Source organism: Brevibacterium litoralis (assembly GCF_040212315.1).
Classification (GTDB): Bacteria; Actinomycetota; Actinomycetes; order Actinomycetales; family Brevibacteriaceae; genus Brevibacterium; species Brevibacterium litoralis.
In genome coordinates, this window is record NZ_JBDIUY010000020.1 from 1 (window position 1) to 57,671 (window position 57,671).

General features: G+C 69.8%; 45 protein-coding genes and 1 tRNA gene. 6 read left to right on the forward strand and 40 right to left on the reverse strand.

What is annotated here, in order from left to right; translation table 11 throughout:
* Nucleotides 1-78: 78 nt before the first annotated feature.
* The 10 genes from secG to AAD496_RS06920 all read right to left on the reverse strand — a co-directional run bounded on the left by secG (nt 79) and on the right by AAD496_RS06920 (nt 14,370).
* The gene (gene secG, locus AAD496_RS06875; protein WP_349827923.1) at nt 79-324 is read right to left on the reverse strand and encodes a preprotein translocase subunit SecG; all 246 of its coding nucleotides are present in this window, start codon (nt 322-324) and stop codon (nt 79-81) included.
* Nucleotides 325-458: 134 nt separating this feature from the next.
* On the reverse strand, nt 459-1,244 hold the full coding sequence (gene tpiA, locus AAD496_RS06880; protein WP_349827924.1) for a triose-phosphate isomerase: 786 nt from the start codon (nt 1,242-1,244) through the stop codon (nt 459-461).
* Between the two features lie 44 nt (nt 1,245-1,288).
* The gene (locus AAD496_RS06885) at nt 1,289-2,512 is read right to left on the reverse strand and encodes a phosphoglycerate kinase (RefSeq protein WP_349827925.1); all 1,224 of its coding nucleotides are present in this window, start codon (nt 2,510-2,512) and stop codon (nt 1,289-1,291) included.
* A gap of 180 nt (nt 2,513-2,692) precedes the next feature.
* Nucleotides 2,693-3,697, reverse strand: a complete 1,005-nt coding sequence (gap, locus tag AAD496_RS06890; protein WP_349827926.1) for a type I glyceraldehyde-3-phosphate dehydrogenase — start codon at nt 3,695-3,697, stop codon at nt 2,693-2,695.
* A gap of 252 nt (nt 3,698-3,949) precedes the next feature.
* The gene (gene whiA / locus AAD496_RS06895; protein ID WP_349827927.1) at nt 3,950-4,933 is read right to left on the reverse strand and encodes a DNA-binding protein WhiA; all 984 of its coding nucleotides are present in this window, start codon (nt 4,931-4,933) and stop codon (nt 3,950-3,952) included.
* Nucleotides 4,934-4,979: 46 nt separating this feature from the next.
* Nucleotides 4,980-6,020 (reverse strand): gluconeogenesis factor YvcK family protein, encoded by a 1,041-nt coding sequence (locus tag AAD496_RS06900; RefSeq protein ID WP_433913740.1) that lies wholly within the window; start codon nt 6,018-6,020, stop codon nt 4,980-4,982.
* Between the two features lies 1 nt (nt 6,021).
* Nucleotides 6,022-6,903, reverse strand: coding sequence for an RNase adapter RapZ (rapZ, locus tag AAD496_RS06905; RefSeq protein ID WP_349827929.1), 882 nt, complete (start codon nt 6,901-6,903; stop codon nt 6,022-6,024).
* Nucleotides 6,904-6,934: 31 nt separating this feature from the next.
* Complete coding sequence (gene uvrC / locus AAD496_RS06910; RefSeq protein ID WP_349827930.1) at nt 6,935-8,806, reverse strand: excinuclease ABC subunit UvrC; 1,872 nt, start codon at nt 8,804-8,806, stop codon at nt 6,935-6,937.
* 14 nt (nt 8,807-8,820) lie between these two features.
* Entirely contained in the window at nt 8,821-11,727 is a 2,907-nt protein-coding gene (gene uvrA, locus AAD496_RS06915; RefSeq protein WP_433913736.1) for an excinuclease ABC subunit UvrA, read from the reverse strand.
* 126 nt (nt 11,728-11,853) lie between these two features.
* Nucleotides 11,854-14,370: a DEAD/DEAH box helicase gene (locus AAD496_RS06920; RefSeq protein ID WP_349827931.1), complete on the reverse strand. Its 2,517-nt coding sequence runs from the start codon at nt 14,368-14,370 to the stop codon at nt 11,854-11,856.
* A gap of 130 nt (nt 14,371-14,500) precedes the next feature.
* Between AAD496_RS06920 and AAD496_RS06925 the strand changes: the two genes are divergently transcribed.
* Nucleotides 14,501-14,785 carry a YciI family protein gene (locus tag AAD496_RS06925; protein WP_349827932.1) on the forward strand — a complete coding sequence of 95 codons (285 nt, stop codon included), beginning with the start codon at nt 14,501-14,503 and terminating at the stop codon, nt 14,783-14,785.
* Between the two features lie 158 nt (nt 14,786-14,943).
* On the opposite strand, the gene AAD496_RS06930 is transcribed toward AAD496_RS06925, so the two are convergent.
* Nucleotides 14,944-15,957 (reverse strand): TerC/Alx family metal homeostasis membrane protein, encoded by a 1,014-nt coding sequence (locus AAD496_RS06930; RefSeq protein WP_349827933.1) that lies wholly within the window; start codon nt 15,955-15,957, stop codon nt 14,944-14,946.
* 234 nt (nt 15,958-16,191) lie between these two features.
* Nucleotides 16,192-18,381, reverse strand: coding sequence for an excinuclease ABC subunit UvrB (gene uvrB, locus AAD496_RS06935; RefSeq protein ID WP_349827934.1), 2,190 nt, complete (start codon nt 18,379-18,381; stop codon nt 16,192-16,194).
* Nucleotides 18,382-18,484: 103 nt separating this feature from the next.
* Here uvrB and AAD496_RS06940 point away from each other — a divergent pair, with 103 nt between their 5' ends.
* Nucleotides 18,485-18,919, forward strand: a complete 435-nt coding sequence (locus AAD496_RS06940; RefSeq protein WP_349827935.1) for an OsmC family peroxiredoxin — start codon at nt 18,485-18,487, stop codon at nt 18,917-18,919.
* An 18-nt stretch (nt 18,920-18,937) separates the two neighbouring features.
* Here AAD496_RS06940 and coaE read toward each other — a convergent pair whose 3' ends face one another.
* The 3 genes from coaE to rpsA form a co-directional block, all read right to left on the reverse strand.
* Nucleotides 18,938-19,933 carry a dephospho-CoA kinase gene (gene coaE, locus AAD496_RS06945; protein ID WP_349827936.1) on the reverse strand — a complete coding sequence of 332 codons (996 nt, stop codon included), beginning with the start codon at nt 19,931-19,933 and terminating at the stop codon, nt 18,938-18,940.
* 46 nt (nt 19,934-19,979) lie between these two features.
* Nucleotides 19,980-21,878, reverse strand: a complete 1,899-nt coding sequence (locus AAD496_RS06950; RefSeq protein ID WP_349827937.1) for a hypothetical protein — start codon at nt 21,876-21,878, stop codon at nt 19,980-19,982.
* 122 nt (nt 21,879-22,000) lie between these two features.
* Nucleotides 22,001-23,491, reverse strand: a complete 1,491-nt coding sequence (rpsA, locus tag AAD496_RS06955) for a 30S ribosomal protein S1 (RefSeq protein WP_349827938.1) — start codon at nt 23,489-23,491, stop codon at nt 22,001-22,003.
* A 287-nt stretch (nt 23,492-23,778) separates the two neighbouring features.
* Here rpsA and AAD496_RS06960 point away from each other — a divergent pair, with 287 nt between their 5' ends.
* The gene (locus tag AAD496_RS06960; protein ID WP_349827939.1) at nt 23,779-24,615 is read left to right on the forward strand and encodes a class I SAM-dependent methyltransferase; all 837 of its coding nucleotides are present in this window, start codon (nt 23,779-23,781) and stop codon (nt 24,613-24,615) included.
* A gap of 35 nt (nt 24,616-24,650) precedes the next feature.
* Here AAD496_RS06960 and AAD496_RS06965 read toward each other — a convergent pair whose 3' ends face one another.
* Both AAD496_RS06965 and polA read right to left on the reverse strand, forming a co-directional pair.
* Nucleotides 24,651-25,223, reverse strand: a complete 573-nt coding sequence (locus AAD496_RS06965) for a hypothetical protein (RefSeq protein WP_349827940.1) — start codon at nt 25,221-25,223, stop codon at nt 24,651-24,653.
* Nucleotides 25,224-25,265: 42 nt separating this feature from the next.
* The gene (gene polA, locus AAD496_RS06970) at nt 25,266-27,983 is read right to left on the reverse strand and encodes a DNA polymerase I (protein WP_349827941.1); all 2,718 of its coding nucleotides are present in this window, start codon (nt 27,981-27,983) and stop codon (nt 25,266-25,268) included.
* 125 nt (nt 27,984-28,108) lie between these two features.
* On the opposite strand from polA, the gene AAD496_RS06975 reads away from it, so the two are divergent.
* The gene (locus AAD496_RS06975) at nt 28,109-28,621 is read left to right on the forward strand and encodes a PaaI family thioesterase (RefSeq protein ID WP_349827942.1); all 513 of its coding nucleotides are present in this window, start codon (nt 28,109-28,111) and stop codon (nt 28,619-28,621) included.
* A 130-nt stretch (nt 28,622-28,751) separates the two neighbouring features.
* Here the strand turns inward: AAD496_RS06975 and AAD496_RS06980 are convergent, their stop codons facing one another.
* Nucleotides 28,752-29,360 (reverse strand): ANTAR domain-containing response regulator, encoded by a 609-nt coding sequence (locus tag AAD496_RS06980; protein WP_433913737.1) that lies wholly within the window; start codon nt 29,358-29,360, stop codon nt 28,752-28,754.
* Nucleotides 29,361-29,471: 111 nt separating this feature from the next.
* Between AAD496_RS06980 and AAD496_RS06985 the strand changes: the two genes are divergently transcribed.
* Nucleotides 29,472-29,553: transfer RNA gene (locus tag AAD496_RS06985), tRNA-Leu, on the forward strand.
* Nucleotides 29,554-29,743: 190 nt separating this feature from the next.
* Nucleotides 29,744-30,169 (forward strand): phage holin family protein, encoded by a 426-nt coding sequence (locus tag AAD496_RS06990; RefSeq protein WP_349827944.1) that lies wholly within the window; start codon nt 29,744-29,746, stop codon nt 30,167-30,169.
* Nucleotides 30,170-30,623: 454 nt separating this feature from the next.
* Here the strand turns inward: AAD496_RS06990 and pyk are convergent, their stop codons facing one another.
* The 22 genes from pyk to AAD496_RS07100 form a co-directional block, all read right to left on the reverse strand.
* On the reverse strand, nt 30,624-32,120 hold the full coding sequence (gene pyk, locus AAD496_RS06995; protein ID WP_349827945.1) for a pyruvate kinase: 1,497 nt from the start codon (nt 32,118-32,120) through the stop codon (nt 30,624-30,626).
* A gap of 263 nt (nt 32,121-32,383) precedes the next feature.
* On the reverse strand, nt 32,384-33,835 hold the full coding sequence (locus AAD496_RS07000; RefSeq protein ID WP_349827946.1) for a glutamate synthase subunit beta: 1,452 nt from the start codon (nt 33,833-33,835) through the stop codon (nt 32,384-32,386).
* Nucleotides 33,828-38,477: a glutamate synthase large subunit gene (gene gltB / locus AAD496_RS07005; protein ID WP_349827947.1), complete on the reverse strand. Its 4,650-nt coding sequence runs from the start codon at nt 38,475-38,477 to the stop codon at nt 33,828-33,830. Before gltB ends, AAD496_RS07000 begins: the two co-directional genes overlap by 8 nt.
* Before the next feature lie 366 nt (nt 38,478-38,843).
* Nucleotides 38,844-39,182, reverse strand: a complete 339-nt coding sequence (locus AAD496_RS07010; RefSeq protein ID WP_349827948.1) for a hypothetical protein — start codon at nt 39,180-39,182, stop codon at nt 38,844-38,846.
* Nucleotides 39,179-40,015, reverse strand: coding sequence for a tryptophan synthase subunit alpha (gene trpA, locus AAD496_RS07015; RefSeq protein WP_349827949.1), 837 nt, complete (start codon nt 40,013-40,015; stop codon nt 39,179-39,181). Before trpA ends, AAD496_RS07010 begins: the two co-directional genes overlap by 4 nt.
* A complete protein-coding gene (gene trpB / locus AAD496_RS07020; RefSeq protein ID WP_349827950.1) occupies nt 40,012-41,241 on the reverse strand; it encodes a tryptophan synthase subunit beta in 1,230 nt (409 codons plus the stop codon). Before trpB ends, trpA begins: the two co-directional genes overlap by 4 nt.
* 54 nt (nt 41,242-41,295) lie before the next feature.
* Nucleotides 41,296-42,114, reverse strand: a complete 819-nt coding sequence (gene trpC, locus AAD496_RS07025; RefSeq protein WP_349827951.1) for an indole-3-glycerol phosphate synthase TrpC — start codon at nt 42,112-42,114, stop codon at nt 41,296-41,298.
* Complete coding sequence (locus tag AAD496_RS07030) at nt 42,114-42,386, reverse strand: HGxxPAAW family protein (protein ID WP_349827952.1); 273 nt, start codon at nt 42,384-42,386, stop codon at nt 42,114-42,116. The genes trpC and AAD496_RS07030 overlap by 1 nt, the downstream gene beginning before the upstream one ends.
* Nucleotides 42,387-42,482: 96 nt before the next feature.
* Nucleotides 42,483-43,046 (reverse strand): Trp biosynthesis-associated membrane protein, encoded by a 564-nt coding sequence (locus tag AAD496_RS07035; RefSeq protein WP_349827953.1) that lies wholly within the window; start codon nt 43,044-43,046, stop codon nt 42,483-42,485.
* Nucleotides 43,046-44,605: an anthranilate synthase component I gene (locus AAD496_RS07040; protein WP_349827954.1), complete on the reverse strand. Its 1,560-nt coding sequence runs from the start codon at nt 44,603-44,605 to the stop codon at nt 43,046-43,048. Before AAD496_RS07040 ends, AAD496_RS07035 begins: the two co-directional genes overlap by 1 nt.
* Nucleotides 44,592-44,942 (reverse strand): phosphoribosyl-AMP cyclohydrolase, encoded by a 351-nt coding sequence (gene hisI / locus AAD496_RS07045; RefSeq protein ID WP_349827955.1) that lies wholly within the window; start codon nt 44,940-44,942, stop codon nt 44,592-44,594. The genes AAD496_RS07040 and hisI overlap by 14 nt, the downstream gene beginning before the upstream one ends.
* Complete coding sequence (gene hisF, locus AAD496_RS07050) at nt 44,939-45,712, reverse strand: imidazole glycerol phosphate synthase subunit HisF (protein WP_349827956.1); 774 nt, start codon at nt 45,710-45,712, stop codon at nt 44,939-44,941. The genes hisI and hisF overlap by 4 nt, the downstream gene beginning before the upstream one ends.
* 117 nt (nt 45,713-45,829) lie before the next feature.
* Entirely contained in the window at nt 45,830-47,368 is a 1,539-nt protein-coding gene (locus tag AAD496_RS07055) for a carboxyl transferase domain-containing protein (protein ID WP_349827957.1), read from the reverse strand.
* A complete protein-coding gene (locus tag AAD496_RS07060) occupies nt 47,353-48,561 on the reverse strand; it encodes a CaiB/BaiF CoA transferase family protein (RefSeq protein WP_349827958.1) in 1,209 nt (402 codons plus the stop codon). Before AAD496_RS07060 ends, AAD496_RS07055 begins: the two co-directional genes overlap by 16 nt.
* A gap of 29 nt (nt 48,562-48,590) precedes the next feature.
* Complete coding sequence (locus AAD496_RS07065; protein ID WP_349827959.1) at nt 48,591-49,052, reverse strand: PH domain-containing protein; 462 nt, start codon at nt 49,050-49,052, stop codon at nt 48,591-48,593.
* Nucleotides 49,053-49,101: 49 nt separating this feature from the next.
* Nucleotides 49,102-49,941 carry an ATP phosphoribosyltransferase gene (gene hisG, locus AAD496_RS07070; RefSeq protein WP_349827960.1) on the reverse strand — a complete coding sequence of 280 codons (840 nt, stop codon included), beginning with the start codon at nt 49,939-49,941 and terminating at the stop codon, nt 49,102-49,104.
* Complete coding sequence (locus AAD496_RS07075; RefSeq protein ID WP_349827961.1) at nt 49,941-50,204, reverse strand: phosphoribosyl-ATP diphosphatase; 264 nt, start codon at nt 50,202-50,204, stop codon at nt 49,941-49,943. Before AAD496_RS07075 ends, hisG begins: the two co-directional genes overlap by 1 nt.
* An 82-nt stretch (nt 50,205-50,286) precedes the next feature.
* A complete protein-coding gene (locus AAD496_RS07080) occupies nt 50,287-50,970 on the reverse strand; it encodes a nicotinamide mononucleotide transporter family protein (RefSeq protein WP_349827962.1) in 684 nt (227 codons plus the stop codon).
* A gap of 42 nt (nt 50,971-51,012) precedes the next feature.
* Nucleotides 51,013-51,675 (reverse strand): ribulose-phosphate 3-epimerase, encoded by a 663-nt coding sequence (gene rpe / locus AAD496_RS07085; protein ID WP_349827963.1) that lies wholly within the window; start codon nt 51,673-51,675, stop codon nt 51,013-51,015.
* 23 nt (nt 51,676-51,698) lie between these two features.
* Nucleotides 51,699-53,291 carry an RsmB/NOP family class I SAM-dependent RNA methyltransferase gene (locus AAD496_RS07090; RefSeq protein ID WP_349827964.1) on the reverse strand — a complete coding sequence of 531 codons (1,593 nt, stop codon included), beginning with the start codon at nt 53,289-53,291 and terminating at the stop codon, nt 51,699-51,701.
* Nucleotides 53,288-54,319, reverse strand: a complete 1,032-nt coding sequence (gene fmt, locus AAD496_RS07095) for a methionyl-tRNA formyltransferase (RefSeq protein WP_349827965.1) — start codon at nt 54,317-54,319, stop codon at nt 53,288-53,290. Before fmt ends, AAD496_RS07090 begins: the two co-directional genes overlap by 4 nt.
* Nucleotides 54,320-54,422: 103 nt before the next feature.
* Entirely contained in the window at nt 54,423-57,392 is a 2,970-nt protein-coding gene (locus tag AAD496_RS07100) for an HNH endonuclease signature motif containing protein (RefSeq protein WP_349827966.1), read from the reverse strand.
* Nucleotides 57,393-57,671 lie beyond the last annotated feature (279 nt).

Consider the following 57,671-nt stretch of genomic DNA (forward strand, 5'->3'; position numbering starts at 1 on the left):
ACGACGAGGCGCCCTGCACTTCCGATGGAAGTGCAGGGCGCCTCGTGTGCGTGGTGCTGTGTGGAGCGCTCCGGACCGTCAGGCGGTGAAGCGGATGACGAGTCCGAGGAGGACGATGCAGGCGACCCAGACGATCGCGACGAGGGTGGTGAACCGGTTGAGGTTGCGCTCGGCCACCCCGGAGGAACCGAGGTTGGAGCTCATGCCGCCGCCGAACATGTCCGACATGCCGCCACCCTTGCCCTTGTGCATGAGGATGAGCAGCGTGAGGAAGACGCTCGCGAGGATGAGGACGACCGTGAGGGTCCAGGAGAGAATGGTCACGAAGTCACATTCCTGTCGTGGTGGGGTGCGTTGTCGGTTCAGCGCCCGAGTCTACTACGCGCGAATCCTCCCGGCTGACGCGGTGGTCCGCCGGGAGGGGTCTCGCGTGGAGCCTCGCGAGGACGGGAGTGATCTCAGGCGCCGAGGGCGTTGCGGGTGAGCTGTGCGAAGCCCTCGGGATCGAGGCTCGCACCGCCGACGAGGGCGCCGTCGACGTCCTCATCGGCCAGGATCTCCGCGACGTTCTCCGCCTTGACGCTGCCGCCGTAGAGGAGCCGGGCGGCCTGCGCGAAGTCCGCGCCGTGGGACTCCGTGAGGGCCTCGCGGATCGCCCGGCACATCTCGGCGGCGTCGGCCGCGGTGGCGGTCTTGCCCGTGCCGATGGCCCACACCGGCTCGTAGGCGACGACGAGCCCGGCGAGCTCCTCCGCGCCACGACCGGCGAGTGCCGCCCGCAGCTGGTCGAGGACGACGGCCACGTGGTCGCCCGCCTCGCGGGTCTCCAGGGACTCGCCGACGCACAGGATGGGCGTGAGGCCGTGTTCGTAGGCCGCGGCGATCTTGGCGGCGACGACCTCGTCGGTCTCCGCGTGGTACTCGCGGCGCTCCGAGTGGCCGACGACCACGTAGGTGCAGCCCAGGCGCTGGAGGAAGGCGCCGGGGACCTCACCGGTGTACGCACCGGAGGCGTGGACCGAGAGGTCCTGGGCGCCGTAGGCGAGCTCCATCTTCTCGCCCTGGACGAGCGTCTGGACGCTGCGCAGGTCGGTGAAGGGCGGCAGGACCGCGACCTCGACGGCCGACAGGTCGACCTTCGCATCGGTGAGGGCCCAGGAGAGCTTCTGGACGGTCTGGATCGCCTCGAGGTGGTCGAGGTTCATCTTCCAGTTGCCCGCGAGCAGCGGGGTGCGGTGGCTCATGTGAGCTCCCTTCTCGTTCGGGGGACGCCGGGCGGGTGTCGCGCTCAGGCGCCGAGGACGGTGAGGCCGGGCAGTTCCTTGCCCTCGAGGAACTCCAGCGAGGCACCGCCACCGGTGGAGATGTGCCCGAACTGGTCGTCGGCGAACCCGAGGTTGCGCACGGCCGAGGCGGAGTCGCCACCACCGACCACGGTGAGGCGACCCTCGGCGGGGCCACCGTGGGCGGTGGTGAGCGCCTCGGCGACGGCGCGGGTGCCACCGGCGAAGGCGGGGAACTCGAAGACGCCCATGGGGCCGTTCCAGAACACGGTCTCGGCGCCCTTGATGACCTCGGCGTAGGCCGCGGCGGACTCCGGACCGATGTCGAGGCCGAGGCCGGAGGCGCCGGCCGGCGAGGACTCCATGTCGGTGGCCGGGACGACCCAGTGGTCGGCATCGGCGGCGAAAGCGGAGGCGACGACGATATCGGTGGGTAGGACGATCTCGACGCCCTTCTCGGCGGCCGTGGCCAGGTAGCCCTTGACGGTGTCGATCTGGTCGGTCTCGAGCAGGCTCGCGCCGACGGCGTGGCCCTGGGCGGCGAGGAACGTGAAGACCATGCCGCCGCCGATCACGAGGGTGTCGGCACGCTCCAGGAGGTTGGCGATGACGCCGAGCTTGTCGGAGACCTTCGACCCCCCGAGGACGACGACATAGGGGCGGGCGGGGTCGGTGAGCAGACGCTGCGACACCTCGACCTCGGCGGCGACGAGGCCACCGGCGTAGTGCGGCAGGAGCGTGGCCACGTCGTAGACGCTCGCCTGCTTGCGGTGGACGACACCGAAGCCGTCGGACACGAAGACGTCCGCCAGGCCCGCGAGCTGCGCGGCGAAGGCGCGGCGCTCGGCCTCGTCCTTCGAGGTCTCACCGGCGTTGAAGCGCAGGTTCTCCAGCAGGAGGATCTCGCCGTCACCGAGGGCGGCGGCCTTGGCGGTGGCGTCCTCGCCGACCGTGTCGGTGGCGAACTGCACCGGGCGGCCCACGGCGTCGGCCAGTGGCTGGACGACCGGGGCGAGCGAGTACTTCTCCTCCGGGACACCCTTGGGGCGGCCGAGGTGCGCCATGACGATCACCTTCGCGCCGGCCTCGGCGAGGGCACGGAGGGTCGGCGCCGAGGCGAGCACACGACCGGCGTCGGTGATCGTCGTGCCGTCGAGCGGGACGTTGAGGTCGCTGCGGACGAGGACGCGCTGACCGGCAAGCTCGGCCGGGTTGTCGAGGGTCTTCATGACTGCCTTTCGGTACGACGACGTCCGGTGGCCCACCCGCACGCGGACACCCGCGCGGGGTGCGCGGATACCCGGGTGCGGGCGGGGCCACCGGACGTGGACGGAGCGGACTTCACGGCACCGAGCCTATCGGAAACCGCGGCGGGAGGGACCGCCCCGAAGACGGGTCGCAGGAACGGGTCAGAGACCGGTGCCCGCGAGGACGGCCATGTCGACCAGCCGCTGCGAGTAGCCCCACTCGTTGTCGTACCAGGAGAAGACCTTGTACTGGTCGCCGAGCTTGCGGGTGAGCAGCGAGTCGAAGATCGACGAGTGGTCGTTCATCACGATGTCACTGGAGACGATCGGGTCCTCGGTGTACTCGAGGATGCCCTCGAGCTCGCCCTCGGCGGCGGCCTTGATCGCGGCGTTGATCTCCTCGACGGAGGTCTCCTTCTCCGGGACGAAGGTGAGGTCGACGACCGAGCCGGTGATGACGGGGACGCGGATGGCCAACCCGTCGAGCTTGCCCTTGAGCTGCGGCAGCACCTCGGTGACGGCCTTGGCCGCACCCGTCGAGGTCGGCACGATGTTCTGGGCGGCGGCACGGGCGCGGCGCAGGTCACCGTGCGGACCGTCGACGAGGTTCTGGTCGGCGGTGTAGGCGTGGACGGTCGTCATGAGACCGCTCTTGATGCCCACGGTGGCGTCGAGGACCTTGGCGACCGGTGCCAGGCAGTTGGTCGTGCACGAGGCGTTCGAGATGATGTGGTGCGCGGCCGGGTCGTACAGGTCGTCGTTGACGCCCATGACGAAGGAGCCGTCGATCCCCTTGCCGGGGGCCGACAGGACGACCTTCTTGGCACCGGCGTCGATGTGGGCCTGCGCCTTGTCGCGGTCGCGGAACACGCCGGTGGACTCGACGACGACGTCGACGTCGACCGCGTCCCACTTGAGCTCGTGGGGGTCCCGGATCGAGGTCGCGCGGATGCGGGTGCCGTTCACGGTGAGCGACTCGTCGTCGAACTCGACCGTGCCGGGGAACCGGCCCCAAGTGGTGTCGTACTTGAGCAGGTGGGCGAGGTGGGCGTTGTCCGTCAGGTCGTTGATCGCGACGACCTCGATGTCGTGGTCGCCTTCGAGGGCCTGGCGGAAGAACGAGCGACCGATGCGTCCGAATCCGTTGATACCTACGCGAACCGTCATGACCGGATCCTCCATTGGGGGTTCTGGGGTGCCAGGTGTACTGGCGTGTGTCGGGGGACATCAGGGGGAACGTCCCACTGACTCCAACAATTCCCCACATGATCGAACTTGTCCAGACCCTGAGGTGAGTTCCACCACGTGAATCACGACACCCTCCGCCCGGGTGTTTCAGGCCCGTGGACGGAGGGTGTCGGGAAGGTTGCGAAAGGATGGGTTCAGGCCCGCCGGGATCACACCGGGTGCCCGCCGGGATCACTCGGCGTCGAGCATCTCCTGCGTGAGTTCGGAGTCCGTGCCGGGGATGCCCAGCTCCTCGGCCCGCCGGTCGGCCATGGCGAGCAGCCGCCGGATCCGGCCGGCGATCGCGTCCTTGGTCATCGGCGGCTGCGCGGCCTGGCCGAGTTCCTCCAAGGAGGCCTGCTTGTGGGTGAGCCGGAGATCACCGGCGTACTTGAGGTGGTCGGGGATGTCCTCGCCCAGGATCTCCATGGCGCGTTCGACCCGGGCGCCGGCGGCGACGGCCGCCCGCGCCGAGCGACGCAGGTTCGCGTCGTCGAAGTTCGCCAGGCGGTTGGCGGTCGCCCGCACCTCGCGGCGCATGCGACGCTCCTCCCAGGCCATCCGCGCGTCGGTCGCACCCATGGCGGTGAGCAGATCACCGATCGCCTCGCCGTCGCGGATCGCCACCCGGTCGACGCCGCGGATCTCCTTGGCCTTCGCCGTGATGCCCAGGCGCCGGGCGGACCCGGAGAGCGCCAGCGCGGCCTCGGGTCCGGGGCAGGTGACCTCGAGCGCGGTGGAGCGACCGGGTTCGGTGAGCGACCCGTGGGCGAGGAAGGCACCCCGCCAGGCGGCCTTCTGGTCCTCCAGGGAGCCGTTGACGACGGCGGCCGGCAGACCGCGGACCGGGTGACCGCGGCCGTCGACGAGACCTGTCTGACGGGCCAGCGCCAGACCCTCCCGGGCGACCCGGACGAGGAACCGGCTGCTCTTGCGCAGACCGGCCGGGGCGATCACGACGATCTCCGCGGTCTGGCCGTAGAGGGACTTGATCTCCGCGCGCAGTCGCCGGGCGACGGCACCCGTGTCGACTTCCGCCTCGACGACGATCGAGCCCGCCATGAGATGGAGGGAGTTCGAGAACCTCAACAAGGACGACACCTCCGCCTTCCGGGCCGAGGTCCGTGTGACCTCCAGCCGGGCGAGTTCGTCCTTCACCTGCGCGGTGAGCGCCATCCCTTGTCCCCTTCTTCCGTGGTCCCGGTGCCGCCGGGGGCCCGCCTCACCACTGTTCGTCGACGGTGAGCCCGGCCTCGAGCAACATGTCACGGTAGCACGCGGCGAGCTTGAGACTGTCGTGCGCCTTGGGCCGGCGTGAGGCAAGGGGCCTTGTCCACAGCCGAGCTCCGAACAGATCCTGCGTGACCCGTTCCAGGTCCGTCTCGCCGGCCGCGGCCGCCTCGTCGGCGAAGACGTGGTCGAAGGCGAGATCCGGGGCGTGCTGGTGCAGGCCGACGAGGTGGTCGGCGAGGCTCATCCCACGGGTCTCCCCCTCCGCGCCCGGCAGGTTGAGGGTGAGGGTGCGGATCCCCGTCGAGGTGACGATCGCCTCGGCGAGGTCGGGCACGAGCAGGTGGGGCATGACGGAGGTGTACCAGGAGCCGGGACCGAGGTTGAGCACCTCGGCGTCGCGGACGGCGTCGAGGGTCTCCTCGCGTGCCGGTGGATCCGCCGGCACGAGGCGCACGGCGTCGACGTGCCCGGGCGTGGCGGCCAGGCAGGACTGCCCCTCGACGACCTGCGCGGTGTCCGCGCCGTGCGGGCGCACGTCGCCCTCGATGGACAGGGGCAGGGACGACATGGGCAGCACCCGGCCGTGTGTGCGCAGCAGGCCACCCATGAGGTCGAGCCCGTCCACGTGGTCGCCGAGCTTCTGCCACAGGGCGGCGATGAGGAGGTTGCCGACCGCGTGGTCGTGGAGCGGACCGTCGGAGACGAACCGGTGCTGAATGACGTCGCGCCACGTCCGGCCCCACTCGCCGTCGTCGCACAGGGCCGCCAGGGCCATGCGCAGGTCACCGGGCGGCAGACCACCCATCTCCTCGCGCAAGCGGCCCGAGGAGCCACCGTCGTCGGCCACGGTGACGACGGCCGTGAGGTTCTCCGTGAGCAGGCGGAAGGCGCGCAGCGCGGTGTAGAGGCCGTGTCCACCACCGAAGGACACGATGCGCGGTCCCACGCCGTCGCGGGCCCGCCGGGGGCGGACGACGGGGAGTTCCTCGGTGCGGGGCCCGGTGGCGACCCGCGGTGCGGACGCCGGCATGTCACTCACGTCCGAGGTCCCGGTGGCGGACGTTGACGCGCGCGTGGATCCGGTCGGACAGGCGCCGGGCGATCTGTTCGGTGATCGCCACCGACCGGTGCTTGCCACCGGTGCACCCGATGGCGACGGTCGCGAAGGTCCGGTTCTCGTTCTGGTATCCCTCGACGACGACGTCGAGCGCACTCAGGTACCGGTCGACGAAGGTGAGCGCCCCGGGCTGTGAGAGCACGTAGTCGGCCACCTCGACGTCCTGGCCCGTGTGTCCGCGCAGATGGGGGATCCAGTAGGGGTTCGGCAGGAACCGGACGTCGACGACGTGGTCGGCGTCCATCGGGATCCCGTACTTGAATCCGAAGCTCATGACGGTGAGCCGCAGCGTGGGGCGGCCCTCCTCCCCGAAGGCCTCCCGGACCTCGGCGGAGAGCTGGTGGACGTTGAGGTCGGAGGTGTCGACGACGATGTCCGCCCGGTCCCGCAGGGCGCCGAGAGCCTGACGCTCGGCCGTGATCCCGTCGGTGAGCGTGCCGTCGCCCTGCAGGGGGTGCGGACGCCGGACCGACTCGAAGCGGCGGACGAGCACCTCGTCGCTCGCGTCGAGGAACAGCACCCGGATCCCGATCCCCTGGTCCTGGTAGTCGAGGAGGACCTTCTCCAGTTCGTTGAACATCGCCCGACCCCGCACGTCGGCGACGACGGCCACCTTGGGCAGTGAGCCCTCCGCGCGGGCCACGAGCTCGACGAGCGGCGGGATCATGGCCGGTGGCAGGTTGTCCACCACGTACCAGTCCATGTCCTCCAGGGCGTTCGCGGCCGTGGAGCGGCCGGCCCCGGACATCCCCGTCAACAGGAGGATCTCCAGGCCGGAGGTGTCGGTACCGTTCATGGGGTCGGGCCTTCCGGTCGAGGGGTGCGCGTCACACCCCTACGTTACCGGTCGCCAGGTGCGCGTGGATGCGGGCGGCCAGCGCCGGACCCACCCCGGAGACCTCCTGGAGGTCCTCGACGGAGGCGGCGCGCATCTTCTTCACCGAGCCGAAGTGGCGGAGGAGCGCCTTGCGCTTGGCCTCGCCGAGCCCGCTGATCTCGTCGAGCACGCTCGTGCGCATGGAGGCTCCGCGGCGCTTGCGGTGGTAGGAGATCGCGAAGCGGTGGGCCTCGTCGCGGATGCGCTGGAGCATGTAGAGACCCTCGGAGTTGCGTGGGAGGACGACGGGGAATTCGTCGTCGGGGACCCACACCTCCTCCAGACGTTTGGCCAGACCCACGACGGAGACGTCGCGGATGCCCAGGTCCTCCAGGGCCCGGACCGCGGCGTGGACCTGCGGGAGGGCGCCGTCGACGACGAGGAGCGAGGGCCGGTAGCCGAACCGTTCGTCCGGCTCCTCCGAGGCCAGCGACTCCAGATAGCGGGAGAACCTGCGGGAGACGACGTCGTACATGGAGGTCGTGTCGTCGCGGGCGGCGTCCCCGTGGACGGCGAAGTGCCTGTAGTCCTTCTTCTTCGGCAGCCCGTCCTCGAACACGACGAGGGACCCCACGACGTCCTGGCCCAGGGTGTGCGAGTTGTCGATGCACTCGATGCGCAGGGGCGCCTCGGGCAGGAACAGCGCCTCCTGGATCTCCTGGAGCGCCTGGGAGCGGGTGGTGAGGTCGGAGGCCCGGCGGGTCTTGTGGAGGACGAGGGCCTGCTCGGCGTTCTTCCGCACCGTCTCCATGACGGCCTTCTTCTCACCGCGCTCGGGCACGCGGACGGTGACCCGGGACCCGCGGAGGCCCGACAGCCAGTCGGTGACGGTGTCGAGGTCCTCCGGGAGCGCGTCGACGAGGATCTCCTTGGGCACCGCCTCCGGCTCGACCCCGGTGTACGCCTGCTTGAGGTAGTCGGCCACGAGCTCCGGGGTGCCGACGTCCTGCATGCGTTCGACGATCCACCCGCGTTCCCCGCGGATCCGGCCGCCCCGGACGTGGAACACCTGGACGGAGGCCTCCAACTCCTCGGAGACCATCGCGAAGACGTCCGCGTCGGCGCTCACCGAGAGGACGACGGCGGACTTGTCGAGGACCTTCTGCAGGGCCTGCAGCTCGTCCCGGACGCGGGCGGCGCGTTCGTAGTCGAGCTCGGCGGCCGCGGCCGCCATCTCCTCCTTGCGGGCGGAGATGAAGGTCCCGGTGTCGCCCGACATGAAGTCGACGATGTTCCGGGCCAACTGCTTGTGGGCTTGCGGGGAGATCTCGCCCACGCAGGGCGCGGCGCACTTGTCGATGTACCCGAGCAGGCAGGGCCGACCGCTGCGCTCGGCGCGGCGGAAAACGCCGGGGGCACAGGTGCGGATCGGGAAGGCCTTGAGGAGCAGGTCGAGCGACTCCTTGATCGCCCACACCTGCGCGAAGGGGCCGAAGTACTTGACGCCCGGCCGGCGCTTGCCGCGGGTGACGAAGGCGCGCGGGAACTCGTCCTTGATCGTCACGGCGAGATACGGGTACGACTTGTCGTCGCGGAACATCACGTTGAACCGCGGGTCGAACTCGTTGATCCACGTCCACTCCAGCTGGAGCGCCTCGACCTCGGTGTTCACGACGGTCCACTCGACCGAGGCGGCCGTGTGGACCATCGTGAAGGTCCGGGGGTGCAGGCCGGCGGGGTTGGCGAAGTACGAGTTCAGCCGGTTGCGCAGGTTCTTCGCCTTGCCGACGTAGATGACCCGCCGGTCCGCGTCCCGGAACTTGTAGACGCCCGGCTGCGTGGGGATCTCCCCCGTCGCCGGACGATAGGTGCTGGGATCCACTGCCGAGAACCCCCTCAGCGGCGGTCGAGCATGCGCGCCAGGAACTCACCGGTGTGGGAGCCCGCCACCGTGGCGACGTGCTCCGGCGTGCCGGTGGCGACGACCGTGCCGCCGCCGCGGCCGCCCTCCGGGCCCATGTCGATGATGTGGTCGGCACTCGCGATCACGTCGAGGTTGTGCTCGATGACGATCACGGTGTTGCCCTTCTCGACGAGGCTCTGGAGCACCGAGAGCAGCTTGCGGATGTCCTCGAAGTGCAGACCGGTGGTCGGCTCGTCGAGCACGTAGACGGTGCGCCCGCGGGTACGCTTCTGGAGTTCGGCCGCGAGCTTGACGCGCTGGGCCTCACCACCGGAGAGCGTGGTCGCCGGCTGGCCCAGACGGACGTAGCCCAGGCCCACCTCGACGAGGGTGCGCAGGTAACGGGCGATCGAGGGGACGGCCTCGAAGAACTCGGCCGCCTCGGCGATCGGCATGTCGAGGACGTCGGCGATGCTCTTGCCCTTGAAGTGTGCCTCGAGCGTCTCCCGGTTGTACCGGGCTCCCTCGCAGACCTCGCAGGGGACGTAGACGTCCGGCAGGAAGTTCATCTCGATCTTGATCGTGCCGTCGCCGTGGCAGTTCTCGCAGCGCCCGCCCTTGACGTTGAAGGAGAAGCGGCCGGGCTGGTAGCCGCGGATCCGGGCCACCTCCGTCTCGGCGAACAGCTGCCTGACCTTGTCGAACACCCCGGTGTACGTGGCCGGGTTGGACCGTGGGGTCCGGCCGATGGGCGACTGGTCGACGTGGATCACCTTGTCGAGCTGGTCGATGCCGGTGATCCGCTTGTGCCGCCCGGGCACCCGCTTGGCGCCGTTGAGCTCGTTCGCCATCCGGGTGTAGAGGATGTCGTTGACGAGGGTCGACTTGCCGGACCCGGAGACACCGGTGACGGCGGTGAGGACACCGAGCGGGAACTCGACGGTGACGTCCCGCAGGTTGTTCTCCCGCGCCCGTTCGACGGTGATGATCCGGTCGGGGTCGATCGCCCGGCGGGTGGCGGGGATCTCCAGGCGGCGCCGACCGGACAGATAGGCACCCGTGACGGAGTCCTCCGCCTCGGCGAGCCCGACGACGGGACCGGAGTAGATGACCTGTCCCCCGTGCTCACCGGCCCCGGGACCGATGTCGACGATCCAGTCGGCCGCCTCGATCGTCTCCTCGTCGTGCTCGACGACGATGAGCGTGTTGCCCAGGTCCTTGAGGCGGGTGAGCGTCTCGATGAGGCGTCGGTTGTCCCGCTGGTGCAGGCCGATGGACGGCTCGTCGAGGACGTAGAGCACGCCGACGAGACCGGAACCGATCTGGGTGGCCAGGCGGATGCGCTGCGCCTCGCCGCCGGACAAGGTGCCGGCGGTCCGCGACAGGCTCAGGTACTCCAGGCCGACGTCGAGGAGGAAGGTGAGGCGCGCGGTGATCTCCTTCATCACCTGGGCGGCCACCTGCCGGTCCCGGGAGTCCAGCTGCAGCCCGGAGAGGAACTCGAGGGCCTGGTCGAGCGCGAGGTCGCTCACCTCCGCGATCGACTTCCCGCCCACGAGGACGCTCAGCACCTCCGGCTTGAGGCGGGCACCCTTGCAGGTCGCACAGGGCACCTGACGCATGTAGGACTCGTAGCGCTCCTTCGAGCTCTCCGACTCCGTCTCGCCGTGCTTGCGGAGGATGTACTGGTAGACGCCCTCGAAACCGGTCGCGTAGACGCGTTCGCGGCCGAACCGGTTCTTATACTTCACCTCGACCTTGTAGTCCTTGCCCTCGAGGATCGCCTTGCGCTGCGAGGGGGCGAGGTCCGACCAGGGCGTCTTCAGGTCGAACCCGAGCTCGTCGCCGAGGCCCTTGAGGAGACGGTTGAAGTACTTGGCGGTCGTCTTGCCGGTCGACCAGGGCGCGATCGCTCCCGCACCGAGGCTCAGGTCCTCGTCGGGGACGACGAGGGATTCGTCGACCTGGAGGCGCGAGCCGATGCCGTCGCAGTCGGGGCAGGCGCCGAAGGGGGAGTTGAAGGAGAAGGTGCGCGGTTCGATCTCGTCGATCGCGAGCGGGTGGTCGTTCGGGCAGGACATGTGCTCGGAGAAGGTCCGGGTGGTCCCCTCGTCGACGAGCTCGACGTCCAGCCGCCCCTCGGCGATCGCCAGTCCGGTCTCCACCGAGTCCGCCAGGCGCTGCCGCATGCCGTCACGGACGACCAGGCGGTCGACGACGACGGAGATGTCGTGCTTGTACTGCTTCTTGAGCGTCGGCGGCTCGCTCAGCTGGATCTGTTCCCCGTCGACGACCGCGCGGGCGAAGCCCTTGGCCTGGAGGTCGGCGAAGAGATCCGCGAACTCGCCCTTGCGCTGCCGCACAACGGGGGCGAGGACGAGGAACCGTGTGCGCTCGGGCAGTTCGAGCAGCTGGTCGACGATCTGCTGCGGCGTCTGCCGGGTGATCGGCTCGTGGCAGACCGGGCAGTGCGGCTTGCCCACACGCGCCCACAGCAGACGCATGAAGTCGTGGACCTCGGTGATCGTGCCGACGGTCGAGCGCGGGTTCCGGGAGGTCGACTTCTGGTCGATCGACACCGCCGGGGACAGCCCCTCGATGATGTCGACGTCCGGCTTGTCCACCTGGCCGAGGAACATCCGCGCATAGGACGACAACGACTCGACGTAGCGCCGCTGGCCCTCGGCGAAGATCGTGTCGAAGGCGAGCGAGGACTTGCCGGAGCCGGACAGGCCGGTGAACACGACGAGCGAGTCCCGCGGGATCCGGATGTCGACGTTCTTGAGGTTGTGCGCCCGCGCACCCTGCACGTAGATGGTGTCGAGGTGGGACACCCCACCCGCGAGAGAGGTGGGCTGTTCCGGCTCGGGGCTGGTGGAGAGGATCGCTTCCGAAGTCACGGACCCACTCTAAACCCGGCACCGGTCGTAATGGAACATTCCTTCGAATCCGTGATCCCCGTCATGCTCCCCCGCACCCGAGGCGCCCTGCACGGGGTACGAGAACTGCAAGGCGCCTCGGCGGCGTCAGGAGAGCGGGCCGACGTCGAGGAGCTCGACGACGACCTCCTCGGCCTCGTCGCTCGCGGCGAGGTCGACGCGGGCGGTGATGGCCCAGTCGTGGTCGCCGCGGGGGTCGACGAGCACCTGGCGGACCTCCCAGGAGTCCTGGCCGCGGGTGATCTGGACGAAGCGGTCACTGCGGGCGTCGGTGTCGATACCGATCCCGCCCTCGTCGCCGTACTCGTCGTAGAAGTCCTCGATCGCGTCCTCCCAGGCCCGCTCGTCCCAGCCGGCCTCGGAGTCGAGCTCCCCGAGGGTCCGGTAGTCGGCGCGTTCGGCCAGCAGCACACGGTGGAACAGGGCGTTGCGGACGAGGCGGGTGAAGCGTGCGGTGTCGGCGCTCAGGCGGTCGTCGGCCGGGGCGAAGGCGAGTTCCTCCGCACCGTCCTCGGACGGGTCGCGCAGGGCCTGCCACTCCTCCATGAGGCTGGAGTCGACGCGGGCGATGAGGTCGCCGAGCCAGTGCCGGATCTCGTCGATCCGGTCGTCGGACTCGTCGGCGGGGATCGTCTGGACGAGCATCCGGTAGACGTCCATGAGGTACCGCAGCAGGCCTCCCTCGACGCGGGCGAGGCCGTAGTAGGCGACGAACTGGGAGAAATTCATGGCCTGTTCGACCATGTCGCGGACGATCGACTTCGGTTCGAGGCCGATCTCCTTGACCCACGGGGCGCCCTGGGCGTAGGCCTCGAAGGCCTCCTCGAGGATCTCGGCGTTCGGCTGCGGATAGGTGAGTTCGTCGAGGATCTCCATCCGCTCCGCGTACTCGACGCCGTCGGCCTTGAGGCGGCCCAGCTCGTCGCGCTTGATCCGGTCGAGCTGGCCCTTGAGGATCGCGAACTGCACCTGGGTGGTGGACTCCAGGACGCTCACGACGTCGAGGGCGTAGGTCTCGGACTTCGGGTCGAAGAGGTCGAGCGCGGCCAGCGCGAAGGGCGAGAGCGGCTGGTTGAGGGCGAAGTTCGGGCCCAGGTCATCGACCGGGCGGTAGCCGACGGTCCCGTCGGAGTACTCGACCCGTTCGATCACCTCGGCCTGCAGGAGCGTGCGCCCCACCCGCAGCGCCTTGAGGTAGAGGTCGAGCTTGGCGGCACGGGTCTCGTGGGTGCGGTCGATGAAGTCCCGGACCGTGTGGACGCCGGCGCGGGGGCGGGAGAGCAGGTTGATGAGCGTCGAGTGGGTGATGCGCATCCGGGAGTTCAGTTCCTCCGGCTGACCGTTCACCAGGTTGTCGAATGTCTTCTCCGACCACCCGACGAATCCCGCGGGCGGCTGGCTCTTCTTCACCTTCTTGCGCTTCTTCGGGTCGTCGCCGGCCTTCGCCAGGGCCTTGCTGTGCTCGATCTCGTGTTCGGGGGCCTGCGCGACGACGTAACCCACCGAGTCGAACCCGGCCCGGCCCGCACGTCCGGCGATCTGCAGGAACTCACGGACGCTCAGGCGGCGCATGCGGCGGCCGTCGAACTTGGTGAGGCCGGTGAGGAGCACGGTGCGGATCGGCACGTTGATGCCCACACCCAGGGTGTCGGTGCCGGACACGACCTTGAGCAGACCCTTGCCGGCCAGCTGCTCGACCAGCCGCCGGTACTTGGGCAGCATGCCGGCGTGGTGGACGCCGATGCCGTGGTCGAGCAGGCGCTTGAGGACGACGCCGAAACCCTTGCCGAACCGGAACTTGCCGATCTCCGCGGCGATCGCGTCGCGTTCCTCGCGGGTCGTGAGCCCGGTGCTCACGATGGAGCCGGCGAGTTCGATCGCCTGGCGCTGGGCGAAGGAGACGACGTAGACCGGCGCCTTGTCCTCGCGCACGAGCTTGAGCAGCTCCTCCTGGAGGGGCTCCTCCGACCAGCGGAACTCCAGCGGGACCGGGCGGGCCGCACCCGTGATCTCCTCGGTCGGGCGACCGGTCACGTCCGTGAGGCTCTGCCGGATCCCGCTCGTGTCGCCGAGCGTGGCGGACATGAGGACGAACTGGGCCTGCGGCATCTCCAGCAGCGGGACCTGCCAGGCCCAACCGCGCTGCGGGTCGGCGAAGTAGTGGAACTCGTCCATGACGACCATGCCGACGTCGAGCATGCCGCCGGAGCGCAGGGCCTGGTTGGCGAGGATCTCCGCGGTGGCGCAGATGATCGGGGCGTCCGCGTTCACGGAACTGTCACCGGTCACCATGCCCACCTGGTCGGCACCGAAGGCCTCCGAGAGCTGGAAGAACTTCTCGCTCACGAGCGCCTTGATCGGGGCGGTGTAGAAGGCGCGCCGGCCGGTGCACACCGCAGCGTAGAGCGCGGCGAGGGCCACCATCGACTTCCCCGACCCGGTGGGTGTCGCGACGATCGTGTTGTCCCCGGTGAGGATCGAGAGGATCGAGTCCTCCTGGGCCGGGTAGAGCTCGATGCCCAGGTCCGTGCAGTACTCCTCGAAGCTCGACCACAGGGTGTCGGTGTCCGCGAACTCTTCGGGGATCAGGTGGAGACGGGGCACGGAGGGCCTTTCGTTCGTGTTCGGTGGCGCGGGCGGGGACGGCGGGCGGTTAGTCTCGGGACCGGACCCGGTCCAGTCTCTCAGATGCCGACCGGTCGCACGTGCACACCCCGACACAGGAGGAGTCCCCATGGCCACGTTCGCCGTCATCTACCACTACGGCCCCGACACCGACCACCGCATGTCGGTTCGCCCAGCCCACCGCGAGTGGGAGGCCGGCATCCACGAGCAGGGGATCCTGCTCGCCGGCGGACCTCTCGACGGCGAGGCGCCCGGCGGCCTCCTCATCCTCGAGGCCGAGTCCGAGGAGTCCCTCCGTGACCTCCTCACCCAGGACCCCTTCGCGCAGGAGGGCGTCATCGAACGCACCGAGATCCGCCCCTGGACCCCCGTCTTCGGCCCCTGGGCCGGCTGAGAAGTCTCGTTCGCCACGAAACTCGTTGCCCCGCAGGGCCGCTGACATGCCCGAGGAGGGCGTGGCGCGGGGAAACCCCGATGGGAGTGGCTTCGGGGTTCCCCGCGCCACGCCCGGCAGGCGAGATGCCAAGGCCAGGGCGCCTCGGGAGCGGGGTATCAGGAGTGCTTGTGCGAGTCCTCGTCGGCGGAGTCGTCCGCTACGGGTCCGAGCTGCACGCGGTCGGGTTCCTGCCGCATCTTCATGAGCGAGGCGACCGTCGCGACTACCATGGCCAGGACGATGAAGGTGAGCGACATCCAGATCGGGATCTCCGGGACGTGCGCGCGGAAGGGCACCCACTCGGAGGCGTGGAGCGCGTGGAGCAGCAACTTCACGCCGATGAAGCCGAGGATCGCCGCGATGCCGTAGTGCAGGTAGACCAGGCGGTCGACGAGGCCACCGAGCAGGAAGTACAGCTGGCGCAGGCCCATGAGGGCGAAGACGTTGGCCGTGAAGACGAGGAAGGCGTCCTGGGTGACGCCGAAGATCGCGGGGATCGAGTCGAGGGCGAACATCACGTCGGTCGAGCCGATCGCGATGAAGACGATGAACATCGGGGTCCAGAAGCGGGTGCCGTCGATGTCCACGCGCAGCTTGTTGCCGTGGTACTCCTCGGTGACGTTGATCCGCTTCTTGAGGAACTTGATGAGACCGTTCTCGGCGTCGCCCTCGTCCTCCTCGGAGAAGGCCTGCTTCCAGGCGATGAAGAGGAGGAAGGCGCCGAAGAGGAAGAACACCTCGACGAACCGCTCGATGACGGCCGCGCCGACGAGGATGAAGATACCGCGGGCGATGAGCGCGATGATGATGCCCACCATCAGCACTTCCTGCTGGTACCGCTTGGGGACGGCGAAGGCGCCCATGATGAGCACGAAGACGAAGAGGTTGTCGATGCTCAGGGAGTACTCCATGAGCCAACCGGTGACGAACTGGCCGGCGTGCTGGGCGTCACCGAGCGCCCACAGGACACCGGCGAACACGAGTGCCAGGGAGACGTAGAAGCCGACCCACAGGCCGCACTCCTTGAGGGAGGGCACGTGCGGCCGCTTGACGACCATGAGCAGGTCGCCGATGAGGATCAGCAGGAGCACGGCTCCCGAGACGAGCTTGAATGTGAGTGGGATCTCCACGTGAGGCCTTTCAGACAACGACACGGACCACCGTCGGTGGTCCTGCAGCATGATCCGAAGGTCTCTCCCGCGGTGTGCTCACCGCTCCGGGGCCGGACAGGCCTTGGACGCGCCGTCGTGATGACGACCCCCGGACTTGGATTGGGGGATACTCCCCTTCGACACCGTGATTCTACAGGGTCGTCGTGATGATTCCGTTACTCTCCCCTCCGCCGAGGCGCCCCAGGGCTCCCGTCAGGCGTGACCCTCCCGCTGCATCTGGCGCAGTTCCTTCTTGAGGTCGGCCATCTCGTCACGCAGGCGGGCCGCGAGTTCGAACTGGAGCTCTGCGGCCGCCGTGTGCATCTGCTCGGTGAGGGTCGCGATGAGCTCGACGAGGTCGTCGGTCGGCTGCACGACGGTACCCGCCGCCGCGGCCGCCGACTGGGCCTTCGCCCGCTGCTCGTCCGTGAGGGTGGAGTTGAAGCCGCGCTTGCCCTTGCCGTAGTCGAACTCGGTGAGGAGTTCGCGGGTGTCCTCGTCCTCGCGCTGCAGGCGTTCGGTGATGTCGTTGATCTTCTTCGTGAGGGGCTGTGGGGTGATCCCGTGCTCCTCGTTGTGGCGCTGCTGGATCTCGCGGCGACGTTCGGTCTCCTCGATCGCCTGCTGCATGGAGGGCGTCATCCGGTCCGCGTACATGTGCACCTCGCCGTGGACGTTGCGAGCGGCACGACCGATCGTCTGGATGAGCGAGGTGGCGGAGCGGAGGAAGCCCTCCTTGTCGGCGTCGAGGATCGACACGAGGGAGACCTCCGGCAGGTCCAGGCCCTCACGCAGCAGGTTGATGCCGACGAGGACGTCGAACTCGCCTGCACGCAGGGCCGAGAGGAGCTCGACACGTTCGAGGGTGTCGACGTCGGAGTGGAGGTACCGCACCCGCACCTGGTGTTCGAGCAGGTAGTCGGTGAGGTCCTCGGCCATCTTCTTCGTGAGCGTCGTGACGAGGACGCGTTCGTCCTTCTCGGTGCGTTCCCGGATCTCGCCCAGCAGGTCGTCGATCTGCCCACGCGTGGGCTTCACCGTGATCTCGGGATCGACGAGACCCGTGGGGCGGATGATCTGTTCGACCGTGCCGTTCGCCCGGTCGAGTTCGAACCGGGCCGGCGTGGCCGAGAGGTACACCGTCTGGCCGATCCGGTCGAGGAACTCGTCGAACTTGAGCGGCCGGTTGTCCAGTGCACTCGGCAGGCGGAACCCGTGGTCGACGAGGGTGCGCTTCCGGGACATGTCACCCTCGTACATGCCGCCGATCTGGGGCACCGTCACGTGGGACTCGTCGATGACGAGGAGGAAATCCTCCGGGAAGTAGTCGAGCAGACAGTTGGGGGCGGTGCCCGGTGCGCGACCGTCGATGTGCCGGGAGTAGTTCTCGATGCCGGACGTGAAGCCCATGGACTGCATCATCTCGAGGTCGTAGGAGGTGCGCATCTTGAGGCGCTGCGCCTCCAGGAGCTTGTTCTGGCTCTCCAGTTCCTCCAGGCGTTTCTGGAGTTCCTCCTCGATGTCGCCGATCGCCCGGGCCATGCGTTCCTCACCGGCCACGTAGTGCGAGGCCGGGAAGACGTGGACGACCTCCTCCTCCCGCACGATCTCCCCGGTGAGGGGGTGGAGGGTGTAGAGGGCGTCGATCTCGTCGCCGAAGAACTCGATCCGCAGGGCCAGTTCCTCGTACTGCGGGATGATCTCGACGGTGTCGCCCCGGACCCGGAACGTGCCCCGTGTGAAGGCCATGTCGTTGCGGGTGTACTGCATCTCGACGAACCGCTTGAGAAGCGCGTCCCGTTCGTACTCCTCCCCCACCTTCAGGGAGACCATCCGGTCCACGTACTCCTCCGGCGTCCCGAGGCCGTAGATGCACGAGACCGTCGAGACCACGACGACGTCCCGGCGTGTGAGCAGGGAATTCGTGGCGGAGTGGCGCAGACGTTCGACCTCGTCGTTGATCGACGAGTCCTTCTCGATGAAGGTGTCCGTCTGCGGGACGTAGGCCTCCGGCTGGTAGTAGTCGTAGTAGGAGACGAAGTACTCGACGGCGTTGTGGGGCAGCAACTGGCGGAACTCGTTGGCCAGCTGGGCGGCCAGGGTCTTGTTGTGCGCCATGATGAGCGTGGGACGCTGCACCTGCTCGATGAGCCAGGCGGTCGTCGCCGACTTACCGGTACCCGTGGCGCCGAGGAGCACGATGTCCTTCTCCCCGCGCTCCAGACGTTCCGTCATCTCCGCGATCGCCGCCGGCTGGTCCCCCGAGGGCTGGTACTCGCTCACCACCTCGAAGGGGGCGACGGAACGGACGACCTCCGGGCGGTGTCCGATCTTCGGGACCGGCCGGGTGTGGGATCCGGTGGCGTCCTGTGGTTGAGTGGTGTCCGAGGGCTGCGCGACCATACCCCCAGGGTAGACCTCGAACCGGACAGAGGCCGTCCTGTTCGATCATCGACCGCATCTCCGCGCGGCCCCCACGTCTCTACCCGTCCCCGAGGAGCTGACCATGACCCGTCCGATCGTCTCCCGTGCGTCCACCACCTGGCGCGGCACCCTGCCCGAGGGCAAGGGAGCCGTCTCGCTCGATTCCTCGGGTGCGGCCGACCTGCCCGTCACCTGGGCGGCACGCGCGGGCGGGAGCACCTCCGGCGTGACCAACCCGGAGGAACTGCTCGGTGCGGCCCACAGCGCCTGCTTCTCGATGGCACTCACGAACGCCCTGGCCTCCGAGGGCACTCCCCCGGACCGCCTCGACGTCACGGCCGACGTCACCTTCAGTCAGACGGACGGCATCGAGTCCGTCCACCTCGTCGTCGTCGGGTCCGTCCCCGGCGTCTCCGGCACCCAGTTCGAGGCGCTCGCCCAGAAGGCCAAGAAGGAGTGCCCGGTCTCCAAGGCCCTCAAGGGCACCCAGATCAAGCTGAGCGCCACCCTCCGCTGAAACGGGAGTACGGGCACCTCAGGGGATGTTGATCCTGGCGGTGATCGCGGGGTCCACGAGTGCGTAGCCGGGGCCGTCGTCCTCCGGGCGCCAGCCTGCGCGGGCGAGGCGCCCCACCAGATCCGGCTCCGCTCCCTTCCCGGACATCCGGTACTCCAGGACCGCGTCCGGGACGGCCTCCTCGTCCACCACACCATCGGGTCCACGATGGTTGTCCCGGATGATCGACGTGACGTCGTTCAACCGCGACTCGTCGAACAGTTCCTTCTCCCCGCGGGCCCGCAGGCGTTCCGCCAGGCCCGGATGCGTCCGGGGGTCGACGGCAGGCCGCCCACCCGCAGGCGCCTCGGCGGCGCCCGCTTCCACAGCACCGACAGCGCCTTCCGGCACCGGCCCTCCGGTGAGCTCCGCCAACGCGTACGCGAAGGGCACGATCCGCGCGGCGTACACCTGCTCGAAGGCCGCCTCGAGTTCCTCCGGGGTCCCGGCGTTCGACAGCACGACGTCGACGGCCGGGTACCGCTGCGCGTCCGTCGCCTGGGCGTCGATCCGGCGGCGGGCGTCCGCCTCGTCCATGCCGCGGGAACCGACCAGGCGCTCGATCCGGATCCGGGCCGGCACGTCGACGAGAATGCACAGGTGGTAGTTGGCGCTCATCGCGTTCTCGACGAGGAGGGGCACGTCGTGGACGACGATCGGGGCGTTTGCGTGTTCCTCGAACAGCTCCGCCGTCCGCCGCCCGATCGCCGGGTGCATGATCCCGTCGAGTTTCGCCTTCGACTCCGCATCCGCGAAGGCGGCGGCCGCCAGCGCCGGGCGGTCGAGCGATCCGTCCTCCTGGATGATCGCGGGTCCGAAGACGGTCTCCAGGTCGACGAGCGCAGGCGCTCCGGGTTCGACGACCGCGCGGGCGATCGCGTCGGCGTCGATGACGGGGATCCCGCGGTCCGTGAACAGGCGGGCGACCGTCGACTTCCCGGCACCGATCCCACCCGTGAGTCCGATTCGCATCATGCCGCCCACCTTAGCGGGCGACACACGCCCTCACAGGGACACCGACTCACAGAGGCACGAGGAAGACGCCCCCGGCCTCGTGGTAGCTCTTGCCGCCGGCCTCGGACACGAAGCGGGCGATCGCCTCGGCGTCGTGGGACAGGTACCAGCCGTTGTCGGCGATGAGCACGTACTCGACCCCGGCCTCCCGCACCTCGGCGACCGCCTCGACCGCCGCGTCCGAGGTGCCCGCCGGCAGGTCCGTGTCCCCGTACTCCGCGAGCAGACGGTCGAGCGCGTCGTCCGGGGCGGAGTACGTCACCGTCCCCTCGCCGTCGCCGCCGATGAAGTACCCGCCGGTGTCCGTGTAGTGCATGCCGGTCACCGCCTGCCACACCATCGCCTCGGCGACGTGTGGGGCGGCGGCGGCCATCGGCACGGGCAGCACCTTGACGTGGGCGCCGGCGGGGAGCATGTCCCGGTAGGTGCTCGCGGAGTGCCCGTCGGCGGCGAAGAACTCCGGGACGTACACCGGCCGCGCCTCGACGGCACCGGGGAAGACGAGCGCGACCGCGAGCACCCCGGCCCACGGACTCCCCTGCCGCAGCCACCGCCGGCGTGCCCGCGACCCGAGCTCGACGACGATCCCGAGCAGGAGCGCTGCCACGAGCGTCACGTGGACGACCAATCGCATGGGCAGCACGTTCTTCAGCACCGGCAGTGATTCGACGAGGGAGAAGGGCGCGACCGAGGGCAGCTCCTGCCCCCAGGCCCGGACCGGCGCGCCGAGCGCGAGCACCGACACGCACACCCCGGCGACGGTGAGGACACGGACCACCGTCCCGTACCGCGGGTCGTTCCAGCACAGGACGACGGCGACGAGCGCGAGCAGCACCCACACCGCACCCAGGTACCCGCCGATCTCCGAGGGGTCGATGTCCATGGCGCGCGGGATCGGGGTCACTCCCCCACCGAGCCCCGTGTACCGCCCGGGCACGAGGGGGTCGAAGAGGTCGAGGTTCCACACCCCGTGCGGACGGATGGCCCGGCCGGGTGCCCCCGGTGCCAGCGCCATCGCCAGGAGCAACGGGGCACCGATGACGAGGGCGGTCCCCACCGACACGAGCACACCGGGCAGCACGCGCAGGACGGCCGCCCGCACCGTCGACCACGCACAGGCGAGCAGGGCGAGACCCAGGCAGCAGGCGGCGAGGAACGTGCCGGCCAACAACTCCGTCGAGATGTAGAACTGCCACCCGAGCACGATCCCGAACCACAGGCCGGTCCCGATCACGGCCGTCCGGTCCCGCGCCCGCAGCCAGCGCACGACCGCCAGTCCGACGAGCGGTGGCATCACAGCCCACGCGAGGTTGAGGTGCCCCGAGGACTGCGAGACGACATAGGTGGAGAACCCGTACGCGAACCCCGCGAGAAACGCGGCCGGCCGCCGCACGAACTGCCGCGCGAGCAGGGCCGCGGCCAGCGCGGACACGACGGGCGCGGCCATGATCGTGAGGTTGTACGCGACGACGGGCCCGGCCACGAGCGTCACCGGCGTCATCGGCAGGGCGAGCCCGAGCACGGACGTGTTCCAGGCGCCGTTCACCCCCGCCGGATGGTTCATCGACGTCGAGTACAGCGGGTTCAGTTCCCCGCTCCCCCACTCACCCGCCGGTTCCCACACCACGCCGCCGAGGCGCCCTGCCCAGGACACCACCACGTCCGCGGCGTGCGCGAACCACCACACGAAGAGCGAGGAGTCGTCGTTGTCCGCGAACACCCGGGTCGCGGGATGGGCGATCACCCCGCCGTACACCGTGAGGGTCGTGAGCACGAGGACGAGCAGGTACAGGGACCAGGCACGCACCGGCGCACGACCACGACGGGCCGGGAGCACGTCGAGCGCGGCGAGGACGGACCGGATCCGGGAGACACGGAGCCGGGCAGGAGTACGTGTGAGGTGCACCGGTCGAACGTATCAGGCCGAGGTCTCCGCAGAACGCACGCGACCCCGGCACCCTTGCGGGTACCGGGGTCGCGTGTCAGGCGGACCTGATCAGGACCGCACCGTGATCGGTGCGGCGGTGATCAGTTGCCGGCCAGCTTCTCGCGGAGAGCGGCCAGGGCCTCGTCCGAGGCGAGCGTGCCCTCGTCGGCCGGGGCCTCCGAGCGGAACGAGGAGGAAGCGGCGGCCGGAGCGGCAGCGGCCTCGGGAGCGGCACCGCCGGCAGCGGCCTCCGCGTCCTGGGCGATCGCCTTGGCGACCTGCTTCTTGTGCTCCTCCCAGCGCATCTGGGCGGCGGCGTACTGTGCCTCCCACTCCTCGCGCTGGGCGTCGAAGCCCTCCATCCACTCCTGGGTCTCCGGATCGAAGCCCTCGGGGTACTTGTAGTTGCCGTCCTCGTCGTACTCCTGGACCATGCCGTAGAGCGCGGGGTCGAGGAACTCCTCGGCCTCCGGGTCGACGCCCTCGTTGGCCTGCTTGAGGGACAGCGAGATGCGGCGGCGGTCGAGGTCGATGTCGATGACCTTGACGTAGATGGTCTCGTCCACGGAGACGACCTGCTCGGGCAGGTCGATGTGGCGGACGGCCAGCTCGGAGATGTGCACGAGGCCCTCGATGCCGTCCTCGACGCGCACGAACGCACCGAACGGAACGAGCTTGGTGACCTTACCGGGCACGATCTGACCGATGACGTGGGTCCGGGCGAAGTGCTGCCACGGATCCTCCTGCGTCGCCTTGAGCGACAGGGAGACACGCTCGCGGTCCATGTCCACGTCGAGGACCTCGACGGTGACCTCGTCGCCCACGGCGACGACCTCGGACGGGTGGTCGATGTGCTTCCAGGACAGCTCCGAGACGTGGACGAGGCCGTCCACGCCGCCGAGGTCCACGAAGGCACCGAAGTTGACGATCGAGGACACGACACCCGGGCGCACCTGGCCCTTGGCCAGCGTGTTGAGGAAGTCGTGGCGCACGGCCGACTGGGTCTCCTCGAGCCATGCACGGCGGGACAGGACCACGTTGTTGCGGTTCTTGTCGAGCTCGATGATCTTGGCCTCGACCTTCTGGCCGATGTAGGGAGCGAGGTCGCGGACGCGACGCATCTCCACGAGGGAGGCGGGGAGGAAGCCGCGCAGACCGATGTCCACGATGAGGCCACCCTTGACGACCTCGATGACGGTGCCGGTGACGACACCCTCCTCTTCCTTGACCTTCTCGATGTCGCCCCAGGCGCGCTCGTACTGTGCGCGCTTCTTCGAGAGCATCAGGCGCCCGTCCTTGTCCTCCTTGGTGAGGACCAGGGCTTCCACGGCGTCTCCGACCTCGACGACCTCGGCGGGGTCGACGTCATGCTTGATCGACAGCTCGCGCGAAAGGATGACACCTTCCGTCTTGTAGCCGATGTCGACCAGAACTTCGTCGCGGTCGACCTTGACGACGGTGCCCTCGACGATGTCGCCATCGTTGAAGTACTTGATCGTCGCGTCGACAGCCGCGAGGAATTCGTCTGCAGAGCCGATGTCGTTGACGGCGACCTGCGTGTTCTTCGCCGTCTCCGGCGTGGTGGTGGTCATAAAGGTTGGGACTCCGTAATGGACTGACACCCGCTGGCGGTGGGGTGGTGAGGAACCTGTGAGGACGGGCCGCGATCGGCCTGTACCGTGGGCTCCCACCGGATCCCGGTGCCAGTGGTCTCGAATTGGTGGTTGATTGACGTGCACGCATGCGCTCGGCTCAAACACAGAACACACGCATACGGTCCACAAGCGTACCACCGCGGCCGCACTCCGGCATCCCGGGCGTGTCGTTCCGTGACGGGCGTGACACCGGGGGTACCGGGCCCGGCCCTACGATGGAGACCATGAGCGAGAGCGACTACGCACCGGAGATCGTGAGCGGCGGCTACCTGGCGATCGACGAGGAGGCCTCCGTCCGCGCCAACCGGTCCTACTGGGACGGGTCCGCCGAGGAGTACCTGGAGGAGCACGGCACCCATCTCGGTGCCAACGACTTCATCTGGGGACCCGAGGGGATCCACGAACAGGACGTCCGACTGCTCGGCGACCTCGACCGCAAGCAGGTGCTCGAGGTCGGCTGCGGCGCCGGCCAGTGCTCCCGCTGGGTCGCGCTCCAGGGCGCCGTCGCCACCGGCATCGACCTCTCCAGCGGCATGCTCGAACAGGCCGCGCGGATGCAGCGGGACAACCCCCTGCCCGCCGGGGTCACCCCGCCCACCTACCTCGAGGCCGACGCCCGCAAGCTCCCCTTCCCGTCGGGCAGCTTCGACCTCGCCTTCTCCTCCTACGGGGCACTCCCCTTCGTCAAGGACGCCGACGCCGTGCTCGCCGAGGTCGACCGTGTCCTGCGCCCCGGTGGCCTCTTCGTCTTCTCCGTCACCCACCCCCTGCGGTGGATGTTCCCCGACGTCCCCGGCGAGGCCGGCCTCACCGTCGAGTACTCCTACTTCGACCGCACGCCCTACGTGGAGCTCGATCCCGAGGGCAACCCCGCCTATGCCGAGCACCACCGCACCGTCGGCGACTGGATCGCTCTCCTCGTCGGCGCCGGCTTCACCCTCGAGAAGCTCACCGAGCCCGAGTGGCCGGACGAGACGACGACCACCTGGGGCGGCTGGTCGCCACTGCGCGGCAAAGTCATGCCCGGCACCGCGATCTTCACCGCCCGCGCCCCGGAGTGACCGGCGGCTGAGGTCACGCCCTCCGCGGCCGCCGTTCACAGGATGTGGATCAGGAATCCGGCTCCGGCCTGGGCGAGGGCGATCCACAGGGCGACCGTCGCCGCGATCGTCCAGCCACGTCCGATCCGGCTCGCGATCGCGCACGCCCCGAGCCCGACCGCCACCGGCAGGGTGACGGCGCTCGTGACGAGCAGCGTCGTCGCCACGTCCCGAGCCGGCCCCGGATCGTGCGGCCCGAGGTCCCAGTTCCCGAGCACCGCACCGAGGCCGATCGCCACCCATGTCGGGGTCGCGAGAACAGCGAGGATCAGGAGACCCAGGACTCCCCGGGCCACGGCGCTGCTCTCCGCACGGCCGCGTCCACCGGCCTCGTCCGGGCCGGCACCGACAGTTCGTGCGAGGCGGTACAGCCCGAGGAACACGCCCGCACCGACGACGAGCGCACCGACGGTCGCCAGCACCCCGGGCACGACCCCGAAGCTCCAACCGAGAAGGCTCGCGTACCCGACGGGGACGACCAGCAACCCGAGGAGATCGGCCGCGACGATCCCCATGAGCGCGCGCCCACCCGGCATCGCACTCGACCGATCGACGTCCCCGTGGTCCATGCCCGACAGACTAGCCCTGTTGCGGTCCGACCCGTACGTGGATCAGTGCGCGGCGGCGTGCCAGGTGGCGCCGTGGCCGACGTTGACGTCGAGCGGCACCTGCAGCTTCGCGGCGTTCCCCATGCGCTCGCGCAGGATCTCCGTGACCGTGTCGTACTCCCCCGGTGCGAGTTCGACGACGACCTCGTCGTGGACCTGGAGCAGCAATCGGCTCTTCACGTCCGCCTCCCGCAGACCCGCGTCGACGGCGAGCATCGCGATCTTCATGATGTCGGCCGCACTGCCCTGGATCGGTGCGTTGAGCGCGGCCCGCTCGGCCATGTCCCTCTCCTGGCGGTTGGAGCTCGTGAGCTGCGGCAGGTACCGGCGGCGACCGTACATCGTCTCCGTGTAACCGACCGAACGTGCCTGCTCGACGACCTCGTCGAGGTAGGTCTTCACCGCGCCGAACCGCTCGAAGTAGCCCTCCATCAGCCCCTTCGCCTCGGCGTTGCTGATGCCCAGCTGCTGCGACAGACCGTAGGAGGACAGGCCGTAGACGAGACCGTAGGACATCGCCTTGACCTTCGAGCGCATCTCGCCGGTCACCTCGTCGGTGCCGACGCCGAACACCTGCGCACCCACGTAGGAGTGCAGGTCCTCGCCGGCGTTGAAGGCCGCGATGAGCCCCTCGTCACCGGACAGGTGCGCCATGATCCGCATCTCGATCTGCGAGTAGTCGGCGGTGAGCAGGTCGCTGAACCCGGCATCGCCCTCGGGCACGAAGACCTCACGGATCCGCCGACCGGCCTCGGTGCGCACCGGGATGTTCTGCAGGTTCGGGTCCTTCGAGGACAGCCGTCCGGTCGCCGCGACCGTCTGCTCGTAACTCGTGTGGATCCGCCCGTCCTCGGCGACCGTGCCCTGTAGCCCGACGACCGTCTGCGCGAGTTTCGTGACGTCGCGGTGGGCGAGCAGGTTCTCCAGGAACGGGTGCCCGGAGGTCGCGTACAGCGCGGTGAGCGCCGCCGCGTTCGTCGTGTACCCGCCGCTCTTCGTCTTCTTGATGCCCGCCTTCTTCGCGGCGTCCGCGAGCTCCAACTCCTCGTAGAGCACCGTCTGCAACTGCTTGGGCGAACCGAGGTTCACCTCGTGGCCGATCGACTCGTAGGCCGCCTGCCGGGCCGCCTCCGCCCGCTGGTCGAACTCCTCCTTGAGCGCCTGCAGCGCCGGCGAGTCGACGGCGATCCCGGCGAGTTCCATCTCGACGAGCACCTGCTGGATCGGCATCTCGATGTCGCGCAGCACCTGCGTGCCACCGGACTCGGTGACCTTCTCCAGAAGCACCGGCGCCAGGTGCGCGATCGCCCAGGCCCGTAGCGCGGCACCCTCGGCCACCGCCTCGGGACCCCGCAGGTCGAGTGCCCCCTCCTCGGGCGCCTCGGGCGCGGTCGGCACGACGCCGAGGTGCCGCTGGGACAGGTCGTCGAGTTCGTAGCCACGGGCGTCGGGGACGAGCAGGTAGGCGGCGAGTTCCGTGTCGACCGCGGGCCGCACCCGCAGGCCGCCCGCCACCTGCCGCAGTGCCTTCACCTGGCGCTTCGCGTCGTGCATGACGAGGCCGGGCACCCGTGACAGTTCCTCGCCCAGACGCGCCAGGTCGTCCTCCGTCGCCTCGCCGAGTTCGATCCCCACGCACTCCTCGCCGCGGGCCAGCGCGAGGACGTCGACGGCCCCTGTGCCGCGCTCGAACCGGGCGTCGGTCTCCAGACCCAACCATGCGTCCGCGTCGGTGCCGGACAGCCAGTCGAACGCCTCGGGAACGGTGACGATCCGCGGGGTGGGCAGCTCGATGTCGGCGGCCCGTGCGGCCGCGGCCGGGGCGGAGTCGAGACCGAGTTCGCCGAACAGCTTCTCCAGGCGGGTGCCCAACTGCTGGAACTCCAGACGGTCGAGGAGGGTGCCGAGCGCCTCGTGGTCGATGTGGCCGCCGAAGCGGGCGTCCTCGAGCTCGACGGGCAGCTCCAGGTCGTCGATGAGGCGGTTGAGGCGGTAGTTGCGCTCGACGTCCTCGACGTGGGCGCGCAGTTTCTCTCCGACCTTGCCGCCGATGTCCGCGGCGTTCTCCAGGACGCCGGGGAGGTCGCCGTACTTGGTGAGCCACTTCGCGGCGGTCTTGTCGCCGACCCCGGGCACGCCCGGCAGGTTGTCGGCCTTCTCCCCGACGAGGGCGGCGAGCCCGCGGTAGTTGGCCGGGGTGACGCCGTACTTCTCCTCGACGGCCTCCGGAGTCATACGGGTGAGGTCGCTCAGGCCCCGCTTGGGATAGAGGATCGTCACGCCCTCGCGGGAGAGCTGGAAGGAGTCCTTGTCACCGGTGACGACGTAGGTGTCCAGGCCCGCCTCGGCCCCGCGGGCGGCCAGGGTGGCGAGCACGTCGTCGGCCTCGAAGCCCTCGCGGGTCACGACCGGCACACCGAGCGCTCCGAGGACCTCCTTCATGAGCTCGACCTGCCCGTGGAAGTCCTCCGGCGTCTTGGCCCGGCCCGCCTTGTACTCGGCGTACTCCTCCAGGCGGAAGGTCTGACGCCCGAGGTCGAAAGCGACCGCCAGGTGCGTGGGCCTCTCGTCGCCCAGCGCCTTGACGAGCATGGAGACGAAGCCGAACACGGCGTTCGTCGTCTGCCCCGTCGAGGTCGCGAAGTTCTCCGGTGGCAGCGCGTGGTACGCCCGGTAGGCCAGGGAATGTCCGTCGATGAGGAGGATCTTCTCGGTGCTCACCGGGACAACTCTACCCACTGGTCCACCCCCTCAGGCAGGCCGACTAGGGTGCAGGAATGTGACGCACCCGATGTGCGGACACACCGACCACCCTCCACGCACCGCACGACACCCGAGGAACCACCATGACGACCCGCCACCTCCAGGAGACCGACCCCACGCACCCGGAGGGCCTGCCCCGGATGGAGCCCGGCCTGACCCCCGAGCAGTACCGGCAACTGCTGGAGTTCAACACCTCGCGCATGGACGGCACCCTCATGGAGAAGTGCGGGATCGAGTTCCTCGACATGGGCTACGACTTCGTCGAGGCGCGCATGCCCGTCGAGGGCAACCGCCAGCCCGCCGGTCTCCTCCACGGAGGCGCGCACGTCGTCATGGCCGAGACCCTGGGTTCCATGCACGGCTTCCTGCTCGCCGACGGGCGCAACGTCGTCGGCGTCGACCTCAACGCCACCCACCTGCGGGCCGCCCGCGAGGGCTGGGTGTACGGCCGCGCCGAGGTCCTCCACCACGGACGCTCCGTCATGTCCCACGAGGTGAAGATGACGAACGAGGACGGCAAGCTCCTCTCGATCGTCCGCATCACGAACATGGTCCTCGCTTCCAAGGCGAAGAACTCGATGAAGAACGAGGGCTGAGCCCGCCCCCGAGAGCCCCGACGAGTCTCGCGCGCCCTGACCCCGATGCCGAGGAGGGCGGGCCCGGGTTCTGCCGGACCCGCCCGGCACATGAAACGAGAACGACAGGGCGCCTCGTGAGCGAGTGTTACTACTTGTTACCGATCTGGTTGAGCACCGTCTCGGCCACCTCGCGCATCGTGAGGCGACGGTCCATCGAGGTCTTCTGGATCCAGCGGAACGCCTCGGGCTCGGTGAGGCCCATGTCGGAGATCAGGAGGCTCTTGGCGCGCTCCACGAGCTTGCGGGTCTCGAAACGTTCGGTGAGGTCGGAGATCTCCGACTCCAGCGCGCCGATCTCGGCGTGGCGGGCCAGTGCCACCTCGAGAGCCGGCAGGAGGTCCGCGGCCGTGAAGGGCTTGACGACGTAGGCCATGGCACCGGCGTCCCGGGCGCGCTCGACGAGTTCCTTCTGCGAGAAGGCCGTGAGCAGCACGACGGGCGCGATGCGGGCGCGGGCGATCCGCTCGGCGGCGGAAATACCGTCGAGCACCGGCATCTTGATGTCCATGACGACGAGGTCCGGGCGGAGCTCCTCGGCGAGGCGAATGGCGGACTCTCCGTCGGCGGCCTCGCCGACGACGTCGTAGCCCACCTCGCGCAGCATCTCGACGATGTCGAGACGGATGACGGCTTCGTCCTCGGCGACGACGACGCGGCGCACGGGACCGGATTCGGGGATCGTATTCTCACTGGACACGGCCACGATTCTAGACGGTACGCACCGATTGTCGTCCACGTGCAGGTGTGACCTATGATGTTTTGGCACGTGCGGCCCTCCCCCGGAGTCACGCCGCACGGACGCACACCGGCCGGCTTGGTGGAATTGGTAGACACGACGCACTCAAAATGCGTTGCCTTCGTGCGTGCGGGTTCGAGTCCCGCAGCCGGTACTCATCTCCAGGAGCTTCGCCCCCTGGAGGGTGAAGCCTTCCGGGAGCCCCGGGCCCCGGATCCCGCACCCCCGGGATCCGGGGCCCCGGTCGTCCCGATGTTCTCCTGGACTCGTCAGCGGGCATTCAACCAGCGTTCACCGGGCCTGTTCCCGGGTCCTCCCCCGCAGACCTGGTGCACACTGGGCACATGTTCCTGTTGCGCATCGCCTGCACCGCACTCGGGTTCTGGGCCGCCGTCTGGCTGCTGCCCGGGATGGACCTCACCGTCTCTTCAGGGTTCCACGGAGCCGTGGGGCACACCGCCGCGAACGTCCTGGGCTACGGCCTCATCGGGCTGCTCTTCGGCCTCGTCAACGGGATCGTCCGCCCGGTCGTGAACCTCGTGAGCCTGCCGATCAGTTGCCTGACCCTCGGCCTCTTCGCCCTCGTCGTCAACGTCCTCATGATGCTGCTCACCGCCTGGCTGAGCGGCTACACGCCCGTCCACCTGGAGTTCACGACCTTCTGGTGGGCCGCGATCGCCACCCTCGTCGTGTGGCTCGTGAGTTCCGTCCTCGCCGCCTTCCTCCCCGACGGCGACAAGAACCCCCGGCCCGCTCCCCGCCGCGACTGACCCGGCCACACCCAGCCCACATCCCCGAGCCCTCCCGAGAGCCCCAGGCGCAGCATCACCGCGCCGTTCCCACACCCGCGCCCGAGGCGCCCTGCACCCCACATGCCGAGCGCGGGAGGGCGGCCCCGACCCAATGCAGAGGGAGGGCGGGGCGGCGAGGAGAACCCGCACTCGTCATGCCGAAGAGGGGGCGGGGCGGAGAGCTTCCCGAGTGGGTGTGGTGGGCGTACGGAAGCAGGACGAAACCCCCGTGCCGGGACCGCGCAGGTCTCGGAACAGGGGTTTCGTGCTGCTGGAGTGGGCGGGAGGGAAGCTCTCCGCGCCGGCCCCGGCAGGAAACGGAACTGGGAGGGACTACTAGCCGCCCGCCCGTCACGTCTTCACGAGAAGGCCGGGGCAGCCCTCCCGCACACCGAGATGCCGACTGCAGGGCACCTCGGGCGCGGGAGAGGGATCAGCGTTCGGTGATCTCGCCGTACCCTTCGAGGGGATTCTCCTCGTCGAACTCGTCGCGGTAGGCCGCCGCGAGTCCCTTCGCCGCGTCACCGATGCGGTGGACGCGCAGGGCGTTCGTGGAGCCGGCGATGCCGGGGGGCGAACCGGCGACGATGATGCACAGCTCCCCCTCCTCCGCGAGCCCGTTGCCGAGCAGCACGGTGTCGACCTGACGCGCCATCTGGTCGGTGTGCCGGACGGGCTTCACCAGGTAGTTCTTCGTGCCCCAGGTGAGCGCCAGCTGGTGGCGCACCTTGCTCACCGGGGTGAACGCCATGATCGGCAGGCCGGGGCGCAACCGCGACATGCGGCGCACCGAGTCTCCGGACTGGGTGAAGGTGCAGAGCATGCGGATGTCGAGCTGGTCGGCGACCTTGACGGCGGCCGCGGTGATCGCACCGCCGCGGGTGTGCGGCTCGGTGCCGAGGTCCGGGATGCGGTCGAGGCCGTGTGCCTCGGTCGACTCGATGATCCGCGACATCGTGCGCACGGCGTCGAGCCAGTACTTCCCGACGGAGGTCTCACCGGAGAGCATGAGGGCGTCGGCACCGTCGAGGACGGCGTTCGCGCAGTCGCTCGCCTCGGCACGGGTGGGCCGCGGCTCCTCGATCATCGACTCCAGCATCTGGGTGGCGACGATCACCGGCTTGGCCTGCTGCCGACACAGGGCGACGGTGTCCTTCTGGACGATCGGCACCTGTTCGAGCGGCAGCTCGACGCCCAGGTCACCGCGGGCGACCATGACGCCGTCGAAGGCGTCGACGACCTCGGAGAGCGCTTCGACGGCCTGCGGCTTCTCCAGCTTGGCGATCACCGGGATGAGGATGTCCTCCTCGCGCATGACGTCCCGCACGAGCTCCGCGTCCGAGGCGTTGCGCACGAAGGACAGCGCCACCCAGTCGGCGCCGAGGCGTAGGCCCCACCGCAGGTCGTCGATGTCCTTCTCGGACATCGCCGGGACGGAGACGGGGACGCCGGGCAGGTTGATGCCCTTGTGGTCGGAGATGGTGCCGGGCACCTCGACCTCGGTGATGACGTCGGTGGCGGTCACGCCGGTGGCGCGCAGCCGGATGCGACCGTCGTCGATGAGTAGGGGGTCGCCGACACGGACGTCCTGCGACAGACCCTTGTAGGTCGTGCCGACCTCGGTCCCGTCGCCCTCGACGTCACGGGTGGTGACGGTGAAGGTCGCGCCCTTCTGCAGGACGGGCTTGGCACCCTCGGCGAAGGTGCCGACGCGGATCTTCGGTCCCTGCAGGTCGATGAGGACGGCCACGGACTTGCCGGTGTCCTTGGCCGCCTGACGGATCCATTCGTAGCGTTGCTGGTGTTCGGCGTGGGACCCGTGGCTCAGGTTGAGCCGGGCCACGTTCACGCCTTCCTCGACGAGTGAGCGGATGTCCTCGTACGTGGCCTGGGCGGGGCCCAGTGTCGCCACGATCTTCGCGTGCCTCATGTCGGCCACACTACTCGCCGGTGGGCCGACGCGGAAAGGGATTCCGGCGTCCGTGGACACCTCTCGGACGCGTCTCGCACCGGCCCGCCCGCAGGCGTCCCGGACCAGGACTCACCTGGGACGACGCTCGTCATCTGCCTGACACGTCCCCGTCACCGCACCGACACTCCCCCGCCCGCGTAAGGCGCCCCGACCGACTCCGGGGGACACGCCGACGGCCGACCTTGCAAGTGGCAGGGTCGGCCGTCGGGGGTGCCGGGTTCTCAGACCGCGAAGGCCTGGTCGGCCGGGCGCACCGGGGTGGGCAGCAGCGTGTTGCCCATGAGGTACGTGTCGATCTCGGCGGCCGCCGCGCGACCCTCCGCGATCGCCCACACGATGAGCGACTGCCCACGGCCGGCGTCACCGGCCACGTACATGCCGGGCACCGAGGTGGAGTAGGTCTTGTCGCGACCGACCGCCCGGTTCTCGAACTCGACGCCGTGCTCGGTGAGTCCCGGGTCCTCGGGACCGGTGAAGCCCATGGCGATGAGCACGAGGTCCGCGGGGATCTCCTGCTCGGTGCCCTCCAGGGGCACGCGCCTGCCGTCGACGAAACCGGTCTCGGCGACCGACAGGGCCCGTACCTGGCCGGTGCCGTCGTCGACGAACTCGACGGTCGAGGCGAGGAACTTCCGCTCGCCGCCCTCCTCGTGGGAGGTCGAGACCTCGAAGACGCGCGGGACCATGGGCCAGGGCTGGTCGTCCGGCCGGGCCTCCGGCGGGCGCTTGCCGATCGCGAGCGTCGTCACCGAGGCGGCCTGCTGCCGCAGGGCGGTGCCCACGCAGTCGGAGCCGGTGTCACCGCCACCGATGACGACCACGTGTTTGCCTTCCGCCGAGATCGCGTCGATCCCGGCGTCCCCGGCGGTCACCTTGTTCGAGGGCGTCAGGTAGTCCATGGCGTACTCGACACCACGCAGACCCCGCCCCGGGATGGGCAGGTCCCGTGGGACCGTCGCGCCGGTGGCGAGCAGCACGGCGTCGAAACGCTCGTCGAGCTCGTCCCAGGTGACGTCGACACCGATCTCCGTGTTCGTGCGGAACCGCGTGCCCTCGGCCTCCATCTGTTCGATGCGCCGGTCGATGTGGTGCTTCTCGAGCTTGAAGTCCGGGATGCCGTACCGGAGCAGCCCACCGATCCGGTCCTCCCGTTCGTAGACGACCACGGTGTGACCGGCCCGGGTGAGCTGCTGGGCGGCCGCGAGTCCGGCGGGACCGGAGCCGACGACGGCCACGGTCTTCCCCGAGATGCGGTCCGGCAGGTAGGGCTCCACGAGTCCTTCGGCGAACCCGCGTTCGATGATCGTCACCTCGACGTTCTTGATGGTGACGGCCGGCTGGTTGATGCCGAGCGTGCAGGCGCTCTCGCAGGGCGCCGGGCAGGCGTGCCCGGTGAACTCCGGGAAGTTGTTCGTCGCGTGGAGGAGTTCGAGCGCACGCGGCAGTTCGTCCTTCCACATCGCGTCGTTCCACTCCGGGATGTAGTTGCCCAGCGGGCAGCCCTGGTGGCAGAACGGGATGCCGCAGTCCATGCAGCGGCTCGCCTGCTTGCGAAACGCGTCCTTGTCCATCTCCGTGTTGATCGCGGAGAAGTCCTGGATGCGCACCGGCACCGGTCGCTTGGGCGGCAGTTCACGTTCCCGGACGGTGAGGAATCCGCGGGGATCAGCCATTGGTAGCCTCCAGGATCTTCTTCCAGGTGTCGTCGCCCTCGGGGTCGGTGCCCGCGGTCGAGGCGCTGTGCTGGATCTCGAGCACCGTCGCGTACTGGACGGGGACGAGCTTGGTGAAACGGGACAGGACGTCCTCGCCGTGGTCGATCTGGTCGACGAGCCACGAGGCGAGGGGGGAGCCGGTGAACTCGACGTGCCGACGCAGCAGCTCCGTGAGCTCCGCGGAGTCCTCGGAGGAGAGCGCGGACAGCGAGAAGTGTCCGGCCTCGCGCTCGGCGACGTTGAGTCGGGCGGGGTTGAAGTCGAGCATGTACGCCGTGCCACCGGACATCCCGGCGGCGAAGTTGCGCCCGGTGGCACCGAGCACGACGGCCACACCACCGGTCATGTACTCCAGACCGTGGTCGCCGATCCCCTCGACGACCGCGCGGGCACCGGAGTTGCGGACGAGGAACCGCTCGCCCACCTGACCGGAGATGAACATGTCACCGCGTGTGGCGCCGTAGCCGATCACGTTGCCGGCGATGACGTTGTCCTCGGGACGGCCCTGCACACCGGGGGCGGTGCGCACGGCGATCCGTCCACCGGACAGGCCCTTGCCGACGTAGTCGTTGGCGTCACCGGTGAGCTCCAGGCTGATGCCGGCCGGCAGGAAGGCCCCGAGCGACTGCCCGGCGTGACCGGTGAGCTTGACGGTGACGGTGCCGTCCGGCAGTTCCTCGGTCCCCAGCGCCTTCGTGACGGTGTGCCCGAGGAGCGTGCCGATCGACCGGTCGACGTTCGTCGCGTGGGCGTCGAGGACGACCGGGGTGCGGTCCTCGAGCGCCGGTGCGAGACCGGCGATGAGCTGCTGGTCGAAGTGCTCCTCGATCCGGTGGTTCTGGCCGGCCCCGTGCTTGCGGACGGCGGCGACCTCCCCGTCGAGCGTACGGGGGACCTCGAGGATCGGGGCGAGATCGAGACCCGCGGCCTTCCAGTGCTCGACGGCTCGCCGGGCGTCGATCCGCTCGACGTGACCGATCGCCTCGTCGAGGCTGCGGAAGCCCAGCTCGGCCAGGTACTCACGCACCTCCTGGGCGATGAACTCGAAGAAATTCACGACGTGGTCGGCCTGCCCGGTGTAGCGCGCACGCAACTCCGGGTTCTGGGTCGCGACCCCGACGGGGCACGTGTCCTTGTGGCACACGCGCATCATGATGCAGCCGGAGACGACGAGCGGTGCGGTGGCGAAACCGTACTCCTCGGCACCGAGCAGCGCGGCCACGATCACGTCGCGACCGGTCTTGAGCTGCCCGTCGGTCTGGACCGAGACGCGCTCGCGCAGACCGTTGAGGATGAGGGTCTGCTGTGCCTCGGCCAGGCCCATCTCCCAGGGGGCACCGGCGTGCTTGAGCGAGTTGAGCGGGCTGGCACCCGTGCCGCCGTCGTGGCCGGACACGAGGATGACGTCCGCACTCGCCTTGGCCACACCGGAGGCGACCGTGCCGATGCCCGTGCTCGCCACGAGCTTCACGTGGACCCGGGCGGACGGGTTGGCCCGCTTGAGGTCGTGGATGAGCTGCGCGAGGTCCTCGATCGAGTAGATGTCGTGGTGCGGCGGCGGGGAGATGAGACCCACACCCGGGGTCGCGTGCCGTGTCCGGGCCACCCACGGGTAGACCTTGGAACCAGGCAGCTGACCGCCCTCACCGGGCTTCGCGCCCTGCGCCATCTTGATCTGGATGTCGTCGGCCTGCGAGAGGTAGAGACTCGTGACACCGAAGCGACCACTCGCCACCTGTTTGATGGCCGAGCGCCGTTCGGGGTCCATGAGGCGTTCGACGTCCTCACCACCCTCACCGGTGTTCGACTTGCCGCCCAGGCGGTTCATCGCGATGGCCAGGGTCTCGTGGGCCTCCTGCGAGATGGAGCCGTAGCTCATCGCGCCGGTGGAGAACCGCTTGACGATCTCGCTCACCGGCTCGACCTCGTCGATCGGGACGGGGCCCTGATCGCCGGGTGTGAGGTCGAAGAGACCGCGTAGCGTCATGAGGCGCTCGGACTGGTCGTCCACGCGCTGCGTGTACTGCTTGAAGATGTCGTACTGCCGCGTCCGCGTGGAGTGCTGCAGCTTGAACACCGACTCCGGGTCGAACAGGTGCGGCGGGCCCTCGCGGCGCCACTGGTACTCGCCACCGATCTCGAGCGCCCGGTCGGCGACGGGCGGGTGGTCCTGCGGGTAGGCGTCGGAGTGCCGGGCCTCGACCTCGCGGGCCACACCCTCGATCCCGGTGCCCTCGAGCTGGGAGATCGTGCCGGTGAAGTACTTGTCGACGAAGGACCTGGCCAGTCCGATCGCCTCGAAGGTCTGGGCACCGTGGTACGACTGCACCGTCGAGATGCCCATCTTCGACATGATCTTGAGCAGACCCTTGCCGAGTCCCGTGAGCAGGTTCTTCACGGCCTGGGCCTCGGTGACGTCGCCGAGGCGTCCCTCCCGGGCCATGAGCTCGGCGGTCTCCATCGCCAGGTACGGGTTCACCGCGGAGGCGCCGTAGGCGATGAGGGTCGCGACGTGGTGGACCTCGCGGACGTCACCGGCCTCGACGACGAAGGACACACGTGTACGGGCCCGTTCGCGGACGAGGTGCTGGTGGAGCGCCGAGGTGAGCAGCAGCGAGGGGATCGGAGCGAACTCCGCGTTGGAGCCGCGGTCGGAGAGGACGAGGACACGGGCTCCGTCGGCGACGGCACGCGAGGCCTCGGTGCACAGTTCCTCGAGCTTGCGCGCCAGGGCCACACCGTGGTCGTCGGCCACCGGCCGGTAGACACCGCGCAGCACATGGGCCGGACGACGGGACGTGCTGCCCATCCGCTTCCCGGTGATGTGCATGATCTTCGACAACTGGTCGTTGTCGATGACCGGGTAGGGCAGGCGGATCTGCCGGGCGTGACGTTCCTTGGCGTCGAGCAGATTGCGCTGCCCGCCGACACCGATCGACAGGCTGGTGACGAGCTCCTCCCGGATCGCGTCGAGCGGCGGGTTCGTCACCTGGGCGAAGTTCTGCACGAAGTAGTCGAACAGCAGACGCGGACGGTCGGAGAAGGCCGCGATCGGGGTGTCGGACCCCATGGCTCCCAGCGGCTCCGCACCGGCCTCGGCCATCGGACCGATGAGCAGGCGGAGGTCCTCCTCGGTGTACCCGAAGGTCCGCTGCCGGCGCTTGACCGAGGACTGCGGGGCGATGATGTGCTCGCGCTCGGGCAGGTCGGTGAGCTCGATGGCGTTCTCGGACAGCCAGGTGCCGTAGGGCTCCTCCTCGGCCAGCTGCGCCTTGATCTCCGTGTCGGAGATGATCCGTTCGGCCTCGGTGTCGACGAGGAACATGCGGCCGGGCTTGAGCCGCCCGCGTTTGACGATCCGCTCGTTGGGCAGGTCGACGACGCCGACCTCCGAGGCGAGGACGACGAGGTCGTCGGTCATGACGTACCGGGCCGGGCGCAGACCGTTGCGGTCGAGCACGGCTCCGGCCACGCGACCGTCGGTGAAGGACACGCAGGCCGGTCCGTCCCAGGGCTCCATGAGGTGCGAGTGGTAGCGGTAGAAGGCGCGGCGCTGCTCCGACATGTGGGTGTCGTTCTGCCATGCCTCGGGGATCATCATCATGACCGCGTGCGGCAGGGACCGCCCGGACATGGTGAGGAGCTCGAGCACCTCGTCGAAGGAGGCGGAGTCGGACCCGATGTCGGAGACGATCGGGAACAGACGCGACAGGTCGCGGTTCGACCCGTCGGAGTACGGGGAGGCCAGCAGCTCGTTCGACAGCTGGGACTCCCGCGCGCGCATCCAGTTCCGGTTGCCGCGGACGGTGTTGATCTCACCGTTGTGGGCGATGAAGCGGAAGGGCTGGGACAGCGGCCAGGACGGGAAGGTGTTCGTCGAGAACCGCGAGTGGACGAGCGCGATCCGCGAGGTGAACCGCGGGTCCTGGAGATCCGGATAGAAGGGCTCGACCTGGGCGGTCGTGAGCATGCCCTTGTACACGATCGTCCGCGAGGACAGCGAGGGGAAGTACACCCCGGAGTGCTCGGCGCGCTTGCGGGTGGCGAAGGCACGACGGTCGAGGACCTGCCGCGGGGTCCGACCGTGCTCATCGGTGTCGCCGGGGACCTTGGGGTCGACGGCGAGGAACACCTGGGAGAAGAGCGGCATGATGGCCCGGGCACTGCGGCCCACGACGTCCGGGACGACCGGCACGTCGCGCCAACCGATGACGACCAGGCCCTCCTCCCCGGCGAGCGACTCGACCAGGCGCCGCCCCCGGGCCGGGGACTGCGGATCGAGGAAGGCGGTGCCGACGGCGTACTCACCGGGCTCCGGGAGTTCGAAGTTCACGACCTCGCGGAAGAAGGCGTCGGGCACCTGGACGTTGATGCCGGCACCGTCGCCGGTCCCCTCGTCACCGCCCACCGCACCACGGTGTTCCATGTTCCGCAGCGCGACCAGCGCCTGTTCCACGACCTCGTGGTCGGCCTCGCCGCGGTAGCGGACGATCATGGCCAGACCACAGGCGTCGTGTTCCGTTCCGGGGTCGTAGAGTCCCTGCGCGGAGGCAGGACGACCGTCGGACGGCAGTCGTGTGGGCATGTCGGAGGAGCTCATGGCACCGCCCTTCACCTGTTGCTTTCGTTCGGACAAGGTCTGCGTGGGCACTCACTGCCCGACGTAGAGGGCGGACGGCGCTGTCATCACCCTGCGTGTGGCGGCGTCACCAGCGAAATCGCCTGTGCTCCGCGTCACGGTCATGCCACTATACACGTGCAGGTCATCACATGCCGCGTCGTCCGAAAAGCAAGACATGTCACCCGGGTGTCCCCTGCGTTTCGACCCGATGACGTTTCGCCCGGTGGCATCTGCACAACCGGCGGGTGCCCGGCGCGTCCACGCTACGACGACGCCCCCGGCGGAAAGACGGGGGCGTGACATGGGGTGGAACGGAAGCGCAGGAGAAGGGCTCCGCCGGGTGGATCAGGACCTCTGCGGATCATCCGGGGAGTCACCCGGGGCCCGTCCGGAGCCGTCGACCTGCGGGACGATCCGCAGTGTCGAGGTCTGGGCACCCCACACACCGAAGGACCGTTGCGAGGGGGTGGGCACGTCGCGGTCGACGTCCCGGCCCGCCCAGTCCGCTCCGTGCCCGGAGTCCGCTCCCGAGGCGCTCCGGACCGGGGCCACGGACGTGCCCTCCGGGACGAGCGGGACCCGACGGGCCCGCGTGCGCCGCACGAGGACGACGACCACGAGGAGCATCGCCACCACGAGGAGGACGGCGAGGCATCCGAGCACGATGACCGGGGTGGATGTCACTCGGCGTCGACACCCTCTCCGCGGACGTCCCCGCCCCGTACACCCGTAGCGAGTTCGGCGGTCAGCGCACGGACGCCCGCGACCCCGTCCGACTCCAGGGTCCGGACGAGGGCCGAACCGACGATCACACCGTCGGCGTAGGCGGCGACCTCGGCCGCCTGGGCCCGGTTCGAGACACCGAGGCCCACACAGACGTGCTCCGCACCGGCGGCGCGGACACGCTCGACGAGTTCCCGCGCATGCGAGTCGACCGCCGCGCGGGTGCCGGTGACACCCATCGTCGAGGCGGCGTAGACGAAACCGCGGGAGGTCCCCGCGATGAGGGCCAGCCGCTCCTCGGTCGAGGAGGGTGCGGCGAGGAAGACCCGGTCGAGACCGTGCTCCTCGGCCGCGGCGATCCAGCGACCGGCCTCGTCGGGGATGAGGTCCGGCGTGATGATCCCGGCCCCGCCGGCAACGGCGAGGTCGCGGGCGAAGTCCTCGATGCCGTACTGGACGACGATGTTCCAGTAGGTCATGACGACGGCGCATCCACCTGCCTCGGTGACCGCGCGGACGGCTTCGAAGAGGTCCCGGGTCCGGGCACCCGCATTGAGCGCCACCTCGTCGGCGTGCTGGATGACGGGGCCGTCGAGCCCCGGATCGGAGTACGGCATGCCGACCTCGACGATGTCGGCACCGCTTTCGACGAGCGCGACCATCGCTTCGATGGAGGTCGGGACGTCTGGGAAACCGATGGGCAGGTAACCGATGAGCGCGGCCTCACGTCCGGCGGCCGTCGCCGCATCGATCGCTGCGGACGTGCTCCGCGGATTCGGGTTCGCGGTACTCATACCTGCGTCGCTCCTTCGTCCATGTAGCCGAACCACGTGGCCGCGGTCGTCATGTCCTTGTCCCCCCGGCCGGAGAGGTTGACGAGGACGATCGCGTCCTCGCCCAGCTCCTTGCCCACGCGCAGCGCGCCGGCGAGACCGTGGGCGGACTCGATGGCCGGGATGATGCCCTCGGTCCGGGCGAGCAGACGGAAGGCCTCCATCGCCTCGTGGTCCTCGACCGGCTGGTACTCGGCGCGCCCGGACTCGTACAGGTGCGAGTGCTCGGCACCGACGGAGGGGTAGTCGAGCCCGGCGGACACCGAGTGGGAGCCGAGGGTCTGACCGTCCTCGTCCTGCAGGACGTAGGTGGCCGAGCCGTGGAGCACACCGGGGCGGCCCCCGGAGAAGCGGGCGGCGTGACGACCGGAGTCGATGCCCTCGCCACCGGCCTCGAAACCGTAGAGGCGCACCGCGGAGTCGGAGAGGAAGGCGGAGAAGATCCCGATCGCGTTCGAACCGCCGCCCACGCAGGCGCACACGGCATCGGGCAGGCGCCCGGTCATGTCCTGGATCTGGGCGCGTGCCTCGTCGCCGATGTCACGCTGGAAGCTGCGGACCATGGCCGGGAACGGGTGCGGGCCCGCGGCGGTGCCGATGATGTAGTGGGTGGTCTCCACGTTCGCCACCCAGTCACGGCTCGCCTCGTTCATGGCGTCCTTGAGCGTGCGGGTGCCGTTCGTCACCGAGTGGACGGTCGCCCCGAGCAAACGCATGCGGGCGACGTTGAGCGCCTGGCGCTGCGTGTCCTCCTCGCCCATGTAGACCACGCACTCCATGTCGAGGAGCGCGGCGGCCGTGGCGGCGGCGACACCGTGCTGACCGGCCCCGGTCTCCGCGATCACGCGGGTCTTGCCCATCCGCTTGGCGAGCAGGGCCTGACCGAGGGCGTTGTTGATCTTGTGGCTGCCGGTGTGGTTGAGGTCCTCCCGCTTGAGGAACACCCGTGCTCCCCCGGCGTGCGCGGCGAACCGCGGCACCTCGGTGAGGAGACTGGGCCGACCCACGTACTCCTTCTTGAGCCGGTCGTGCTCGGCGCGGAACTGGGCGTCGACCCGCGACTTCAGCCACACCTCCTCGATCTCCTCGAGGGCGGGGATCAGTGCCTCGGGGAAGTACCGGCCCCCGAAGTCCCCGAAATAGGGACCCAGGGGTTCCGTCCCGTCGGCCAGGTAGTTCTCGGTCATCCGTGGCGTCCGTTTCTGGGGTGAGGAATGGTTCTCAGGGGAGCGCGGGAGCGATCAGGCCTGCGCGGCCGCGGTACCCGCCGCCCGCCGGATCGCGGTCCCGGCGGCGGTGAAGTCCGCGACGTTCCGGCGAGGCGCCCCACCGGTGACGAGTACCTCGCCGACGAGGGCCAGATCGGCACCCGCCCGCGCGTAGTCCTCGACCTCGTGCAGCGACTTCACACCGGACTCCGCGACCAGCGTCGAGCCCGCGGGGCAGAGCTCGGCGAGCGGTGCGAACCGCGCGGTGTCGACCGTGAGGTCCTTGAGGTTCCGGGTGTTCACGCCGATGAGCGGGGCGTCGATCGCGGCGGCCGCGGCGACCTCCTCGGGCGTGTGCGCCTCGACGAGGGCCGTCATGCCGAGTGCGGTGACGAGCTCGTGGTACTCGGCCAGCTGCGCCGCGGACAGGGCGGCGACGATGAGGAGCACGAGGTCGGCCCCGTGCGCCCGGGCCTCGTGGATCTGGTACTCGGTGACGACGAAGTCCTTGCGCAGCAGCGGCACGTCCACGGCCGCCCGGACCGCGTCGAGGTCGTCGAGGGAACCGTGGAACCGGCGCTCCTCCGTGAGGACGCTGATCGCGGCGGCTCCCCCGGCGGCGTACTCGCGGGCGAGGTCCGCGGGGTCCGGGATGTCGGCGAGGGCACCGGCCGAGGGCGAGGCGCGCTTGACCTCGGAGATCACCCCGAAGGACCCGGCCGCCCGGGGCAGGAAGGGCAGCGCCGGGGCCGCGTCTGCGGCCCGGGAGGCGATGTCCCGGTCCCCGATACGCGCACGGCGTGCGGCGAGATCCTCGCGCACGCCGTCCACGATCCCGTCGAGGACGGTCATCAGTGGTGACCCTTGGCACCCATACCGGGCACCTTGGAGAGGATGAGACCGAGGACCGGACCACCGATCCAGCCGGCGGCACCGACGATGAGCATGAGCATGTTGTCGCCCATGAGGTTGAAGACCGTCGCCACCGTCGAGGCGATGAGGATGATCGTCACGGCGATCCAGGCGGCCGGCGAATGACCGTGACCCGGGTCCTGGATGGCCTCGTAGTCGATGCTCGCGCGGTCGAGGTCGGGCGCCACGCTACGAACGGTGATCTCGCTCATTGTTCTCCTTCGTACGAAAAGTCCACGATCATTCTGCCATGGCCGGGGCCGCGGTCTCGACATCGGGCTGTCCTGTTCCCACGGGCCGAGAACGCCTCATCGGCGGGTGGGGTCGTCACCGCGGGTGAGGTCGTCCCATGCCCGGGTCGGGTCGATGTCGTCATCGTCCTCGGCGGCCTCGGAGGAACCGGCGGCCGGTTCCGTGTGGTTCACCTCGTACCGCGAGGCCCGCTCGGTCCAGGAGTTCCCGGACAGACCCACGGAGACGGCCCCTCCGGCGGCGAGCAGTCCCGCGAGGATCCCGAGGGCCGGCCACGGCGAACCCGCGCCACCGGCCAGCGTCGTGACGCCGAGGACCGCGTACCCGAGTCCGCAGGCGGCGACGAGTCCGCACACCACCCAGCGGCCCACCCGGCCGAGCATGACGACGAGGAGCGCCCCGACGCCCGTGACCGCCGCACAGGCGGTGAGCACACTCGTGAGGGCCGAGTCCGAGGCGCCCGATCCTCGCGGCCGTGTCGACGTCACCTCGGCGACCCCGGGGATGTCCCGGGAAGGGTCGGCGGTCGCCGGGACCCAGTCCTGACTCGCGATCGCCCACAGCACACCGGCAAGGGCGAGGAGCAGGAGCACGGCGCGGGTCCGGGTGAGGGTGCGCATCAGGAGTGCGCCTCCCCGGATCCGCCCGGGGTCCGGAGTGTCGGGGCGGCCGCAGCGGCACGCAGGACGGCGGCGGCCTTCGTCCGGGTCTCCTCGTACTCGGTCTCCGGGACCGAGTCCGCGACGATCCCGGCTCCGGCACTCACGGTGATCGCACCGGGACGCATGATGCCGGTGCGGATGGCGATCGCCACGTCGAGGTCGCCGGTGAAGGACAGGTACCCGACCACTCCCCCGTAGACACCACGGGCCACGGGTTCGAGTTCGTCGATGATCTGCAACGCACTGGGCTTCGGGGCACCGGAGAGGGTCCCGGCCGGGAAGGTCGCGGCGACGACGTCGACACCGTCGACCCCGTCGTCGAGAACGCCGGTGACGGTCGAGACGATGTGCATGATGTGCGAGTACCGCTCCAGTTCCATGAACTGGACGACGTCGACGGTGCCCGGGCGGGCGATCTTCGCCAGATCGTTGCGCGCGAGATCGACGAGCATGAGGTGCTCGGCGCGTTCCTTCTCATCGGCCAGCAACTCGCGACCGAGCGCGGCGTCCTCGGCGGGCGTGGCGCCTCGGGGGCGGGACCCGGCGATGGGATGGGTGGTGACGGTGCCGTCGGTGACGGTCACGAGTGCCTCGGGCGAGGATCCTACGACGGTGAGCGGACGTCCGTCGGGGGTCGGCACGTCGAGCAGGTACATGTACGGGCTCGGGTTCGTCGCGCGCAGGATCCGGTAGACGTCGAGGGGTTCCGCGTCGACGGGCGAGTCGAACCGCTGGCCGAGGACGACCTGGAAGATGTCGCCGTCGACGATCCGTTCCTTGGCCGTGCGCACGGAGGCGAGGTAGTCCTCGGCGTGGGTACGCGGCTTGACCTCGGGCTCCGGGGCGTCGTGGACGGCGATCGAGGGTGTGAGGGGTCGCAGGAGGTCCGCGACCATCGCCTCCAGGCGGGCGACACCGGCCGCGTGGGCCTCGTCGACGCCGGCGTCCGTGCCGTTGACGTTGAACACGTTGGCCACGAGCGTGAGCCGGGAGGTGTAGTGGTCGAAGATCGCGACATCACCGGGGATCGAGAGGCTGAGTTCCGGGACGACGTCCTCCGGCAGAGGGCCCTGGCCGAGGGTCTCGAACCGCCGGACGGTGTCCCAGCCCAGGTAGCCGACGAGCGAGGAGATCATGGGCGGCAGGTCCGCCGTCGGCCGGTCGATCGCGAAGGCGGCGAGCGTCGCGCGGACCGCGGCGAGGGGGTCACCCTCGGTCGGCAGGCCCGCCGGGACGGTGCCGAGCCAGTGCAGCCGCCCGTCGACCTCCGTGAGGGTGGCCAGAGGGTTACGCCCGACGAAGGAGTAGCGCGCCCAGGCGCCCTCGGAGGCGGACTCGAAGAGGAAACTGCCGGGCCGGCCCGCACCGAGCTTGCGGTAGACGCTCAGCGGGGTCTCCTCGTCGGCGAGCACCGTCGTGTGCACGGGCACGAGGCGGTGGTCGGCGGCCAGGTCCCGGAAGGTCGCGACGTCGGGGGTGATGTGCAGACCGGTGTCGGCGTGATCAGACGAGGCCATCGAGGTCCCTTCCGGAGAAGCAGGTGGGCGTGTTCGTGTGGCAGGCCGGGCCCGTCTGGTCGACCTCGTAGAGGACCGTGTCCGCGTCGCAGTCGAGCGCGACCCGGCGGACGCGCTGGGTGTGCCCGGAGGTCTCCCCCTTCACCCAGTACTCGCCCCGGGACCGGGACCAGTAGGTCGCCTTCCCGGTGGCCAGCGTGCGGCGCAGCGCCTCCTCGTCGGCCCAGGCGAGCATGAGCACCTCCCGGCTCGTGTACTCCTGCACGACGACCGGCACCAGACCCTCGGTGTCGGTCTTCAGCGAGGAGAGGTTCGGCGTGGAGTCGGACGCGCTCATCGGACCACGATCCCCTCGGCCCGCAGGGCCTCCTTGACGTCGGCGATCGTGAACTCCCGGAAATGGAAGACACTCGCGGCGAGCACGGCGTCGGCACCGGAGTGGACGGCCGGGGCGAAGTGGTCGACGGAACCGGCACCGCCGGAGGCGATGAGCGGGACGTCGACGACCGCGCGGGCCGCCCGGATGAGTTCGAGGTCGAACCCGGCCTTCGTCCCGTCGGCGTCGACACTGTTGAGGAGGATCTCCCCGGCGCCGAGTTCCGCCGCACGGGCCACCCACTCGATCGCGTCGATCCCGGTGCCCCTGCGACCGCCGTGCGTGGTGACCTCGAAGCCGGAGGCCGTCGGTTCCTGGCCCTCCGGCACCCGACGGGCGTCGAGGGAGAGGGTGAGCACCTGGTTGCCGAAGCGGTGGGCGATCTCCCGGACGAGTTCCGGGCGGGCGACGGCGGCAGTGTTGACCCCCACCTTGTCGGCCCCGGCCCGCAGCAGCCGGTCGACGTCCTCGACGGAGCGGACCCCGCCGCCGACGGTGAGCGGCACGAAGACCTGCTCCGCACAGTGGGCGACCATGTCGTAGGTCGTCTCCCGGTCACCGCTCGACGCGGTGATGTCGAGGAAGGTGAGCTCGTCGGCCCCCTCCGCCCCGTACCGGGCGGCCAGTTCCACCGGGTCCCCGGCGTCCCGCAGACCGGTGAAGTTCACGCCCTTGACGACACGTCCCGCGTCGACGTCCAGGCAGGGGATGACCCGTACGGCCACCGTCATGTGAGGCCCACTCTTTCTCTCGTGTCAGTGTTCTCTTGAAATCACGGTGCTCTTGTGAGGTCCCTGTGCTTTCGTGAAATCACAGAGCTGTGGTGAGATCACAGTGCTCTCGTGACCTCACAGCCCGAGCGCGCGGTACCGGTCGATCCGCCGGTGGTGCCGACGGGTGGCGGGCTGCCGCATGAGCGCGATGATCTCGTGTTCGAGGGTAGTCGACACCCGCCGCACGAATTCCACCGGCTCCGCCGTCGCGTCGGGTTCCTCCGCGATCACCCGGTCGACCACGCCGTTCACCGCCAGCGCCGCGGCGTGGACCCCCTGTTGCTGCGCCATCTCGGCGGCGTGCGCGGTGTCCCGGTGCACGATCGCCGAGGCGCCCTCCGGTGGCAGCGGGGAGAGCCACCCGTTCTGCGCCGTGAGCACCCGGTCGGTCGGGATGAGCGCCAGCGCACCGCCGCCACTGCCCTCCCCGAGGATGAGCGAGACGGTCGGGGCCTTGAGCGAGACGAGGTCCGCGAGCGACCGCGCGATCTCCCCGGCCATACCCCGTTCCTCCGCGCTCTGCGAGAGAGCGGCACCCGGGGTGTCGATGACGGTGACGAGCGGGACACCCAGCCCCTGGGCCAGCGCCATGCCGCGGCGGGCCTCCCGGAGGGCCGCCGGGCCCATCGGTTCGCCGGTGCGCTGTCGCAGACGATCCTGCCCGAGCACGATGCACGGGGCCGTCCCGAACCGGGCCAGGGCCAGCAGGAGCCCCTGGTCCTTCTCCCCCTCACCGGTCCCCGAGAGCGGCAGGACGCCGGTGGCTCCGTGGCGGAGGAGCTCCCGCACCCCGGGCCGCTCCGGGTTCCGGGAGGCGGTGATGACGTCCCAGGCGGTCTGCGTCGCCAGGACGGAGGCGGCCGGGGCGGTGTCGGTGTCCGGGACGGGATCGGGCACCTCGCGCGCGCCGAGGAGCACGTCGAGGACCTTGTGCACGGTCTCGGCGATCCGTTCGGGGCCGATGACGGCGTCGACGATGCCCTTGCGGTGCAGGTTCTCGCCGGTCTGGACGCCTTCCGGGAAGGGCTCGCCGTAGAGCTGTTCGTAGACGCGGGGACCGAGGAAGCCGATGAGCGCCCCGGGTTCGGCCACCGTGAAGTGTCCGAGGGATCCCCAGGAGGCGAACACACCGCCGGTCGTGGGATGCCGCAGGTAGACGAGGAAGGGCAGCCCGGCTTTCTTGTGCTCGACGACGGCCGCCGCGATCTTCACCATCGAGAGGAACGCGACGGTGCCCTCCTGCATCCGGGTGCCGCCGGAGGCCGGACCCGCGAGGATCGGCAGACCCTCGGCGGTCGCCCGTTCGACGGCGGCGACCAGGCGCTCGGCCGCGGCCACACCGATGCTCCCGGCGAGGAACCGGAACTCACAGGCGATGACGGCCACCCGCCGACCCCGGACGAGGCCGGAACCGGTGACGACCGCCTCGTCGACGCCGGACTTCTCCTTCGCCGCGGCGAGATCCGCCGCGTATTCCGCGGAGACACCCGCGCCGGGCACCACCGGGGTGCCGTCCCAGGACTCGAAGGTGCCCGGGTCGACGACGAGCTCGATGAGCTCGCGGGCGTCGAGTCGCCGGGTTTTGTTCCCCGCGGCCATCAGTCGGCCAGCCATTCGCGGATGACGGCCTCGTGTTCACCGAGCAACGGCGGGGCCTGGTGACGTGTCACGGTCGTCTCCCGTTCGCCGGAGCCGTCGACGTCGAAGAATCGCAGGGGCGGTCCGGGCAGGTCGATGTCACCGAGGACCGGGTGGTCGACGGAGACCTTGAGGCCCTGGGAGAGCGCCTGCTCCCACTCGTAGACCTCCGGCAGGGTGCGGACGATGCCACCGGGGATCCCGGCCTCCGACAGCTTGGCGAGCAGTTCCTCGGCGCCGTAGGCGGAGAACCGGTCCTCGATGAGTGCGGTGACGGCCGCCCGGTCCTCGACGCGGGCCGTGTTCGTCTCCATCCCCGGGGTGGCCGGGTCGATGTCGAAGGCCGCACAGAACTTCTGCCACAGGTTCTCGTTGCCCACCGAGATCTGCACCGCGCCGCCGCGGCACAGGAACATGCCGTAGGGCGAGAGCGAGGGGTGGTGGTTGCCGCCGGGCTGTGGGTTCTCCCCGGCCACGGTCGCCCGGGTGCCCTGGAAGGCGTGGACGCCGACCATCCCGGCGATGAGCGAAGTGCGCACGACCTTGCCCTTCCCGGTGCGGTTCCGCTCGACGAGGGCCGCGAGCACACCGACGACACCGTGGATGCCGCCCAGGAGGTCCGCGATCGGGACACCGACCTTGTAGTAGTCCCCGGGCTCCGCGCCGGTGAGCGACATGAGGCCGGCCTCGCCCTGCGCGATCTGGTCGTACCCGGCGCGCGAGGCCTCCGGACCGTCGTGGCCGAACCCGGTGATCGAGAGGATCACGAGGCGCGGGTTGATCTCGTGGAGCCGCGTTGTCGAGAAGCCCAGGCGGTCGAGCACTCCCCCACGGAAGTTCTCCACCAGCACGTCCGCCCGCTCGACGAGCGCGGTGAGGGTCGCGACCCCGTCCGCGGACTTCAGGTCGAGGCCGATCGACTCCTTGTTGCGGTTGCACGAGAAGAAGTAGGTGGCCTGCGGGTCGTCCTCGGGCCCGACGAAGGGTGGGCCCCAGCTGCGGGTGTCGTCACCACCGGTGGGGTTCTCCACCTTGATGACACGGGCGCCGAGGTCACCGAACATCTGACCGGCGTGGGGGCCTGCCAGGGCACGGGACAGGTCGACGACGGTGTGACCTGCCAAGGAGCCTGCGGTTGGAGGGTTGTCGGGGAGCTGCGAGTCGGTCATGCGCCCGAGTGTAGGGGACGCCTCGGACATCATTCGGTGGGTTCCGTGTACCGGTCGAGCAGGCCCTGGAAAGTCCGGTACGCCCGGTCGGCGTACTCCCCGTCCCCCGCCTGGATCGCGTGGACCTGCCGGGTCGTCCCGTCGGACAGGTCGACCTGTGCCCAGGCCTCACCGGCCTGCGGGAGGAACCGGACGGCGATCACCTGGTTCCAGTCGAGACGGTAGGACCCCAGCACGTTGTGGACCCGTAGACCCGTGGGGTCGGCGACGACCCGGACCGCGGAGAACCGGTACAGACCGGCGGCGAACAGCAGCCCGATGGCGAGCAGCCACCACGTGTCGCGGCCGGCGACCCAGGGCGCCCAGTCGACGACGAAGAGGGCCACGGCGAGCACCCCGAAGGCCACGAGGACGATCCCGGCCAGCACAAGACACAACACCCGCAGGAACCGGGGACGGAGGACCACGGTCTCTGCGGGTGGGGTGTTCATCGGAAGTGCGGTGCCGGTGCCGAGGGTAGGGTGCCTCGACGGCGGGGACTCAGATCCGGCAGGAGGCCAGCGCGGTGACGAGGATGGCGCGGGCACCGGCCTCGTGCAGGCGGTCCATGACGCGGTGGGACTCCTTGCGGCTCACGAGCGAGCGGACGGCCAGCCACGCGGGGTCCTGCATGTCGGAGACCGTGGGGCTCTCGAAGCCCGGGGTCAGCGCGATCGCCTTCTCCAGGTCGTCCTTGCGGATGTCGTAGTCGATGAGCACGTAGTCACGGGCGACGATGACGCTCTCCAGGCGGCTCTTGAGGACCCGTGCCTTGTCCGGCACCGAGCCCTGGGCGATGAGCACGCCCTCGGAGTACATGATCGGCTCGCCGAAGGTCTCCAGGCCGGCCAGGCGCAGCGTGGTGCCGGTCTCGACGACGTCGGCGATCGCGTGGGCGACGCCGAGTTCGATCGACACCTCGACGGCACCGTCGAGCTTCACCGTCGTCGCGTCGATCCCGCGGGCGGCGAGATCGGCCTCGACGAGGCGCGGGTAGCTGGTGGCGATCGTCTTCCCGGCGAGCTCGGCCGGGTCGGAGAAGTCACCGGCGGGCCCGGCGTAATGGAAGCGGGACTTCCCGAAGCCCAGGCTCATGACCTCGGTCGCGTCCGCCCCGGACTCGCCCAGGAGGTCGCGGCCGGTGATACCGATGTCGAGGATGCCGCGGCCCACGTAGATCGCGATGTCACGGGGCCGGAGGTAGAAGAACTCCACCTCGTTGTCGATGTCGCGGTGGACGAGGGTCTTGGCGGAGGAGCGCAGCGAGTAGCCGGCCTCCCGGAGCATGGTGGTGGCCGCCTCGGAGAGGGCGCCCTTGTTGGGGATGGCGACGCGCAGCATCAGAGAACCTCGTAGATGTCGTCAAGGGTGAGTCCACGCGCGATCATCATGACCTGCAGGTGGTAGATGGCCTGGGAGATCTCCTCGGCCAGTTCGGCGTCCGTCTGGTACTCGGCGGCCATCCAGACCTCGGCCGCCTCCTCGACGACCTTCTTGCCGATGTGATGGACCCCGCCGTCCAGTTCGGCCACGGTCGCGGAACCCTCGGGGCGGGTCGCGGCCTTCTCGGACAGTTCGGCGAACAGGTCTTCGAAAGTCTTCACGAGGGTCGAGAATAGTACGGACCCCCGGTCCTGCGAGAACCGGGGGCCGTGATGTGTCGGAGTGTGGACGGTGGGAAATGTCTCAGGCCGGGTTCGACCCGGTCACCTCCGTCGCGCCCGTCACCTCCGTCGCCCGGGTGGCCGGGTGGGAGATCCGTTGCTTCGACTTCTTCGCCCAGTCGACGATCCCGACGATCACCATGACGAGGAAGATGAGGTACACGATCGCGGAGAACACGAGCCCGCCGGAGAAGGCGAGCGGGATGCCCACGAGGTCGACGGCCAACCACACGAACCAGAACTCGACGATCGCACGGCCCTGGGCGTACATGGCCACGAGGGACCCGATGAAGATGTAGGCGTCGGGGTACGGGTTCCACGACCAGCCACCGAGCGCGAGCACGTACCCGAACCCGGCGGTGCCGACGAGCACCGCGGCCAGCAGCGCCAGCCGCTCCTTCCACGTCGCCCACCGGATCGCGATCTCACCCTCGTTCTCCCGGGCCTTCTTCCACATGGCCCAGCCCCAGATCGCCGCGACGACGATGACGACCTGGCGTGAGGCGTTACCGCCCAGTCCCGCGGAGACGCTCGCCGAGAACAACAGGATCGACCCGAGGATCTGCACTGGCCACGACAGGATGTTCCGCCGCAGCGCGAGGAACACCGTGCCGATCGCACAGATGTTCCCGAGGAAGTCCGACCACGGCACGGGATTGCCGAGGAGGGTGAAGATGGGCGCGTTGAGCCACGCGATGAGTTCCACTGCGGGTGTGGCCTTTCCGGATGGGGGTGGTGCGGGGGTGGGTCAGTGCGCGTGCGCGGCGGCCTGCGTGCGCAGGTCCTCGATCGCGACGGCAGGGTTCTGGGCACCGTAGACGGCGGACCCGGCGACGAGGACGTTGGCGCCGGCGTCGACCACGCGCTCGACGGTGCTCGCCGACACACCCCCGTCGACCTGGAGCTTGATGTCGAGGCCGGACTCGCTGATGGCCTTCCGGGCACGCGTGATCTTCGGCAGGCAGACGTCCAGGAACTTCTGCCCGCCGAAACCGGGCTCCACCGTCATGATGAGCACCTGGTCGAACTCGCCGAGCAGGTCGATGTACGGCTCGATCGGGGTCGCGGGCTTGAGCGCGATCGAGGCCTTCGCCCCGAGCTTGCGGATCTCCCGGGCCAGACGCACCGGGGCGGCGGCCGCCTCGGCGTGGAAGGTGACGGACGCGCAGCCCATCTCCGCGTAGACGGGGGCGTTGCGGTCCGCCTCGGCGATCATGAGGTGCGCGTCGATCGGGACCGGGGAGACGGCGAGGATCCGCTCGACCACGGGCGGCCCGAAGGTGAGGTTCGGGACGAAGTGGTTGTCCATGACGTCCACGTGCGCCATGTCGGCGGTGGCGATCTTCGCCAGCTCACCGCGGAAGTCGGAGAAGTCGCAGGACAGGATGCTCGGATTGATCTCGATGCTCACCGGACCAGTCTACGACGAGCGGTTCAGGCCTGCTTCCGCAGCAGGGCGAGGAACATCCCGTCGGTGCCGTGCCGATCGGGCCACAGTTGTGCGCAGCGTCCCGTCCCCACCGCCGCCGAGGCGAACCCGGCCGCGTCCTCCCCCGTGACCGCCGCGAGGACGGCCGGGGCGTCGAGGACCGTCAGTCCCGGCAGACCTTCGACATCCGGGGTCTCACCCGCGACGTCACGGATCACGGCGACCGTCTCCTCCGCGTGCGGCGAGCAGGTCGTGTAGGCGAGCGCTCCCCCCGGCACGAGCGAGTCCCAGGCCGCGGCGAGCAGGTCCCGCTGGACGGGGCCGAGTTCGACGACGTCCTCGGGACGACGCCGCCAGCGTGCCTCGGGACGCCGGCGCAGTGCACCGAGCCCGGAACACGGCACGTCGACGAGCACCCGCGAGAACGACTGCGGGTGTGTGTGCCCGAACTCACGCCCGTCGGCCTGCTGCACGTCGACCCAGGGCGACCCGTCCGCCCGGAGGACCGCACGGGTCGAGTCGACGACGAGCCCGGCACGGTGCTCCGAGGCGTCGGTCGCGACGACGCGGCGCACACCACCCTCCCCCGCCGCCGAGGCGCCCGCCGGGATGGAACCGGACCGTGCCCGGAGTTCCGCTGCGAGAACCGCCGTCTTGCCACCGGGACCGGCGCACATGTCGAACCAGTCGCCGGCAGGGATGGCGGGGAAGGCAGGCGCCGGGGCCGTGTCGCAGCGGGTGAGCGCGAGGGCGACGAGCTGGGAGCCCTCGTCCTGGACGCGGGCGGTGCCGGCGGCGACTTCGGGGACGGACAGAGGGTCGCCGTGATCGAGGAGCACACCGAGGGGCGACAGGGCGGCCGGCGCACCGTGGGCGGCGGCGATCGCGTCGCGGTCGGCCAGACCGGGCAGGGCGGTGAGGCTCACGCGCGCCGGGGTGTTGTCGGCCTCGAGGAGCGCCGGGAGTTCGGAGCGGTCGCGTCCGTGGGCGTCGAGCGCATCGCCGAGGGCACGCACGATCCACTCGGGGTGCGAGGTGCGGATCATGAGCGCGGTCTCCTCGGAGGCGCCGGCCGTCACGTGCTCGATCCACTCCTCGCGGGTGCGCTCCGTCACGCGGCGCATGACGGCGTTGGTGAAGCCCGTGGCGCGGGCGTGGGTGCGCTTGAGGAGGTTGACCGTCTCCGCGACGGCGGCGTGGGCCGGGGTGCGCATGCCGAGCACCTGGTGGGCACCCATGCGCATCGCGGCGAGCACCGGCGGGTCGATCTTCGCCACCGGGCGACCGGCCGCGTCCGCGATGACCGCGTCGTACAGGCCGAGGCCGCGGAGGGTGCCGTAGGTGAGCTCGGTGGCGAAGGCCGCGTCGGGCCCGCCGATCCCGGCCCGGCCGAGGGCCTGCGGGAGGACGAGGTTGGCGTAGGCGTCCTCGACGGCGACCTCCGTGAGGACCTTCCACGCAACACGCCGCGGGTTCTGCTGCGGCGTCCTGACCGGGCCGCGGGGACCCGGCTTGCGCTTCTTCGGCCGTCCGTTCCGCGGGGTGCCGCCGTGGCCCTTCTTCCCGTTCTTCTGCGCGCCGGATCCTGTGGGGCTCATCGTCCGGTCTCCGTGTCAGTCGTGGGGGTGGCTGCGGGAGTGGTGGGCGCCTCGGCAGCGAGGGTGGCGTCCGGGGCAGAGTCTGCCGGGGCCGGGTCGAAGGTGACGGTGCCCTGGCGACCGCGGAGGAAGGCCGGGGCGTCGGTCATCGGTTTGCCGGAAGGCTGGATCCGCTCGACGGACACGGCGCCCTCCGCGCACCCGATGACGACGGTCTCCCCAGTCGGGTCACCGGCCGCCGTGGTCGCGGTCGTCACGACGCCGACTCCGGGCGTGGTCACGTCGTGGGCCACACGGATCCCGGCGAGCTTGGTGCGCTTGCCGTCGAGTTCCGCCCAGGGACCGGGTGCCGGTGAGACCCCGCGGGCGTGGGCGGACACCTGCTGTGCGGACAGTGCGAAGTCGAGGCGCGCCTCGGCGGGCAGGATCTTCTCCGCGTGGGTGCCCGCGGCGGGCTGTGGTTCGAAGGTCGCGGTCTCGGCGGCCACCGCGTCGAGGGCCTCGACGAGGACGGGGGCACCGCGATGGGCGTAGTCCTCGAGGGCCGCTCCGGCGTCGACCTCGGGGAGGTCGAATTCGCGGCGGAGGACGACGTCGCCGGTGTCCATGCCGGTGTCGAGGCGGAAGACGGTGACTCCGGAGGTGTCCTGACCCGCCATGATCGCCCGTTGCAGCGGTGCGGCGCCGCGCCAGTCGGGCAGCAGGGAGAAGTGGAGGTTGAACCACCCGTGGCGAACGGCTGCGAGGGCACGAGGACCTGCGAGTGCCCCGTATGCGACGACGGCGACGGCGTCGAGGTCGAGGGCTTCGAGCTCGGACAGGACCTCTCCCCGCAGGCGATCGGCCTCGATGACGGGAAGGCCCGCCTCGATCGCACGGGTCTTCACGGGGCTGGGCGTGAGCACCCGCTTGCGGCCGACCGGGGCATCGGGCCGGGTGAGGACGGCGACGACCTCGTGCCCGGAGGTCAGCAGCGCGTCGAGGGACGGGACGGCCACGGCGGGGGTACCAGCGAAGAGAATGCGCACGGCCGTCGAGTCTACCGGTGAGGTGCGGGGTCGTTCCCGTGAGGTGCGGTGTACCGCCGGGAGGCCGAGGGCATGGAAGAGTACGGGCACCGATGGGTGGGATCTAGAAGGGCGGGGGTCCGCTGCTGCCCCAGGCATCCGGGTCGTCCGGATCGAGGTGCGGGAGTTTCCACGGGTCGACCAGAACTGAGGTGGACGCGGTCCCGTTCGAGCCCGAGGTGCAGATCGAGTCCGAGGTGACGGTCGAGTCCGAGGTGCCGTCGCCATCCGTACCAGTCGCCTCGGTATACACACCGATCCCCTCGACGGGCACCCACATCCCCCGGGTAGTCACACCCGTCCCGTCGCTCGACACACCCGTCCTGTCCCCCTCGGCGCACACATCTGCCCTGTCGTCACCTCCGGGGCCCTCACCTCCACCAGGAGCCCCGTCATCGGGATTCTCATCTCGCCCGGGACGACTGCCGTTGCCGGGACCGTCGTCATCGTCGCGGTCGTCCCCGTCGTCGGGGTCCGGATCGAGGTCACGCATTCGGCGGGCCTGTTCGGTATCGATCGGCCGGTCCGGCGGATACACCCGGAACGTCTCCCGGTACTCGAACTCCCACACCCGTGCCCCGTCACCGGTCGTGGACACACCACAGCGCCGGTCCGTCTTCGCCTGATGATGTTTCTTGCACAAAGGATGCAGATTCCTGAACACGGTGAGCCCACCCCGCCACGGATCCCCGTGATCGAAGGGCTCCACATGATCGATCTCGCACCGATACGCCCGCCTGGTACACCCCGGCGCGGTACACATGTCCCACCGGGCTCCCACCGACAAGCGCACGTCCCGCGACACCCGATAGGTCCGCGCCCGTGCATCCAGGGGCGTCCCCGTGGCCGGGTCCGTGAGGATCCGGGTCCATGTCGAGCACCCCGCAGCGATCCGCCGCGCCGTCTCCGCAGGGACCGGGGATCCATCGGGCAGGAGCCCGGGCAGGTCACCGTGCCCGGTCAACGTCAGGGCCGGGACGGTGACGAGGACGGCGGCCTGCTGGGACAGGAAGTCCCGCGTCGCAGGCATCTGCACCCGCACCCACCGGACACGCTCCTCATCCTCGCCGTCAATGCCCTCAGTCTGCTCGGTGCTCTCAGTCTGCTCGGTGCTCTCAGTCTGTTCAGTGTTCTCAGTCTGTTCAGTGTTCTCAGGCCCGCCCTCGCCGGATTCTGCGGGTGCCGGGTCGACGACAGGGACGGACTCAGGGATGGGCAGCGTGTCGGGGGTGGGGATGGTTCGGACCTCCGTCTGCGGCAGAGCCCCTTCGGCCAGGTCGAACATGAGAGCGCCCAGGGACCGGTCATCGGCGATCCGCCGACCTTCCGGCACCTCGGCGAATGTCTCCGTATCACTCTTGAGGATCGCCACCCCGGTCGCCTCCAGGCGTCGTTTCCACGCCAGGATCCGCTCCAGATCCGCCGTGAACACGAGCGCGGCCGACCCGTCCGGATTCGTCTGGAGGCGCACGTTCCGCGACCGGTGGGCCTCCGCAGCACGTTCCTCCGGCGACTCGACGGTCGCGATCTTCTCCCGCAGCGTCTTCCGGAAGGTCTCCAGACTCACCCCGGCCCGCCGGTCCGCCAGATACTCGTCGACGTCCCTCAGCACGCCTGCCGGCAATGTCTTGCACATCTGCCCGGCCGCCTCGACCTGGGAGAACGTGAAATCCCCGGCGATCGCTCGGGCATAGAACCGCGGCAGCCCGTACACGACGGTGAGACTGCTGTAGGCCAGGGACGTCATCACCCGGTCGGTGAGACACAACTGGCCGGCCAGATGGGTGAGGTCGACTACGTCGACATGCGCCTTCACCCAGTCGACCAGCGACTGCGAGAGGCGCAGGTGCGGGAACGCCCGGGCACCGGCCACCGGGCCCGCACTCGCGGCAGCTTCGGCTTCTTTGCGTGCCCGTTCGGCATCCCGGGCCGCCTGCCGAGCCCGCTCACGCATGTCCATCGCATCGCCGAGGGCCAGCCATGCAGTGATCCGGGCGGCCTCGGCGTGTTCGAGACGCGATCTGGCGGCAGCGACCGTGATCGGCAGGAGGGACACGAGCCCGGCGTCCGGGGCGATCGCTGCATCCGTCGAGGTACCGGTGGCGCCCGTCCAGACGGAGGCCGGCTGCCAGTCCTCCACCGGGACTGTGGCCGCGACCGGGCATGCACCGGGCAGGTGCACGACGTCACCCGGGCCTGGCTCCGGCTCCTCGGGCAGCTCGATGTCGGAGAAGTCCGCGGGCGTCAGTCGCGGTTCGTCCCGCCACGCATCGAACGTCTGCTGCGCCCTCCACTCCTGTGCGGACATCACGGTCGTGAGTGCATGGACGGCCTCCGCGCAGGTCGGGACGGTCGTAGCCGCCACAGCATTCAGATACTCGGACTCATCCGCGACGGTCGTCGGTCCCACCGCGTGGGCGGCGATCGTGAGGGCCAGCTCGTCCTCGCATGCGAGTACGTGGTCACTGGCGGAGTCGAAGACGACCGTGGCGGCCGTGATGGGGCCGGACGTCTCGGCGTGGTCTTCCCACTCCTGGTGAGCGGTCTTCGCGGCTGCGGCAGCCCGTTCGGCGGCGTCGAGGCCGGCGGCAGTGTTCTCCCACCTCTCGAGGACTTCGGTGATGGTCTCGACCTGTCCGGTCCAGCCGGCGAGGTCCTTCCGGGAGGCGTGCCGGGGCCGCCCGACACGACGCACTGTCGGGTCCACCGGAGGTTCGGCGACACCGCCGTCACCGGCCGGGACACCGAGTACGGAGTCGGGGTCGTCCTCGCCGAAGACGATCACCTCGGCCAGGAGGTAGTCGGCGATGGTGCGCATCCGGTCGAGACCAGCCCGGTCGAAGGCGGTGGCCTGGTCCTTGAGGACGTCCAGGCGGTGCCGAGCTGCGGCCCGGCCGTTGCGGCTGCGAGCTCCCTCAGCGCCGAACCCCTCAGTGCAGGACCCCGCAGTGCCCGACCGCTCAGTACCAGCGGTGTCGGCAGGGCGAGACGTGGCGGTAGAGGCACCTGTCGTGTCGTCTGTCGTCGCGGTCATCGTCACCACCCCTCACCCGTCGTCACCGGGCGTACCCGATCCCGGAGGCCCCCGTACCGCTAGACCAGAAGCCTCTGCCCGAGGCGGGAAATCTCGCCGCGGAACAGCATCGGAACACCCATCACATTCGCAAATATCTCTGTACGTTCGATTCTTCCACAATCGAACGCGATTGCATGTAACGATTCAATAACGCCCTCGGGCAGGGGTGGCGACCGAGCGTCGTGACGCTGGTGCGGCCACCACGTACCCCCGCATCCCGCAGTCACGCTTCCGCGA

Excerpts from the sequence above, each read along its gene's own strand:
- AAD496_RS07065 (WP_349827959.1), bottom strand. The coding sequence starts at position 49,052 with ATGAACACCCCACCCGCAGAGACCGTGGTCCTCCGTCCCCGGTTCCTG.
- AAD496_RS06925 (WP_349827932.1), top strand. The coding sequence starts at position 14,501 with ATGGCCACGTTCGCCGTCATCTACCACTACGGCCCCGACACCGACCAC.
- pyk (WP_349827945.1), bottom strand. The coding sequence starts at position 32,120 with ATGAGGCACGCGAAGATCGTGGCGACACTGGGCCCCGCCCAGGCCACG.
- AAD496_RS06885 (WP_349827925.1), bottom strand. The coding sequence starts at position 2,512 with ATGAAGACCCTCGACAACCCGGCCGAGCTTGCCGGTCAGCGCGTCCTC.
- AAD496_RS07055 (WP_349827957.1), bottom strand. The coding sequence starts at position 47,368 with ATGGCTGGCCGACTGATGGCCGCGGGGAACAAAACCCGGCGACTCGAC.
- gap (WP_349827926.1), bottom strand. The coding sequence starts at position 3,697 with ATGACGGTTCGCGTAGGTATCAACGGATTCGGACGCATCGGTCGCTCG.
- whiA (WP_349827927.1), bottom strand. The coding sequence starts at position 4,933 with ATGGCGCTCACCGCGCAGGTGAAGGACGAACTCGCCCGGCTGGAGGTC.
- trpA (WP_349827949.1), bottom strand. The coding sequence starts at position 40,015 with ATGAGTACCGCGAACCCGAATCCGCGGAGCACGTCCGCAGCGATCGAT.
- AAD496_RS06940 (WP_349827935.1), top strand. The coding sequence starts at position 18,485 with ATGACCCGTCCGATCGTCTCCCGTGCGTCCACCACCTGGCGCGGCACC.
- AAD496_RS06960 (WP_349827939.1), top strand. The coding sequence starts at position 23,779 with ATGAGCGAGAGCGACTACGCACCGGAGATCGTGAGCGGCGGCTACCTG.
- AAD496_RS07030 (WP_349827952.1), bottom strand. The coding sequence starts at position 42,386 with ATGAGCGAGATCACCGTTCGTAGCGTGGCGCCCGACCTCGACCGCGCG.
- hisI (WP_349827955.1), bottom strand. The coding sequence starts at position 44,942 with ATGAGCGCGTCCGACTCCACGCCGAACCTCTCCTCGCTGAAGACCGAC.
- uvrB (WP_349827934.1), bottom strand. The coding sequence starts at position 18,381 with ATGGTCGCGCAGCCCTCGGACACCACTCAACCACAGGACGCCACCGGA.
- hisF (WP_349827956.1), bottom strand. The coding sequence starts at position 45,712 with ATGACGGTGGCCGTACGGGTCATCCCCTGCCTGGACGTCGACGCGGGA.
- rapZ (WP_349827929.1), bottom strand. The coding sequence starts at position 6,903 with ATGAACGGTACCGACACCTCCGGCCTGGAGATCCTCCTGTTGACGGGG.
- AAD496_RS06975 (WP_349827942.1), top strand. The coding sequence starts at position 28,109 with ATGACGACCCGCCACCTCCAGGAGACCGACCCCACGCACCCGGAGGGC.
- AAD496_RS07090 (WP_349827964.1), bottom strand. The coding sequence starts at position 53,291 with ATGAGCCCCACAGGATCCGGCGCGCAGAAGAACGGGAAGAAGGGCCAC.
- gltB (WP_349827947.1), bottom strand. The coding sequence starts at position 38,477 with ATGAGCTCCTCCGACATGCCCACACGACTGCCGTCCGACGGTCGTCCT.
- AAD496_RS07040 (WP_349827954.1), bottom strand. The coding sequence starts at position 44,605 with ATGGCCTCGTCTGATCACGCCGACACCGGTCTGCACATCACCCCCGAC.
- trpB (WP_349827950.1), bottom strand. The coding sequence starts at position 41,241 with ATGACCGAGAACTACCTGGCCGACGGGACGGAACCCCTGGGTCCCTAT.
- AAD496_RS07100 (WP_349827966.1), bottom strand. The coding sequence starts at position 57,392 with ATGACCGCGACGACAGACGACACGACAGGTGCCTCTACCGCCACGTCT.
- AAD496_RS07060 (WP_349827958.1), bottom strand. The coding sequence starts at position 48,561 with ATGACCGACTCGCAGCTCCCCGACAACCCTCCAACCGCAGGCTCCTTG.
- AAD496_RS06965 (WP_349827940.1), bottom strand. The coding sequence starts at position 25,223 with ATGGACCACGGGGACGTCGATCGGTCGAGTGCGATGCCGGGTGGGCGC.
- trpC (WP_349827951.1), bottom strand. The coding sequence starts at position 42,114 with ATGACCGTCCTCGACGGGATCGTGGACGGCGTGCGCGAGGATCTCGCC.
- tpiA (WP_349827924.1), bottom strand. The coding sequence starts at position 1,244 with ATGAGCCACCGCACCCCGCTGCTCGCGGGCAACTGGAAGATGAACCTC.
- AAD496_RS07035 (WP_349827953.1), bottom strand. The coding sequence starts at position 43,046 with ATGCGCACCCTCACCCGGACCCGCGCCGTGCTCCTGCTCCTCGCCCTT.
- coaE (WP_349827936.1), bottom strand. The coding sequence starts at position 19,933 with ATGATGCGAATCGGACTCACGGGTGGGATCGGTGCCGGGAAGTCGACG.
- AAD496_RS06990 (WP_349827944.1), top strand. The coding sequence starts at position 29,744 with ATGTTCCTGTTGCGCATCGCCTGCACCGCACTCGGGTTCTGGGCCGCC.
- AAD496_RS07000 (WP_349827946.1), bottom strand. The coding sequence starts at position 33,835 with ATGGCTGATCCCCGCGGATTCCTCACCGTCCGGGAACGTGAACTGCCG.
- rpsA (WP_349827938.1), bottom strand. The coding sequence starts at position 23,491 with ATGACCACCACCACGCCGGAGACGGCGAAGAACACGCAGGTCGCCGTC.
- hisG (WP_349827960.1), bottom strand. The coding sequence starts at position 49,941 with ATGCTGCGCGTCGCCATCCCCAACAAGGGCGCCCTCTCCGAGGCGGCC.
- AAD496_RS06900 (WP_433913740.1), bottom strand. The coding sequence starts at position 6,020 with ATGCCGGCGTCCGCACCGCGGGTCGCCACCGGGCCCCGCACCGAGGAA.